General features: G+C 61.2%; 49 protein-coding genes, 1 tRNA gene and 1 pseudogene (1 of these 51 running past the window's edge). 40 read left to right on the top strand and 11 right to left on the bottom strand.

Going from position 1 to position 57,671, the window contains the following annotated elements; translation table 11 throughout:
- Positions 1-306 carry the 5' portion of an IclR family transcriptional regulator gene (locus PWJ82_RS02650; RefSeq protein ID WP_051107003.1) on the bottom strand. 456 nt of this gene lie to the left of the window's left edge, so only the first 306 of its 762 coding nucleotides appear in the window; the start codon lies at positions 304-306; its stop codon lies off the left edge, out of view.
- 299 nt (positions 307-605) lie between these two features.
- Between PWJ82_RS02650 and leuC the strand changes: the two genes are divergently transcribed.
- The 3 genes from leuC (at position 606) to murA (ending at position 4,167) form a co-directional block, all read left to right on the top strand.
- A complete protein-coding gene (gene leuC, locus PWJ82_RS02645; protein ID WP_274735187.1) occupies positions 606-2,081 on the top strand; it encodes a 3-isopropylmalate dehydratase large subunit in 1,476 nt (491 codons plus the stop codon).
- Between the two features lie 20 nt (positions 2,082-2,101).
- Positions 2,102-2,752, top strand: a complete 651-nt coding sequence (gene leuD / locus PWJ82_RS02640; RefSeq protein ID WP_274735186.1) for a 3-isopropylmalate dehydratase small subunit — start codon at positions 2,102-2,104, stop codon at positions 2,750-2,752.
- An 89-nt stretch (positions 2,753-2,841) separates the two neighbouring features.
- Positions 2,842-4,167 (top strand): UDP-N-acetylglucosamine 1-carboxyvinyltransferase, encoded by a 1,326-nt coding sequence (gene murA, locus PWJ82_RS02635; RefSeq protein ID WP_274735184.1) that lies wholly within the window; start codon positions 2,842-2,844, stop codon positions 4,165-4,167.
- An 85-nt stretch (positions 4,168-4,252) separates the two neighbouring features.
- Here the strand turns inward: murA and PWJ82_RS02630 are convergent, their stop codons facing one another.
- A complete protein-coding gene (locus PWJ82_RS02630; protein ID WP_274735182.1) occupies positions 4,253-4,894 on the bottom strand; it encodes an AMIN-like domain-containing (lipo)protein in 642 nt (213 codons plus the stop codon).
- 96 nt (positions 4,895-4,990) lie between these two features.
- On the opposite strand from PWJ82_RS02630, the gene PWJ82_RS02625 reads away from it, so the two are divergent.
- From PWJ82_RS02625 to adhP, 3 genes are all read left to right on the top strand, one after another.
- Positions 4,991-6,073: a D-alanine--D-alanine ligase family protein gene (locus PWJ82_RS02625; RefSeq protein ID WP_274735180.1), complete on the top strand. Its 1,083-nt coding sequence runs from the start codon at positions 4,991-4,993 to the stop codon at positions 6,071-6,073.
- On the top strand, positions 6,074-7,168 hold the full coding sequence (gene thiL / locus PWJ82_RS02620; protein WP_274735178.1) for a thiamine-phosphate kinase: 1,095 nt from the start codon (positions 6,074-6,076) through the stop codon (positions 7,166-7,168).
- 165 nt (positions 7,169-7,333) lie between these two features.
- Positions 7,334-8,350, top strand: coding sequence for an alcohol dehydrogenase AdhP (gene adhP / locus PWJ82_RS02615; protein WP_016442920.1), 1,017 nt, complete (start codon positions 7,334-7,336; stop codon positions 8,348-8,350).
- A gap of 127 nt (positions 8,351-8,477) precedes the next feature.
- Here adhP and rpmB read toward each other — a convergent pair whose 3' ends face one another.
- Positions 8,478-8,669 carry a 50S ribosomal protein L28 gene (gene rpmB / locus PWJ82_RS02610; protein WP_016442917.1) on the bottom strand — a complete coding sequence of 64 codons (192 nt, stop codon included), beginning with the start codon at positions 8,667-8,669 and terminating at the stop codon, positions 8,478-8,480.
- Between the two features lie 211 nt (positions 8,670-8,880).
- Here rpmB and PWJ82_RS02605 point away from each other — a divergent pair, with 211 nt between their 5' ends.
- The 8 genes from PWJ82_RS02605 (at position 8,881) to PWJ82_RS02570 (ending at position 15,772) form a co-directional block, all read left to right on the top strand.
- Positions 8,881-11,094, top strand: a complete 2,214-nt coding sequence (locus PWJ82_RS02605; RefSeq protein ID WP_274735175.1) for an ATP-dependent DNA helicase RecG — start codon at positions 8,881-8,883, stop codon at positions 11,092-11,094.
- 3 nt (positions 11,095-11,097) lie between these two features.
- On the top strand, positions 11,098-11,706 hold the full coding sequence (rsmD, locus tag PWJ82_RS02600; protein ID WP_016442915.1) for a 16S rRNA (guanine(966)-N(2))-methyltransferase RsmD: 609 nt from the start codon (positions 11,098-11,100) through the stop codon (positions 11,704-11,706).
- Between the two features lie 33 nt (positions 11,707-11,739).
- Positions 11,740-12,213, top strand: a complete 474-nt coding sequence (gene coaD, locus PWJ82_RS02595) for a pantetheine-phosphate adenylyltransferase (protein WP_016442914.1) — start codon at positions 11,740-11,742, stop codon at positions 12,211-12,213.
- Complete coding sequence (locus PWJ82_RS02590) at positions 12,210-12,803, top strand: hypothetical protein (RefSeq protein ID WP_274735173.1); 594 nt, start codon at positions 12,210-12,212, stop codon at positions 12,801-12,803. The genes coaD and PWJ82_RS02590 overlap by 4 nt, the downstream gene beginning before the upstream one ends.
- Complete coding sequence (locus tag PWJ82_RS02585; protein ID WP_274735171.1) at positions 12,803-13,363, top strand: YceD family protein; 561 nt, start codon at positions 12,803-12,805, stop codon at positions 13,361-13,363. Before PWJ82_RS02590 ends, PWJ82_RS02585 begins: the two co-directional genes overlap by 1 nt.
- Before the next feature lie 2 nt (positions 13,364-13,365).
- Complete coding sequence (gene rnc / locus PWJ82_RS02580) at positions 13,366-14,145, top strand: ribonuclease III (RefSeq protein ID WP_274735170.1); 780 nt, start codon at positions 13,366-13,368, stop codon at positions 14,143-14,145.
- A 9-nt stretch (positions 14,146-14,154) separates the two neighbouring features.
- Positions 14,155-15,078, top strand: a complete 924-nt coding sequence (mutM, locus tag PWJ82_RS02575; protein WP_274735168.1) for a bifunctional DNA-formamidopyrimidine glycosylase/DNA-(apurinic or apyrimidinic site) lyase — start codon at positions 14,155-14,157, stop codon at positions 15,076-15,078.
- 76 nt (positions 15,079-15,154) lie between these two features.
- A complete protein-coding gene (locus tag PWJ82_RS02570) occupies positions 15,155-15,772 on the top strand; it encodes a response regulator (RefSeq protein ID WP_039899046.1) in 618 nt (205 codons plus the stop codon).
- Positions 15,773-15,868: 96 nt separating this feature from the next.
- Here PWJ82_RS02570 and PWJ82_RS02565 read toward each other — a convergent pair whose 3' ends face one another.
- The 5 genes from PWJ82_RS02565 to PWJ82_RS02545 all read right to left on the bottom strand — a co-directional run bounded on the left by PWJ82_RS02565 (position 15,869) and on the right by PWJ82_RS02545 (position 23,937).
- Positions 15,869-17,557: a GAF domain-containing sensor histidine kinase gene (locus PWJ82_RS02565; RefSeq protein ID WP_274735166.1), complete on the bottom strand. Its 1,689-nt coding sequence runs from the start codon at positions 17,555-17,557 to the stop codon at positions 15,869-15,871.
- A gap of 2 nt (positions 17,558-17,559) precedes the next feature.
- The gene (cydC, locus tag PWJ82_RS02560; protein WP_274735164.1) at positions 17,560-19,320 is read right to left on the bottom strand and encodes a thiol reductant ABC exporter subunit CydC; all 1,761 of its coding nucleotides are present in this window, start codon (positions 19,318-19,320) and stop codon (positions 17,560-17,562) included.
- Positions 19,317-21,083 (bottom strand): thiol reductant ABC exporter subunit CydD, encoded by a 1,767-nt coding sequence (gene cydD / locus PWJ82_RS02555; RefSeq protein ID WP_274735163.1) that lies wholly within the window; start codon positions 21,081-21,083, stop codon positions 19,317-19,319. The genes cydC and cydD overlap by 4 nt, the downstream gene beginning before the upstream one ends.
- A gap of 211 nt (positions 21,084-21,294) precedes the next feature.
- Complete coding sequence (cydB, locus tag PWJ82_RS02550; protein WP_016442905.1) at positions 21,295-22,422, bottom strand: cytochrome d ubiquinol oxidase subunit II; 1,128 nt, start codon at positions 22,420-22,422, stop codon at positions 21,295-21,297.
- A gap of 9 nt (positions 22,423-22,431) precedes the next feature.
- Positions 22,432-23,937 carry a cytochrome ubiquinol oxidase subunit I gene (locus tag PWJ82_RS02545; RefSeq protein WP_039899041.1) on the bottom strand — a complete coding sequence of 502 codons (1,506 nt, stop codon included), beginning with the start codon at positions 23,935-23,937 and terminating at the stop codon, positions 22,432-22,434.
- A gap of 497 nt (positions 23,938-24,434) precedes the next feature.
- On the opposite strand from PWJ82_RS02545, the gene PWJ82_RS02540 reads away from it, so the two are divergent.
- The 6 genes from PWJ82_RS02540 to PWJ82_RS02515 all read left to right on the top strand — a co-directional run bounded on the left by PWJ82_RS02540 (position 24,435) and on the right by PWJ82_RS02515 (position 32,045).
- Positions 24,435-26,900: an Rne/Rng family ribonuclease gene (locus tag PWJ82_RS02540; protein ID WP_274735162.1), complete on the top strand. Its 2,466-nt coding sequence runs from the start codon at positions 24,435-24,437 to the stop codon at positions 26,898-26,900.
- A gap of 190 nt (positions 26,901-27,090) precedes the next feature.
- Positions 27,091-27,396 (top strand): 50S ribosomal protein L21, encoded by a 306-nt coding sequence (rplU, locus tag PWJ82_RS02535; RefSeq protein WP_016442902.1) that lies wholly within the window; start codon positions 27,091-27,093, stop codon positions 27,394-27,396.
- Positions 27,397-27,444: 48 nt separating this feature from the next.
- Positions 27,445-27,699: a 50S ribosomal protein L27 gene (gene rpmA / locus PWJ82_RS02530; RefSeq protein ID WP_016442901.1), complete on the top strand. Its 255-nt coding sequence runs from the start codon at positions 27,445-27,447 to the stop codon at positions 27,697-27,699.
- 180 nt (positions 27,700-27,879) lie between these two features.
- On the top strand, positions 27,880-29,415 hold the full coding sequence (gene obgE, locus PWJ82_RS02525) for a GTPase ObgE (protein WP_274735160.1): 1,536 nt from the start codon (positions 27,880-27,882) through the stop codon (positions 29,413-29,415).
- Between the two features lie 45 nt (positions 29,416-29,460).
- Positions 29,461-30,576, top strand: coding sequence for a glutamate 5-kinase (gene proB, locus PWJ82_RS02520; RefSeq protein WP_274735158.1), 1,116 nt, complete (start codon positions 29,461-29,463; stop codon positions 30,574-30,576).
- Positions 30,577-31,151: 575 nt separating this feature from the next.
- The gene (locus tag PWJ82_RS02515; RefSeq protein WP_274735157.1) at positions 31,152-32,045 is read left to right on the top strand and encodes a hypothetical protein; all 894 of its coding nucleotides are present in this window, start codon (positions 31,152-31,154) and stop codon (positions 32,043-32,045) included.
- Positions 32,046-32,120: 75 nt separating this feature from the next.
- Here the strand turns inward: PWJ82_RS02515 and trxA are convergent, their stop codons facing one another.
- Positions 32,121-32,504: a thioredoxin gene (trxA, locus tag PWJ82_RS02510; RefSeq protein ID WP_016442896.1), complete on the bottom strand. Its 384-nt coding sequence runs from the start codon at positions 32,502-32,504 to the stop codon at positions 32,121-32,123.
- Positions 32,505-32,672: 168 nt separating this feature from the next.
- On the opposite strand from trxA, the gene PWJ82_RS02505 reads away from it, so the two are divergent.
- From PWJ82_RS02505 to PWJ82_RS02445, 13 genes are all read left to right on the top strand, one after another.
- Positions 32,673-33,935 (top strand): glutamate-5-semialdehyde dehydrogenase, encoded by a 1,263-nt coding sequence (locus PWJ82_RS02505; protein ID WP_274735155.1) that lies wholly within the window; start codon positions 32,673-32,675, stop codon positions 33,933-33,935.
- Entirely contained in the window at positions 33,925-34,614 is a 690-nt protein-coding gene (gene nadD / locus PWJ82_RS02500; RefSeq protein ID WP_274735153.1) for a nicotinate-nucleotide adenylyltransferase, read from the top strand. Before PWJ82_RS02505 ends, nadD begins: the two co-directional genes overlap by 11 nt.
- Positions 34,611-35,465, top strand: a complete 855-nt coding sequence (locus PWJ82_RS02495) for a hypothetical protein (protein WP_274735151.1) — start codon at positions 34,611-34,613, stop codon at positions 35,463-35,465. The genes nadD and PWJ82_RS02495 overlap by 4 nt, the downstream gene beginning before the upstream one ends.
- On the top strand, positions 35,462-35,932 hold the full coding sequence (gene rsfS, locus PWJ82_RS02490; protein ID WP_274735149.1) for a ribosome silencing factor: 471 nt from the start codon (positions 35,462-35,464) through the stop codon (positions 35,930-35,932). The genes PWJ82_RS02495 and rsfS overlap by 4 nt, the downstream gene beginning before the upstream one ends.
- Positions 35,929-36,588, top strand: coding sequence for a histidine phosphatase family protein (locus tag PWJ82_RS02485; RefSeq protein ID WP_274735146.1), 660 nt, complete (start codon positions 35,929-35,931; stop codon positions 36,586-36,588). Before rsfS ends, PWJ82_RS02485 begins: the two co-directional genes overlap by 4 nt.
- A gap of 91 nt (positions 36,589-36,679) precedes the next feature.
- Positions 36,680-36,755 (top strand) — tRNA-Ala (locus PWJ82_RS02480).
- Between the two features lie 255 nt (positions 36,756-37,010).
- Positions 37,011-37,739, top strand: a complete 729-nt coding sequence (locus tag PWJ82_RS02475) for an ABC transporter ATP-binding protein (protein ID WP_274735144.1) — start codon at positions 37,011-37,013, stop codon at positions 37,737-37,739.
- Complete coding sequence (locus tag PWJ82_RS02470; protein ID WP_274735142.1) at positions 37,736-38,509, top strand: ABC transporter permease; 774 nt, start codon at positions 37,736-37,738, stop codon at positions 38,507-38,509. Before PWJ82_RS02475 ends, PWJ82_RS02470 begins: the two co-directional genes overlap by 4 nt.
- Entirely contained in the window at positions 38,506-39,072 is a 567-nt protein-coding gene (locus PWJ82_RS02465; RefSeq protein WP_274735141.1) for a TetR/AcrR family transcriptional regulator, read from the top strand. The genes PWJ82_RS02470 and PWJ82_RS02465 overlap by 4 nt, the downstream gene beginning before the upstream one ends.
- A 95-nt stretch (positions 39,073-39,167) precedes the next feature.
- Positions 39,168-40,016, top strand: coding sequence for an HAD family hydrolase (locus tag PWJ82_RS02460; protein ID WP_274735140.1), 849 nt, complete (start codon positions 39,168-39,170; stop codon positions 40,014-40,016).
- Between the two features lie 76 nt (positions 40,017-40,092).
- On the top strand, positions 40,093-41,442 hold the full coding sequence (locus tag PWJ82_RS02455; RefSeq protein WP_274735139.1) for an NAD(P)/FAD-dependent oxidoreductase: 1,350 nt from the start codon (positions 40,093-40,095) through the stop codon (positions 41,440-41,442).
- Positions 41,443-41,793: 351 nt separating this feature from the next.
- A complete protein-coding gene (locus tag PWJ82_RS02450) occupies positions 41,794-42,297 on the top strand; it encodes a hypothetical protein (RefSeq protein WP_274735137.1) in 504 nt (167 codons plus the stop codon).
- Between the two features lie 223 nt (positions 42,298-42,520).
- The gene (locus PWJ82_RS02445) at positions 42,521-43,273 is read left to right on the top strand and encodes an HAD-IIB family hydrolase (protein ID WP_274735135.1); all 753 of its coding nucleotides are present in this window, start codon (positions 42,521-42,523) and stop codon (positions 43,271-43,273) included.
- Here PWJ82_RS02445 and PWJ82_RS02440 read toward each other — a convergent pair.
- Positions 43,270-43,710, bottom strand: a complete 441-nt coding sequence (locus PWJ82_RS02440) for an HIT family protein (RefSeq protein ID WP_274735134.1) — start codon at positions 43,708-43,710, stop codon at positions 43,270-43,272. The genes PWJ82_RS02445 and PWJ82_RS02440 overlap by 4 nt on opposite strands.
- 164 nt (positions 43,711-43,874) lie before the next feature.
- Here PWJ82_RS02440 and PWJ82_RS02435 point away from each other — a divergent pair, with 164 nt between their 5' ends.
- Complete coding sequence (locus PWJ82_RS02435) at positions 43,875-46,775, top strand: leucine--tRNA ligase (protein WP_274735196.1); 2,901 nt, start codon at positions 43,875-43,877, stop codon at positions 46,773-46,775.
- 126 nt (positions 46,776-46,901) lie between these two features.
- A complete protein-coding gene (locus PWJ82_RS02430; protein ID WP_274735194.1) occupies positions 46,902-47,873 on the top strand; it encodes an aldose 1-epimerase in 972 nt (323 codons plus the stop codon).
- Positions 47,874-47,885: 12 nt separating this feature from the next.
- On the opposite strand, the gene PWJ82_RS02425 is transcribed toward PWJ82_RS02430, so the two are convergent.
- On the bottom strand, positions 47,886-49,754 hold the full coding sequence (locus tag PWJ82_RS02425) for a helicase HerA-like domain-containing protein (protein ID WP_274735133.1): 1,869 nt from the start codon (positions 49,752-49,754) through the stop codon (positions 47,886-47,888).
- Between the two features lie 116 nt (positions 49,755-49,870).
- On the opposite strand from PWJ82_RS02425, the gene PWJ82_RS02420 reads away from it, so the two are divergent.
- From PWJ82_RS02420 to pntB, 5 genes and pseudogenes are all read left to right on the top strand, one after another.
- Complete coding sequence (locus PWJ82_RS02420) at positions 49,871-50,866, top strand: ComEA family DNA-binding protein (protein WP_274735131.1); 996 nt, start codon at positions 49,871-49,873, stop codon at positions 50,864-50,866.
- Positions 50,863-52,695, top strand: a pseudogene (locus PWJ82_RS02415) (ComEC/Rec2 family competence protein); the annotation flags it as partial. The gene PWJ82_RS02420 and the pseudogene PWJ82_RS02415, both read left to right, overlap by 4 nt.
- Positions 52,696-53,335: 640 nt before the next feature.
- Entirely contained in the window at positions 53,336-54,313 is a 978-nt protein-coding gene (gene holA, locus PWJ82_RS02410; RefSeq protein ID WP_274735129.1) for a DNA polymerase III subunit delta, read from the top strand.
- Between the two features lie 240 nt (positions 54,314-54,553).
- Positions 54,554-56,080 carry a Re/Si-specific NAD(P)(+) transhydrogenase subunit alpha gene (locus PWJ82_RS02405; protein ID WP_274735127.1) on the top strand — a complete coding sequence of 509 codons (1,527 nt, stop codon included), beginning with the start codon at positions 54,554-54,556 and terminating at the stop codon, positions 56,078-56,080.
- A 48-nt stretch (positions 56,081-56,128) separates the two neighbouring features.
- Positions 56,129-57,562 (top strand): Re/Si-specific NAD(P)(+) transhydrogenase subunit beta, encoded by a 1,434-nt coding sequence (gene pntB, locus PWJ82_RS02400; protein WP_342455160.1) that lies wholly within the window; start codon positions 56,129-56,131, stop codon positions 57,560-57,562.
- The last annotated feature ends 109 nt before the right edge of the window (positions 57,563-57,671 follow it).

Below are 57,671 nucleotides of genomic sequence, written 5' to 3'. Positions count from 1 at the left end.
CAGCGCGATAAGCACGGGATTCGCCGCGGCGATGAGTCTGTCTTCACCGGTGGCGGAGGAGAGTTCACCCAGGCGCGGCCCCAAAGAAAAACGCCCTTCGTTATCGCGGGAAACGAAACGGTGGTATTCCAGTGCGACGGCCAGTCGATGCGCCGTCGGCCGTGCTAAATGGGTAGCGGTCACCAGTTGCGCTAATGTTTGCGGGCCCGCCTCGAGAGCATCGAGCACGGCGGCAGCCTTATCGAGAACGCCCACACCACTTCCCTCCGGGGCGGGCGCAGGCTGAGCGTGAGGAGAATCAACCATACCGAAATTTTCTCATCTCAATAAGTGAGATGCAAATGTCCACACTGTGGTGCCGCGCGCAGTGCCGTGGCTTCTGCGTGCATTGCTAAAACTTCCCCGGACCACTTCGAGACTCCGGAGCCGCCGCGTTACAGCAGCGTAATGTCCATATTATGAGACTTTTATCTTGCCATGTGGACTAGGTTCGGTACAGTGGTCCGCGGACCACCACAACCGATCACCGTTGGAAAAGTAGAAAAGCAGAAAAGTAACAGCAAGAAGAACCCGGGAAGATACCCGAGGAGGAGGGGAGGGCCGGGATGGGGCGCACACTCGCGGATAAGATCTGGGATGCCCATCTGGTGCGGCGTGGCGAGGAAGGAACGCCCGACCTTCTCTACATTGATCTGCATCTCATCCACGAAGTAACCAGCCCGCAGGCCTTTGACGGATTGCGCCTGGAAGGGCGGCCAGTGCGCTGCCCGGACCGCACCGTTGCCACGGAGGACCACAACGTTCCCACCATTGACATTGATCGTCCCATCGCGAATACCACTTCGCGCAAACAGGTGGAAGCGCTGCGTGCTAACGTCGCGGAGTTCGGCATCCCCATTTATTCGCTAGGACACGCGGATCAGGGAATTGTCCACGCGGTTGGCCCGCAGCTGGGCCTGACCCAACCGGGTATGACGATTGTGTGCGGGGACTCTCATACCTCGACCCACGGTGCTTTCGGCTCCATCGGGATTGGTATTGGCACCTCGGAAGTTGAGCACGTCCTCGCCACCCAAACCCTGCCCCTCCAGCGTTTCAAAAATATGGCCATTACCGTCAACGGCACCCTGCGGGAAGGAACAACGGCGAAGGACATCATCCTCGCTGTTATCGCCAAGATCGGAACTAACGGAGCGTCCGGGCACATTATCGAATACCGCGGGGAGGCAATCCGGGCACTGTCCATGGAAGCACGTATGACGATCTGCAATATGTCCATTGAGGCTGGGGCGCGCGCCGGGCTGGTAGCCCCGGACGCCACCACGGTGGATTATGTGCGCGGGCGCCCGCACGCCCCGCGGGAGGATGCCTGGGATGCCGCGGTAGCATACTGGTCCACTCTCTACACCGATCCGGACGCGCTTTTCGATACCGAAGTTGTTCTTGAAGCCTCTGAAATTGAGCCCATTGTCACCTGGGGCACGAATCCTGGACAAGGGGTGCCGCTGTCCGGCGTCGTTCCTTATCCGGAAACACTTCCGGAAGAAAAAGAGCGCCAAGCCGCGCGTGAAGCCCTCGCATATATGGATCTGCGGCCGGGCACGCCCATGCGTGATATTCACGTGGATACCGTCTTTATCGGTTCGTGCACGAACGGACGTATTGAAGATCTGCGCTCGGTGGCCGCGGTGTGGCGCGGGCGCCACAAAGCCAAAGACCTGCGCGTCATGATCGTGCCGGCTTCGGCGCGGGTGCGCCTCCAAGCAGAAGCCGAAGGACTGGATGAAGTTTTCCGGGCTTTCGGTGCCGAGTGGCGCAATGCGGGCTGTTCCATGTGTCTGGGGATGAATCCTGACCAGCTCACATTTGGCGAGCGCTGCGCCTCGACGTCAAATCGTAATTTTCGCGGCCGGCAGGGCCCGGGCGGGCGCACCCACCTCGTTTCCCCGCTGGTGGCCGCCGCCACCGCGGTCACCGGCCATATTTCCCATCCTGCGGATCTCGCCCCGGTCGCGGGTGCGGGTACCCTACCGGCCGCAGTCCGCGCTGTACCGGCCGTGGGCCGCGCCGCCCGCTCGTAGAATGTAGAAAGAACAGACCCGTGGAAATTTTCACCCAGCACACCGGTATCGGAGTTCCCTTGCGCGAAACCGAGGTGGATACCGATCAGATCCTGCCCGCTCGCTACCTCAAACGCATCACCAAAAGCGGTTACGAGGACGCACTCTTCCACGAACGGCGCAAAGACCCCGGTTTTATTCTCAACCAAGTCCCGTACGCGGCCGGTTCAATTCTGGTTGCCGGGCGGGATTTCGGTACCGGTTCTTCACGTGAACATGCCGTGTGGGCGCTGCGCGATTACGGTTTCCGCGCTGTTCTCAGCCCGAGGTTCGGTGATATTTTCCGCGGCAATATGGGGAAACAGGGCCTGGTTGCGGGGAAAATTAGCGACGACGCCGCCACGAGGCTGTGGGAACTTTTGGAAGAAAAGCCGGGCCGGGAGCTGACCGTTGACCTGGAGGCCGGTGAGGTGCGCTGCGCGGATGCCACCTTCCCCTTTGAGATCGATTCGTATACCCGCTGGCGTCTCATGGAAGGCCTGGATGATATTGCCCTGACTTTGCGTGATATCTCCCTCATCGAGGAATACGAAGCCCATCAGCCGGGTTTTACTCCGCGTACCCTGCCGCAGCGGCACCTTCCCGAGGTGCCAGTACGTTCGGCGCGCCTGGCCCCCGATTCGCAGGCATAGCGCCACCCGGATATCCTCATAACTCCGGAAATCGGCCGCGGGCCGGTATGCTGGCTGGGTACCTGTGACACGCGAGAAAGGCGGAGAGTATGGTGTCCCAACTTGTGGTTCGCGGAGGAGTCCCCCTGAGCGGTGAGATTACTGTGCGCGGCGCAAAGAATTTTGTGTCGAAATCCATGGTTGCTTCCCTGCTCACCAAAGAAACATCCGTGCTGCGCAATGTGCCGCAAATCCGTGACGTTACCGTGGTCTCGGAGCTGCTCGGCCTGCACGGCGTGGCGGTCAATTACCAGCCGGAAGCCGGTACCGTGGAAATCACCCCCGGTGATATTCACCTGCCCCACGATCCGCACGAAGTGAATGCCCTGGCCGGTTCCTCACGTATCCCCATTCTTTTTGCGGGCCCGCTGCTGCACCGCCTGGGCGAGGCGTATATTCCGGACCTGGGCGGGTGTCATATCGGCTCGCGCCCTGTGGACTTCCATCTGCGTGTCCTGGAAGAATTCGGTGCCAAGCGCGTCCAAGAAGAAGCAGGAATGCACTTGGTGGCACCCAAGGGCTTGCGGGCCAAGCCGGTGCGCCTGCCCTATCCCTCGGTAGGGGCCACCGAACAAACCCTTCTTACCGCGGTGATGGCGGAGGGCGTGACGGAGCTGTCCAATGCCGCGGTGGAACCCGAGATCATGGATCTCATAGCGGTACTCCAGAAAATGGGTGCGATTATTTCGGTGGATACTGATCGCGTTATCCGCGTGGAAGGCGTGGATGAACTGGTCGGTTACTCCCATACTTCCCTACCTGACCGCATCGAAGCAGGCTCCTGGGCTGCGGCTGCCCTAGCCACCGGCGGGGATATTTTCGTACGTGGGGCCGAACAGCAGTCGATGACTTCCTTCCTCAATCTTTTCCGGAAAGTCGGCGGCAAATTCGATGTGCGCGACCACGGCATCCGCTTCTGGCACCCGGGCGGCGCGCTACAATCCGTATCTTTTGAAACGGATGTGCACCCCGGTTTTATGACCGACTGGCAGCAGCCGCTCGTCGTCGCGCTTACCCAGGCTGAAGGTATGTCCATCGTCCACGAAACCGTCTACGAAAACCGTTTCGGCTTCACCGAAGCGCTGCGGGATATGGGTGCCAATATCCAGACCTACCGCGAATGCTTGGGCGGGCACGAATGCCGTTTCGGGCAGCGTAACTTCTACCACTCGGCTGTCATCCAAGGGCCTACCCCGCTGCGGGCCACCGATATTGTGGTTCCTGATCTGCGTGGGGGATTCTCCCACCTCATTGCCGCGCTGGCAGCCGAAGGGGAATCCCGGGTATCCGGGGTGGATATTATCGATCGCGGATACGAAAAGTTCCTGGATAAACTCCAGGCCCTGGGTGCGGATGTTACGCCCCTGGATAACTAAGGGAGCCGCGGCGCATCGTTAAATAAGCACGGCCTGGTAGTACATAACTACCAGGCCGTTCCTTAGTTTTACCTATTCAAAGGTATTAGTTATTGGCAACGTCAATAACGACCCGTTTGGGGCTCTCCAGTACCTGAACCCGGTAGGGACGGTCCTTATCCAGCCCGATATGGATCTGGTGCATGCCTTCAAAAGCATGTTCCACATGAACACCCTGGATCACTTTCGCACCCCCGAGGTTTGGAACGGAGAGATCTGCGGCTTGAGCAGGATCTTCTGGGTAGGTCACCCCGGAAATGCTCAGGGTAAGGAAACGCTTGCCCGGAATATCTAAGGGGCGCCCGGAACCGTCCTGAATGGCTTCATCACCGAAGAAACTGAACCATTCCAGATCGGCGTCGCTGTCATATTCCACGACCACGCGATCCCAACCTTCGTGGCCGGCCACCCGAACCGCGGTAGGAACCGCGGAGTTTTCAGTGAGCTTGGGATAGTTCGGGGACTGTGAGTCACCTTCAATAAAACCTTTGAGGGAGGCTTGCGCATCCTTGGGCGTGAGGCTGGGCGACTGGCTCACCGCCGGAGCCGAAGCTGAGGCAGTCGGGGTGGCGGGGGCGGTGGAAGCATCGCTAGCTGCGGCACCTTTTCCGGGTGCGGAACAACCGGCCAGCGCGAGGGCGGCACTGCCCGCTAGCAGGACAAATAACTTCGCTGTGTTCTGTGTCATATGTTTACTGTAGTAGGCCGCGCCCGGGTTTGTCACCTTGCCGCGCGGCCTGGCGTACTACCCTGGGTACAGCACTGAGTAGAAAGGTGTCCATTCGTGGCCACACATCACGTCGCCCTCATCTACGGGGGTGTGTCCGGAGAACACTCCGTCTCTTGCCTGACCGCAGCTTCCGTTCTGGGAGCCATTGACCCGGAGCGCTACACCGTTATCCCTATCGGAATTACCTCCGAAGGAATCTGGGTTCCCATGAGCACGGAGGAGGTGGCAGCCGGCGCGGAGGTGCGGTATCGCGGGAAGCGCGTGCTAGCGGATTTCGGCCCCGGAGGCGGTTTTGTGGTGCGCGGGGAGGACGGTAGCTCACGCAGTCTCGGTGCTATCGACGTCGCCTTCCCGCTGCTCCACGGCCCCTTTGGTGAGGATGGCACCATCCAGGGAACTTTCGAAATGATGGGTATTCCCTACGTGGGCTGCGGAGTTTTCGCCTCCGCTGCGGCTATGGATAAGCACTATATGAAACTGGTGCTGGAATCAGCCGGGCTTCCGGTTGCTCCCTACGTGCTCGTGGAACCGCAGCGCTGGAAGGCCGATCCCGATGGGGTGCGCGCGGACGTTGCTGAACGTTTACAACTTCCCGTTTACGTCAAACCAGCTCGTGCCGGATCTTCGCTGGGGATAACGCGGGTGGCTGAGCTTTCACAGCTCGATGCCGCCATTGCCACAGCGCGCGCCGTCGATCCTAAAGTTATTGTGGAAACCGGGATCCCGGGCCGTGAAATTGAGTGTGCCGTGCTCGGCGGGCGCGACGGGGCCGCGCCACGGGCCTCCGTGCTCGGGGAGATCGTTCTGGACGTGCAATGGTATGACTACGCTACGAAATACGTGGCAACCGAGGGGTTCCATATGGATATTCCCGCGGCGCTCCCGGATGCGGACGCGGAGAAAATGCGGAGCCTGGCGCGGCGCGTTTTCGAAGTCTTCGAATGCGAAGGCATGACGCGCGTGGACTTCTTCTACACCGCCACCGGGGACATGTACGTCAATGAGCACAATACGATTCCAGGGTTTACTGCCGTGTCCATGTACCCCATCCTGTGGGAGAAAACGGGGCTGAGCTATCGTGATCTCATTTCCGAACTTATTGACCTCGCCCTCGCCCGCGGGGTTGGGCTGCGTTAAATGGTGGGCAGTTCCGAACCTCAGCAGCCGAATGCCGGTTCCGGAGGCGGCGCGGCACAGGGTCCCGGGCCACTGGTACGGGATCTGAGCGAAGCTGAGCTCCTCGCGCAGATCGTACCGCTACTCCCGCGCGGAGAAACAACAATCGTTCCCAGCGGGGATGATAGCGCGGTGCTGAGCTTGAGCGACGGCCGGGTCACGGTCTCCACCGATATGCTCGTCGAAGGCGTGCATTTTCGGCGCGACTGGTCCAGCGGGCGCGATGTCGGATGGCGGGTCGCCGCCCAAAATATCGCCGATGCCGTGGCGATGGGGGCGCGGCCACGTTCTCTTGTTGTTGCCATGGAGCTGCCGGGGGATGTTCCGGTGGCCTGGGTAACGGATCTCGCGCGCGGCCTTGCCGAATGTTGCGGCCCGCTCGGGTGTGGGGTCGACGGCGGAGACCTCGTGAGCGGGAGCCATATGGCGATTAGCGCGACCATTCTGGGTGATCTAGAAGGGCGCATCCCGCTGCAACGTTCGGCGGCAGCGCCGGGCCAACCGCTGCTCCACTGCGGAAATCTTGGGCGGGCAGCGGCCGGCTTAGAACTACTCAACCGGGGTTTCGCCCCGGAACGAAGCGCTTTCCCGGATGCCGCCACCCTTCTCATACAGGATTTTCTGCGCCCGCGCCCGCCCGTCACCGAGGTGCTCAGCGCCGTGCGCGCCGGAATGCGCGGGGCACTGATGGATGTTTCTGACGGTCTCATCCGTGACGCCCAACGTATAGCCGCTGCCTCCGGGGTGCACATTGATATTCACTCTGAAACGCTCAGCCGCCACGCCCATGATCTTCTTGATGTGGCGCGGCACCTCGGGCGTTCAGATCCGCTTGAATGGGCCTATGGCTGCGTGCTCACCGGCGGGGAAGACCACGGTTTTCTCGCCACCATGGACGTGAGCCCGGAACGGGCCTGGGGTGCCCGCATTCCGCATCTACCCGAGGGCTTTAGTCTTATCGGGGCAGTGGAAGCCGCGCATCCCGGTGGGTTAGTGACCGTGGACGGGCGTACTTGGACGCAGGGGAGCGGCTGGGATCATTTTCGACACACCTAAATAATTGAACGTGTATATATAAACGGCTAAACTTATTTTTTGCGCGAAATAAGGACGTTCTCCCCTGGAAAATTATGCTGCTGCTCGCAAAAATAGGAAGTGGTGCGAGGACCCGCACCGCTTTAACTGGGAGTAAAGATGCTCCCGCTGAAATAGGAGGAGAAAATGCGAGCAGCGACAGTTCGAGAACCCTCGGACGGCTACGTTGACATTAAGGATGTCGAACTGCGTCCTATCAAAGCCAACGAAGCACTCGTCGATATCGAATACTGCGGCCTGTGCCATACGGATATCCACGTGGCCCTCGGCGATTTCGGCGACGTGCCCGGCCGCATTATCGGCCACGAGGGTGTGGGCGTTGTGGAACAAATTGGTGAAGATGTCACCTCGCTCAAGGTGGGAGATCGCGTCTCGGTTGCCTGGTTCTTCCGCGGCTGTGGTCATTGCGAATACTGCGTAACCGGTGATGAAACCCTGTGTCGGAACGTGGAAAACGCCGGCTACAGCGTTGATGGCGGCATGGCTGAGAAGTGCATCGTCGTGGCAGATTACGCAGTCAAGGTTCCCGAAGGGCTGGATCCGGCCGAAGCTTCGTCCATTACTTGCGCGGGCGTGACCACCTACAAGGCTCTCAAGAATGGCAATATTCGCCCGGGCCAGTGGGTGGCGATTTACGGCGCGGGTGGGCTGGGTAACCTGGCTATCCAGTACGCCAAGAATGTGTTCCGCGCGCGCGTGGTTGCAGTTGATATCAACGATGAGAAGCTGGAATCGGCAAAGAAGGTCGGGGCTGACCTTGTTGTGAATTCCTCGGATATTAACTCCGGGGAATGGATCCAGAAGGAAGTGGGTGGCGTGGATATCGCGGTAGTGACCGCGGTATCGCAGGTTGCTTTCGGCCAGGCGGTGGACGCCATGAAGGCCGCCGGGACCGTGGTGTGCGTGGGACTTCCCAAGGGCACCATTGACCTGAATATTCACCGCACCGTTCTGGATGGCATCAAGGTGGTGGGCTCCCTTGTGGGTACCCGCCAGGATCTGGCCGAAGCCTTTGACTTCGGAGCCCAGGGCCTCGTCAAGCCGATTGTGGCGACCCGTCCGCTCGATGACATCAACGATATGATCGACGAAATGCTGGCTGGCAAGATCGAAGGCCGCATGGTTGTTGATTTCTCCAAGTAGTATCCGTCAAAGTCACCTGACTAGTTAAACGGGAAGGCCGCACATCGCTAAATGAGATGTGCGGCCTTCCTATGCTGGCACCGGCTTACTCACGGGAGCGAGCCAGAACGCAGCGAAGCCACAGTACTTAGGCGGCGCGCTGCACCTTGCCGGCCTTGAGGCACGAGGTGCACACGTTGAGGCGCTTGGGGGCGCCCTTCACAAGCGCGCGAACACGCTGAATATTCGGGTTCCAGCGGCGGCTTGTACGCACGTGCGAGTGCGAGACGCTCTTCCCGAAGCCCGGGTGCTTGCCGCAGACGTCACAAACAGAAGCCACGGTGTTCTCCTTCGGTTGATCATGGATCCGCTCGCGCACCTGCCGCTGTTCGGTAGATACACCTGAGCGCATAGGAAAATTACAACTCCACTAGTATAGCGGTAAGCCGCTTGCTTGCCAAAGGTTCCCTCCGTGGCGTAGGGCACGTGTGGCGGGGGTGGCGGCGTCGTCGTGACAAATATTGCAGAGCGGTAACGGTAATGTGAACGGTATGGACAGTGCGCAGGCGGCGGCACGTACGCGAGGCGGTACCCCGGCCGTGGTATCAGACGGATGGACCGCGCTGAGTGTGCCACTTGAACGCGCTCTCGGCAAACGCAGCGCCACCTCTCTCGCGCGGCTCGGCCTGCATACGGTGGGCGAGCTGCTCTACCACCTCCCCTTCCGTTACGCCCGGCGCGGTGAACTCCTGCCCATTGAACAGGTGCGCGAAGGTGAGGACGTCACCGTGATCGGCCGGGTGGTAGGGGCGGAACTACGGCCTATGCGCGCGCGGCACGGCTTTATTCTTTCCGTTCTTATGACCGACGGCGCCCGCGAACTCAACCTCACCTTTTTCGCGAAGTCACAGCGGGTGCTGGCCTACCACGAACGGCGCCTGCAACCCGGCACGGTCGCGGCATTCTCCGGAACGGTGAGTTCTTATCGCGGCACGCTGCAACTCACGCATCCCGATTACGACCTGGTAGAAGACGAGGGGAGTGTTGACGTGGAACGTTTACGCCGCCCTATCCCCATCTATCATGCCAGCGCTGCGCTGCCCTCCTGGAAAATCGAGCGGGCGGTCAGCACTGTTCTTACCGGGCTGACCAGTGTGGATGTTCCCGATCTGCTCCCCGACGGCTACCGGCACGCCCACGGTCTGCCCACCCGGCTTGAAGCTCTGCGCCGTGCCCACCGCCCGGAGGAGCCCATCAGTGCAGCGCTCGCCCAACTGCCCTTCCGTCACGAAGAAGCCCTCGTGCTCCACACCGTCCTCGCCCGGCGCCGCGCCGCTCGCGCCGCGCATCCCACCAGCGCTTACCCGCCGCGGAGCGGAGGGCTTCTGGATGCTTTCGATGCCCGCCTGCCCTTTGAACTCACCGCCGGGCAGCGCGAGGTTGGCGCAGAAATTGCCGCCGATTTGGCGGGCACCACCCCGATGCAACGTCTCCTCCAAGGAGACGTGGGAAGCGGGAAAACCGTGGTGGCCCTGCGTGCCATGCTCCAGGTGGTCGACGGGGGCGGCCAGGCGGCGCTCCTGGCACCTACCGAAGTTCTGGCTGCCCAGCACGCCCGCAGCGTGCGCGACCTGCTCGGAGATTTGGGCGCGGGCGGGATGCTGGGGGCGGCCGAGCAATCCACCCGAGTGGAACTCCTCACCGGTTCGCTCACCGCCAGTGAGCGTCGCGCCACGCTTGCCCGGATTGCTTCGGGAGAAGCCGGCATTATTATCGGTACCCACGCGCTGCTCTCGGATACCGTCCAGATTCCTTTCCTCGGTCTGGCCGTGGTGGATGAACAGCACCGCTTCGGGGTGGATCAGCGCGATAGCCTCGCGCGCGGCGTCCACACCCTCGTCATGACCGCCACTCCCATCCCGCGCACCGTTGCCATGACGGTTTTCGGAGATATGGCGGTATCTACCCTGCGTGATCTGCCCGGCGGGCGCTCCGGGGTGAGCACCGTCGTCGTTCCAGAAAACCGTGCGAACTGGATCGCGCGTATGTGGTGGCGGGCCCGGGAAGAAATAGCGGGAGGCGGGCGCGTATACGTGCTCGCTCCCCGTATTAGTGAGAACGACGACGCAGCCGCGCCCGCGGAGGACCCGGGCAGTGAAGGCACGTTGGCCACCGTAACTGAACTGGCCGAACGTCTGCGCGCGCTTCCCCAATTCGCGGGAATCCCGGTGGGGGAGATGCACGGGCGGTTGAGCGCGGCTGACAAAGACGCCGCCATGGCAGATTTCGCGGCCGGGCGGGTCCCCGTGCTCGTCTCCACCACCGTCATCGAGGTGGGGGTGGATGTTCCTCAGGCCACCATGATGATTATTATGAATGCTGAACGTTTCGGGCTTTCCCAGCTGCACCAGCTGCGCGGGCGCATCGGGCGCGGGAGCAAAGCCGGTCTGTGCCTGGCGGTGAGCGGCGCCCCGGAAGAGAGCCTGGCCGCTGAGCGTCTCGCGGCTTTCGCCGCCACCACGGACGGCTTCGCGCTGGCTGAGAAGGATGTGGAGCTGCGCTCCGAAGGCGATGTGCTCGGAACTCGGCAGGCGGGAACCACCTCCCACCTGCGTTTCCTCTCTGCGGTGCGCGACGCTGATATTATCGCTACCGCGCGCGCCGCCGCCACTGACCTCGTAGAGCGCGGTGCCGTGGGCGCGGAATTGGAGCGAGCGGCGGACGCATTGGATACCGAGCGAGCCACCTACCTGGAAAGGGGATAAGCAATGACACGTATTGTTGCCGGAACCGCCAAGGGGCATATTCTGCGGGTGCCGAGCTCGGGAACACGCCCCACCTCGGAAAAAGCGCGTGAAGCAGTATTTTCCCGGCTGGATCACCGCGGCTTTATCGCCGATGGGGAAGTGCTCGATCTTTTTGCCGGTTCCGGTGCCCTGGGCCTGGAAGCGAAAAGCCGCGGGGCACGCGCCGTTGTTCTGGTGGAATCGGAAGGGCCGGCGGTCAGTATTATTCGTGACAACGCCGCCCGCGCCCACCTGGATGTGACCGTGGTCCGGATGAAAGCGGAAAAGTACCTCTCCCAGGAACCGAATTATCGTTTTGACGTCGTCTTCGTGGACCCGCCCTATCGTTACACCGAAGCGCAGATTACGAAAGTGCTCGACGGCCTGGCCCCGCACGTAGCCGCGGACGCCGTCGTCGTTGTGGAACGCGATAGTTCCTCACCGGAACCTAGCTGGCCGGAAGGATGGGAACTGGATGATTCGCGCCGTTACGGCACCGCGACGTTGTGGACAGCGCAGCGCAGCGAGAGTGCACAGGGCGCTGAAGCGGCGGTGGACGGCGAGAGCGCGCTGCAGTCGCGCGTCGACTAGGCTGAGCGCCTCAGGAAAGATTAGGCTATAACTATGACGCTTGCAGTCTGCCCCGGGTCTTTCGATCCCGTCACTTTTGGACATCTCGACGTTTTTGCCCGCGCCGCTTCCCTCTTTGACGAGGTTGTTATTCTGGTCGCGCATAACTCTTCGAAAAATCCGCTTTTTTCGCCGCGGCAACGCGTGGAGTTCATTCGCGAAGAAGTGCGCCATATGGCCAATGTGCGGGTGGAGGATTTCGGCGGGCTGCTGGTGGATTTTTGCCGAGATATCAGGGCGGATGCCATCGTCAAGGGACTGCGCTCCGCGGTGGATCTGGATGCGGAATACCCCATGGCGCTCATGAACCGGGAAATATCGGGGATCGAAACGGTGTTCCTGGTGGGGGATCCGGCGAAAGGCCATATTGCCTCCTCGCTGGTGAAAGATGTGGCACGGCACAAAGGTGACGTGCGGAGTTTCGTTCCCGCGCGGGTGGCGCGGGCTTTGGAAGAGGAGATGCAATGACTCACGATACACGCGGGGAATCGGTGGTGGAGATCCTCGATGAGCTCCTCGCCCTGGTGGATAACGCACGTTCCATCCCCATGTCCGCCTCGGTGATGATCAACCAATCCGAGGTGCGTGACCTGCTCCAGCTAGCCCGCGATGCGGTACCCGATCAGGTGCTCCGCGCCGATGACGTGCTGGCTGATATCGATTCGGTGCGCGCCTCCGGGCGCCAGGAAGCAGCGAGTATTATTGCCTCGGCCCGCCAGGATGCAGAAAATATTGTGGCGGAAGCACGCGCCCAGGCCAGCCGGCTCGTCTCCAATGACGCCATCACCATTGCGGCGCGCTCCACCGCCGCGCGAATTGAGGACGAAGCCAAGCAGAAGGCCGAACGGCTACGCGAAGGCGCCAACCACTACTCTGATTCGACCCTCGCTAATCTGGAAGACCAGGTGAACGGGGTCGCGGCCGCGCTGGAAGAGGCCGTGCGGGCCGCGCACGAAAAAATGGATGCGGCCCTCGCCCAGATTTACGCGGGCCGGGAAGTTCTTGCCAGCCGCCAAGAAACCACCGACGCTGTTTTTGATCATTCCGAGGAGGAATAGTGGACCTTCGCAGTCCTTTTGTTGTCTCGCTGCACGATTTACCGCGTAGCGACGGGTCCTTTATGCCGGTGCGGGAAACCTTCGCGGCGCCCCCGGATCTGGGTATCGAGCTCATGGCCGTCCCTACCGGATCCGAACTTGATGTGGATCTCAACCTCACCTCGGTGTCCGAAGGTGTTTATATTGGCGGGCAAGTGCATTTCACCGTGGAGGGCCAGTGCTCACGCTGCCTGCGCGATATCCACGAAGAACGCACCCAGGAAGTATCCGATCTGGCCTACTACCCGCAGCGGCGTGCCGAACTCATTGCTGAAGGGGATGAGGACGCCGAAGAACACCCGGTCATTGAGGATCACCACGTGGATCTGGAACCGGTGCTCCGCGATGCCATTGTGCTCAATCTGCCCTTCCAACCCCTGTGTTCCCCCACGTGCCAGGGCCTGTGCGCCGGCTGTGGGGAACGCCTGGAAGACCTGCCCGAAGGGCACCACCACGAGGCACCCACCCTGCACTCGGATGCGCTGGACGCACTGGAAGCCCAGCTGCGGGCACAGGAGTAAGCATGGCCTATCGTGAATTAGTGGAACAGTGGGGAATTGACCTGCCTCGGCCCTTGCTGCGCCGCGCCCTTACCCATCGCAGCTTCGCTTTCGAGCACGACGAACCCCATAACGAACGCCTGGAATTCCTGGGTGATTCCATTCTGGGCCTCATCATCGCGGAGAAAGTATTTCGGGAATACCCCGATGCCTCCGAAGGCGATATGTCCCAAATGAAAACCTACGCGGTGTCTGAGAAGGCCTTGGCCGATGTGGCGCGGCGGATCAATCTGGGTGACTCCCTGCGCCTGGGCCGCGGGGAGGATCGCTCCGGCGGGCGTAACAAGGATTCCATCCTCTCCGATACGGTGGAAGCCCTAATTGCCGCGACTTATCTGGAACACGGAATGGAACCAACCCGTGAGATCGTGGACCGGCTCCTCGATTCCAAGATCAAGGATGCCTCGGTGCTGGGCCCCAACCTCGACTGGCAAACGAGTTTCGAAGAGCTTGCGCATGGCCTGGGCTGGGAAGGCACCATGGAATTCGAGTTGAGCTCCACCGGTCCCGACCACGCGCGGGTTTTCACCGCGGTGGCCTCCATGGCCGGGCGCGAATGGGGGAGCGGCGAAGGAAGCTCACAGAAGAATGCGCGCCACGCCGCCGCCGAAGCCTCCTACCGGATTCTCGCCGATCTGATCGAGAAGGGTGAGGTACAGCCGGCAGCTGAGGATAGGAACGACGACGCAGCTCCCGGCACGGGTGCCTCCGCCACCGACGGCACTGCCGGCGCGGAATCCTAGTAGGTAGGCGTGCCCGAACTTCCCGAAGTTGAATCAATCCGACGCGGACTCGCTGAACACCTGACGGGCCGGCGCATCCTTACCGCGCAGGCTTTCGGCACCCGCGTGATCCGCCGTGCCCCGCAGGGCCTGGCCCCGGTGGTGGGCCGTACCGTGCGAGCGGTGGTACGGCGCGGAAAATTCCTGTGGTGCGATATGGGGGAGGATCTGGCCCTCCTCGCTCACCTGGGTATGTCCGGGCAATTCAGGGTGGATGAGCCGGGTGCCGGCGGTGAAGGAAGCCCCGCCTGTGCAGAAACTCCCGCCGATGCAGAAGGTTCGGCCGGGCAGCGCCGCCACCTGCGGGCCCGCTTCGCGCTCGATAACGGCCGTGTCCTCGACTTCGTGGATCAGCGCACCTTCGGCTACCTGGCGCCGGTCGCTTTCCAGGCCACCGCTGATGGCCAGCCGGGCGGGGCGGGGTCCGAGCGCGCCGTCGTACCCGCGCCCGTGGCGCATATTGCCCGAGACCTGCTCGATCCTCATCTGGACGAAACCGCACTACTCGAAATTCTCGGCACCACCCGGCGCGCGATCAAACGCGTGCTTCTCGACCAGAACATCATTTCCGGAATCGGAAATATTTATGCCGATGAAATGCTCTATCGAGCTCGTATTCACCCCGAAACCACGGCGCTCGCGAACCACGCGGCGCGGGAACTGCTGCACGCCGGGCGGGAGGTACTCCAAGCTGCGCTGGCCGCCGGCGGCACATCTTTTGATCGCCTGTACGTGCATGTCAACGGCGAGAGCGGCTATTTTGAGAGGTCTTTGCGGGCCTACGGGCGGGCCGGGCAACCCTGCGAGCGCTGCGGAACCCCCTTGCGGAAAATTACCCTCGGCGGGCGTTCCACCACGCTGTGCCCGGTATGTCAAGTCGCTCCGATTGGGTAGAATAAGGGCGGATTATTGACCGATGATGGCGATGCAAACAAAGGAGGGCCGGCGCGTGGCACAAAATATTCGCGTCATGATTATTGATGATCATGAAGTGGTACGGCGGGGAATCATTGAGGTGGTTGACCGTTCGGAGGGCCTCGAGGTGGTTGCCGAAGCCGGATGCGTAGAAGAAGCGGTACGGCGCGGCGGCCTGGTGCTCCCCGATGTTGCGCTGGTAGATTTGCGGCTCCCGGACGGCACCGGAATCGATATTATTAATCAGTTCCAGGAGGTCAGCCCGGATACTAAGTGCATCGTCCTCACCTCTTTTGATGACGACGACGCCCTCTCCGAATCCCTCAACGCCGGCGCGAAAGCGTACCTCTTGAAGTCGGTGCGCGGGGCGGAAATTTCGGACAATATCAAGGCCGTGGCCGAAGGGCGCGTTCTTCTCGACGAGCGCACGGTCTCACGGCGGCGCGCCGATCATGATGATCCCACCGCGGATCTCACCCCCTCGGAACGCAATGTTCTTGAGCTGATCGGGGATGGGCTATCCAACCGGGAAATCGGCGAGCAGCTCGGGGTGGCGGAAAAGACGGTGAAGAACCACATTACCTCGCTGCTCTCCAAGATGGGCTTGCAGCGGCGCACCCAGGTTGCCGCATGGGTTGCCGGCCAGCGTGCCACCGGGTGGCGCAACCAGTAGCCGGGCCCAGTGCCGGGCGATTAGCTGTTTACCGACTGAGCTACCGGTATGTTGATAGAGCTATTGAGCCGTTGACCTGGTTACTCGGGTAGTCGGTTAACCGTCGATGAGGGCCCGCCAGCGCACTACCGTACCGCTCTCGCTGCCCGGAGCAATGGAGAAGGTACCGTGGTGGCGCCGGGCCCGGGCGGCCAGATTAGATAGCCCTGAACGTCGGCTCAATTCGCCAATACCTACGCCGTCATCGGCAACTTCCACGCTAATATCGCGGTCGGTAACGGTAACCGTGACTGTGATGGTATGGGCGTGAGCGTGGCGCACCGCATTGGAAAGGCATTCGCGCACCACGGCGATAACGTCGTCGCTAATATCCGAACCGATGGCATCATCAATCTCGGTGTGGGTGCCGCTATCAATATCTTCGCCGCGCACGCTAATACGCAGGCTCGGGGTGAAACCGAGCTGTGCCGTCACGGAGCTCACCTCGCGGCGCAGGCGTGAGACCACCGGAACCGAGGTATCCGGGCCGCGCAGCGAGTAAATAATCTGGCGGATCTGCGCCACGGATTCATCAATCGATTCGATGGCGTTATCGAGGGTATCGAGCACATTATCGGCCACCGCGTCCTCGGTGGCGAGATCATCACGCAACGCAGACAGGCGCATCCCGGAAGCGAAGAGCTGCTGGATCGCGAAATCGTGCAGATCGCGCGAAATGCGGGAGCGTTCTTCCAACTGTGCCGATTGGGCTTGCACGTAGCGCGCATCAGCCAGCTCCAAGGCGAGGGCTGCCTGATTCGCCACGCTTTCCGCCATCGTTAAATCAACCATGTCGAATTCCGCGCGCCCGCGCAGCCGGGCCAGAATAATAACACCGCGCGCGGTATCCCCTCCGGCCATCGGCGCGTAAAGAAGTGGGCCGAAACGGTTGAGCGGATTATCGGGGGAAGGTGGCGCGGTGCTTGTATCAATAATGCGCCCGAGCCCGCTTTGGGCCACCGCCCGCGCTCGGGAATCCCGCCCGAAAGTGGTGCCCACCAGGTCCTGCCCGACCTCGCCCGCCACAAATTCGCAAGCCCAGGTATCAGCCACCGAGGGAAGGATAATAAGAGCCAGATCGGCATCCGCTACCCGCCGCATTTCGGTGGCGATCAGCTGGAGGGCTTCCTCTTCATCGCTTCCTTGCAGCAGCGCGATAGTGATACGCCGCGAGGCGGAAAGCCATTGCGCACGGGAATTCGATTCCTCGTACAGGCGTGCATTTTCGACGGCAATAGTAGCGGCGCGCGCCAACAGTGCAATGAGGTTAATATCTGCTTCGCTAAAAGAACCGGGTTTATTGAAGAAGATGACTCGGGCGAGCACCCGATTCCCGGTCATGAGACGCGAGGTGAGGAAGTTCGTGATACCCGGGCCGTAGAGTCCATCCCTGTAGCTGGCAGCGGTAAGTGGGGTGTTTCCCGCGGCAGGTTCCGGGGTGATGCCGCTCGCATCATGCACGGCACTAACTGCCTCGGCACGATCCCACATGATGGTATCTTCATTGCCGAGAGATTCGAGGTCGCGATCCAGGCTGGTGGGTGTGAGGCTGGCAGCTGCGGGTAGCGCCTGGCCCAGGGTAACAATGCTTGTCACCTTTTCCGCCGAATTGAACATGAGAACGGCGGCACTGGACGCTCCGGTTAATTTCAATCCGGCGCCGGCCAAATTCTCGAGCACCTGGGTGCGATCCAGGCGCGCGGTCAACGCGAGCGCATTGAAAATAACCGTTGTGGTATCCAGCATCCTTATTCCTGTTTCGCCGCCCATGCGTACGAGGCGAGCCTTTCGGTGAGCTCCTCGTGGGTGCCGCGCGCGCTCACGTGGGCGATACCACCTTCGTCACGGGTCATAACAATAACCTCGTCGGCGGCATCAAGGGGCGTGAGCCGGTGCGTCACCAAGATAATAGTACGCGGATCGGTGCTATTCTTACCGGCCCGAAGCAAATCGCGGATAAGCTCATCGGCGGTTTCCGGGTCGAGGTGCTCACCGGGTTCATCCAGGAGCAGGAATTCCGCATCGGAGGCTAGCGCCCGGGCAAGCAGCAGGCGCCGTCGTTCTCCACCCGAGATCGTGGCGGCATCCTCTCCCAGCAGAGTATGAACCCCGCGCGGGAGCTGGGTGAGCCAGGTACCCAGGCCTGCGCGCACCAGCAGCTCCACGGCTTCTCTTTCGGTGACCGAGGGGCGCGCCACCCGGAGGTTCTCCAGCACGGTGGTTTCAAAAACGTGAGCGTCCTCCGCGGTGAGGGTGAGGGTGTGGGAGACCGTGCGCCGATCCAGGGTGGAGACTTCGTGCCCGTCCAGGCGGACCGAGCCGGCATGCGGGCGCAGCATTCCCGCCAAAGTATAGAGCAGGGTAGATTTCCCGATTCCCGAATGTCCCACGATGGCGATGGAGGAGCCACGTTCTACGTGGAGCTCGAAAGGTCCGGCCACGTCCGGCCCGCCCGGCCACCCAATAATGAGGTCCGTAGCATGCAGGCCGTGTTCGTGCGTGGGTGCCGGGGCTTCCGGTTCTTCGCTGCGCTGGGCCCGGTCGAGGAGCTCGAGGATACGCTGGGCAGCCTTGGCGGAACGTACCAGTTGGATCGCTGCCTCTCCTAGGCCCTGGGTGGCTTCGAAAGCGGCGAGCGGGGTGAGGACGCAGACCGCCAACGCGGTGGCGGAAAGCGTGCCGGCGTCCAGAGCCCGGCTTCCGATAAGAATCGCACCCACCACGGCAATACCCATGGCGAGGGTATCCAGGGCGATAGCGAGAGCCTGGGGGCGGGCCGCGGCGTCGCGGTGCCGGAAGATCCGCTGTTCGGTGGCTTCCTGAACCTCCTCCATGGCGTTCACCCGCCCGGCTACCCGCAGCTCAGCGGCCGAATCGAGCATGGTCAGCGCGGTTGCGGAAATCTCTGTTTCGTCACGCACCTGCGCTTCTTCTGCGATGCGACCCCCTCGCATGGCCAGGTAGGGAGCGAGGATTCCGGAAATAAGGAGGCAGCCGGCCAGCAGCAGGCCGATGGGTGGGCACAGAATCCCCACGATGAGGCAGGAGACGAGGCAGACAATACCGGCAACCGCTCCGGGTTGGACCGCTTTGACGACGACGTCACCGACCGAATCAACATCCCGGCCGGTGCGGGCAAGCAGGTCACCGCGACGCACCGAGGTGACCACGTCGGTAGGGGAATCGGCCAGCGTCGCGTAGACAGCGGTACGCAGATTGGACATTCCGTAGAGAGTAACCCGGTGCGAGAAAATTCGGTTGACGTAGCGCAGCAGAGCTTTAGATACCCCAAAGAAACGCACCGAGGTGGTAGCCACGCCGAGGGCGAGGACCGGGGGCATTTGGGAAGCTCGGGTAATGAGCCAGGCGGAAACGGCCGCCAGGGCCACCGAGCTGCTGAGTCCGGCGGCACCCGCCGCAACGGAACCCCAGAATCCGCCCTTGTCCACGCGTAGGAGCCGCAAGGCACGGAGGAGAGCACGGCGTTCATCTTGAGGGAAAGTACTCACTTGGTCACCTCGGTTGTCTGGGAGTTAGCGGGCGCGGTGGGGGACGGTGGTGCAGTGGCTTGCATTTGCGCGGCGGCCGGCTCTGGGACCGGCCGTGCGGTGCCGGGAGATGTGGCAGCCGGTTGCGCCGTCGTTGACACTACATCAATAACCGCATCGGCAAGGTCGAGAAGCGCGGTGCGGTGAGCGATAACGATAACGGTGCGTCCCTGCGCTCGTAGATGCGCAACTGATTCGACGACGCGCCGTTCGCTGCGAGCATCCAGGTGGGCGGAAGGCTCGTCGAGAAGCACGAGGGGGCGCTCAGACACCAGGGCACGAGTGAGGGCAAGGCGCTGGCGCTGGCCCACGGAAAGACCGACGCCGCCCTGCCCGATAAAGGTATTCCACCCTTCCGGAAGTTCGGCGATGACCTCGTCAAAACCGGCGAGGGCCGCGGCGCGTTCCAGGGCTGGGCCCGGAGTCACCCCAATATTTTCCGCTACGGTTCCCGGCACGATTACCGGGCGCTGGGAAACCCAGGACACCTGCTGCCACAAGCTTTCTTGGCGGATATTTTCGAGCGGGGTGGTGCCAATATGCACGGTTCCGCTATCGGGGGCAATGAAGCGGAGGAGCACATTTGCCGTTGTTGTTTTTCCGGAACCGGAGGCTCCCCGTAAAGCAGTTACCTGCCCTGGGAGGATGTCCGCGTTCAGCTGCGCGGGCGCGATGGTATCACGGCCGGGCGCAAGAACCGAGAGATCACGGATCGTGATAGGGGAATTGGCCAGATCAGGGCACTCAACCGCGCCATCTTCCACCGGGAGGGGCTGCTCAAGCAGGTCAAAGACCTGAGCAGAAGCCGCTACTCCGTTGGAGGAAGCATGGAATTGGGTGCCAACTTCCCGCAGCGGTTTGAAGACTTCCGGGGTGAGCATGATAATCGTCAGCCCGGTGAAAAGGGAGACATTTCCGGCCACCATGCGCAGGCCTACCTCCACCGCAACGAGAGCGGTAGATAGCGTGGCAAGGAATTCCAGCACCGCGCCGGAGAGGAAAGCGATGTAAAGAGTTTGGAGTGTTTTCTTGGCGTAGTCATCCCCGAGATGCTTGACGCGCCGGGCCGGGTCTTCTTCGCGCCCGAGTGCTTTGAGAGTGCTCAGACCACCCAAAAGGTCAAGGAGCTGCTGGCCCAGGCGCTGCATGGAGGCGAGGCGTTCATTGGAAAATGCCTGGGTCATGCGCCCGATAAGGATCATGAAAATGGGGATGAGTGGAATACAGGCCACGATGGCAATGGCGCTCACCCAATCGAGGAAAAGGATAACAACGAGTGCGAAAGGCGTAACCGTGCAGGTGAGGATGAGCTGGGGGAGGAATTTGACGAAATAGGGTTCCAAATCATCCAGTCCGGAGGTCACCAGGGTAACCGTGGTGGAGGTGTTACCGGAGGCGAGCCAGCGGTCGCCCAGGTCACCAGCCCGGCGTAGTACCCGGGCGCGCAGATTAGCGATGGTGCGCAGCGCGGCGCGATGGCCGTAGGACTCGCGGATATAGATAAGAACACTGCGAGCGGTGAAGGCAGCCGCGACCCCGAATACCGGCCAGCCGATGTCACGGAAGGTGAGATCGCCGTCTGCCACCGGCGCAACGGAGGCGGCAATAAAGAAGCATTGCGCAAGCACGAGGGCTGTTTCCAGAAAACCAACTCCGCCGAGCAAGGCAACGTAACGACGCGCCGTGGGCGCGAATTTCATAAGTCGAGAATCAACGGGCTTCATTCTTCTCCTTGGACACTGCTGTCATGGTAGCCCGGCCCTGAGTATGACGCTGGATCACCCCGTTTTACTGCGGACTACGCTCCACAGCGGAGTTATGGCATTTCAGGGCCCAAGGATCCGAGAGTGCGGATGAGAGGCTGCCTTATGAGGGGAGGGGGGGGGGGCGCGGGCGGGGGGGGGGCGGCCCCCGCCTCCCGATCTCACGTGCTACTTAACGAATCTCGAACTCGCGGATCTTCTTCGGTTCCAATCCCACGGGTTCCTCGGGAATTTGCCCGGCGTCAATGCGCTTGCGGAACACGGAGTATGCCCACACCGTGTAACCGAGGACGATCGGAACGAAAATAAGTGCCGCGATGGTCATGATGGTTTGCGTTGGCGCGGTGGCCGAGGCTTGCGCGATCGTGAGGGAGTAAGCCTCGTTGATCGACGACTTCATGACATAGGGAACCATCATCGCAAAGATGGTGGACACCGCCGCGGCAATAGCCGCGAAGTGCAGCCCGAAGGCGAGAATCTCCCGGTTAGCCCACGTGGCTGCCACGGTGGCGATAAGGAGCACCGCGCAGATAGCCAGCGGGATAATCGCCAGGACTTGCGAGCTGTACACGAAGTAGGCCCACAGAGCCCAAACCGCGGTAATCGCGGTGGAGATCACGGTGGTGCGCTTCGCCAAGTTAATGGAACGCAGCTGGAGTTCACCGGCCGTCTTAATCGAGAGCCACAGCGCGCCGTGGCTGAAGAAGAGCGAGAGGGTGACCAACCCGCCCAGGACGGTGAAAGGCGTGAGCAGCGAGAAGAACCCGCCGGTCAGGTAGTGGTGGTTATCCGCGAGGGCTTCCCACGTCACCGCATCGGGTGCCACGGCCACGAACTCACCGGAGGAGTAGTTGCCCACCTCGATTTTCATCCCGGCCACGAGGTTGGCGAAAGCCACCCCGAAGAGGATCGATACGATCCACGACACGATGCAGTGCAGGGTGTCCCAGGTATTACGCCAGCGCTCGGTGCGGATCATCTTGCGCCATTCGAGGGCGCAGATGCGGATAATAAGGCAGACGAGCACGAGGACGAGGGCGATGTACATGCCCGAGAACATGGTGGCGTACCATTCCGGGAACGCCGCGAAAGTAGCACCACCTGCGGTGAGCAGCCACACTTCGTTGCCGTCCCAGTGGGGGCCGATCGAATTGATCATGGCGCGACGTTCGCGTTCGTTACGCGCAAAGGTCTTGAGGAACATCCCAACGCCGTAGCCGAAGCCCTCCAGGGCCAGGAAACCAATCCACAGGACCGCTACGAGGATGAACCACAGAGTCATCAAAAATGTTTGTTCCATGAGGTCCTCCTAGTAAACGAAATTCGGGGTAGATTTCGCATCGTATTCGACGACCTTCTTGTGGGTATTGATACCCTCGCGCAGGTAGCGGCCCAGAAGCCAGATCCACACCACGCCGAGTGCCGAGTAGAGCACCGTGAAGATGGTCAGGGAGAAGGCGACGCTGCCACCGTTGACGGAATGGGAAACACCCAGGTCCGTCATGAGCAGGACGCCATCAATTTGAGTCGGGTAAACGATCCACGGCTGGCGCCCGATTTCGGTGAGGATCCAGCCCGCGGAATTCGCCACGAATTGCAGCGGGATCATCCACAGCCAGAACTTGCCCCAGCGTTCCGAGCGCATAATGCGATCCCCGCGCAGCACCCACAGTCCGAGGACCGCGATGAGGAGATCCAGCATCCCCACTCCCACCATGACGCGGAAGGAGTAGTAGGAGGCCAGAACGTTCGGAGTGACCTGCTGGTTTTCGAAAGCGGTATCGAACTTCTCCACGAGCTCCGCGTTGACGTTCTCCATCTGGTGGATGCGGTCACGCACGCGCTCATTGGCTTCGCTAATGGATTCCAGGCGCGAATCAGGACCGGACCAGTGGTTGGTCATCATGAAGGATTCCAGGCCGGGAATCGGAACGTAGATCGAGGTAGCATCCTCGCAGCTATTACCCCACATAACAAGGGAAAGCTTGGCGTTTTCTTCGCCCTGGCACACGCCCATCATGGCCGCGGCCTTGGGGGGCTGGATGACGCCGAGGTGCTGACCCATGTAGTGACCGGACAGGGCGGCAATAATCGCGGCGACCAGGGTGACCTTGAGGCCGAGCTTAGCGGTGGGTTTCCAGTATTCGCGCGCTTCGACTTCGTTGCCGGAGAGGCGAATAGAGCGTGCCATCCACCAGAAAGCGAAGCCGGCCACCAGTACGCCGGCCAGCGTAAACGCAGCGCCTAAGGTGTGGAGGAAGGTGAGTACCCAGGTGGTATTGGCGAAGAGGCCAAGGAAGCCTGCCATGCCGTCCAGCTCCGCGCGCCCGGTTTCCGGGTTGAAGACCGCGCCGTGCGGATCCTGCATGAAGGAGTTGGCCGCCAAAATCCACGCCGCGGAAATCACGGTACCCATGGAGAAGAGCCAGATGGTCAGGTTGTGCATCTTGGGGGAGAGGCGGCCCTTGCCGAAGATCCACAATCCGAGGAACGTGGACTCCAGGAAGAACGCCAGGAGGGCCTCGAAAGCGAGCGGGGCACCGAAGATGTCACCGACGAAACGCGAGTACTCCGACCAGTTCAAGCCGAACTGGAATTCCTGCACGATACCGGTGGCAACGCCGAGCGCGAAGTTGATGAGCAGGATCTTGCCGAAGAAATCGGTGATCCGCTGCCACTTCGGATCGCCCGTTTTGCGGGCCTTAGTTTGCATATACGCCACGATGACAGACAGACCAATGGTCAGGGGCACCTGAAGCCAGTGGTAGACGGTTGTAATACCGAACTGCCATCGCGCAAGGGTGATCGGATCCACCTTTTCACCTTTCCGATGTGTAACACGTGTGATCGCGCGTGGATCGCCGCGGTGGTCCCGTAGCAGCGCGATCAAATTTTTCACCCTCGATCCTACTCACCCGCGCGGCAATAAGAGGTATCGAACACGAGGGACTTTTGTCCGGCCCGGCGCTCATGTGCCATCTGGCACACAGGTTAGCGACACCTCTCAAAAAATAGGGACGAAAGTCCCGGGCAGGTCTGTGTGGTGGTGATTGCAGGCCCCGGCAGGTGCCCGGCGTTGCGGAGATTTCGGGAACCTCCCAGCGCCAGTCCAGTACTCCTCATGTAGAATCGGCATCAGTGTACCGGGCGCTACCGTATCGCCCCGGTGGTTCGAGGCTGTGAAGAACCTGGCCGGCAGATGATGAGCGCCGGATATGCCCTCGAACGTGAATATGCTTGCGCGGCGTCGGCCGCAATGGTGATAGGTCCGCACGGGATACGGGGTGCGCGCCTGTCGGGAAGTGTAGACGAATGGCGAAAGAAGCCACCGCGTCGGAGCACGGCACCGTGAGTGCGGCTGCGGCGAGTCCGTTTTTCATTCCGGTACCTGAAGAAGAGGCGGTGGAAATTCCACGCTTCCGTATTAATACGGATATTCCGCTCTTCCAGGAACCCGACGCTGCCAATGCTATCCGGGTCACCTACCTCGTTGATGACGATTCCTCCAGCGGCGCAGATTCCGATTCTGGCGATAGTTCCTCCCGGCGCACCCGGCGGCGCGAACGCGGCGAGCATGATTCTTCCGCTCGCGCGCCGCGAGGTTCTCAGAACGACGACGCCGCCTCTGAAGAAAGCGACCACGCGGAAACGGATGAAACTTCGGTAGCGCCCACCCGGAGGCGCCGTCGTAGCCTTTCGTCCGACGATGAAGTGGCAGCGCCCAAGGGCTCCACTCGCTTGGCTGCCAAGCGTGCTCGGCGCCGCGAGAATCGCGAGGGATCGGCCCGTCGGCGCGGATCCATCACCGAAGTGGAATACCTGGCGCGGCGTGAATCCGTTAAACGCGACATGATTGTGCGGGAACGCGACGGTCTCAACCAGATCGCGGTGCTCGAAGATGATGTGCTCGTAGAGCACTACGTGGCGCGGCACACCCAGATTTCCATGGTCGGCAATGTGTACCTGGGGCGGGTGCAAAATGTGCTGCCCTCGATGGAAGCCGCTTTTGTTGATATCGGTAAGGGACGCAACGCGGTTCTTTATGCTGGCGAAGTGGATTGGAAGGCCGCCGGGGTTACCGGCAAGAACCGCCGGATTGAGCAGGCGCTCAAGTCCGGAGATACCGTGCTCGTGCAGGTCACCAAGGATCCTATCGGCCATAAGGGTGCGCGGCTGACCAGCCAGGTCACCCTCGCCGGGCGCCATCTGGTACTTGTTCCCGGTGGGGATATGACCGGTATTTCGCGTAAGCTTCCCGATTCGGAACGTTCGCGTCTCAAGAAGCTTCTCAAAGAAATTGTGCCGGAAGATCACGGCGTCATTGTGCGCACCGCCGCCGAAGGTGCTACCGCGGAGCAGCTCAAGAATGACGTGGAACGCCTGACGAAGAGCTGGAAAGAAATTCAGCGTAAGGCCAAGGCGGCGAAAACCGCACCGCAGGTTCTCAAGAGTGAACCGGAACTGGCTGTGCGAGTTGTACGCGATATCTTTAACGAAGATTTCGATTCCCTGCGCGTGCAGGGTGAGGATGCCTGGGAGACGATCTCCACGTACGTGGAAGAACTATCTCCCGAACTCATGGACCGGGTGAGCCGATGGGATGATTCCCGCGATATTTTCGAGGCCTACCGGGTGGAAGAACAGCTCGCCAAGGCTTTCGACCGCAAGGTGTGGCTGCCCTCGGGGGGCACTCTTGTTATTGACCGCACCGAAGCCATGACGGTAGTGGATGTTAATACCGGGAAGTTCACCGGATCGGGCGGTTCGCTAGAAGAAACGGTAACCCGTAATAATTTGGAAGCGGCCGAAGAAATCGTGCGGCAATTGCGGCTGCGCGATATTGGCGGCATCGTGGTTATTGACTTTATCGATATGGTTCTGGAGTCCAACCGCGACCTTGTGTTGCGTCGGCTTATCGAGTGCCTCGGGCGGGATCGTACCCGTCACCAGGTGGCGGAAGTGACCTCCCTGGGCTTGGTGCAGATGACCCGTAAGCGCGTGGGGCAGGGGCTCGTGGAGGCCTTCTCGACCGTCTGTGAAGCCTGCGAAGGGCGCGGCTACATCATTCACGACCACCCAGTAGAGGAAAACGAAGAATCCCACGCGCCCCGCAAGCGTAAGAATCGGCGGGAGGCTTCGGCCCCGCAGCGCGAGGCGGCTGTTCAAATGATGAATTCCATCGCCGCTGCGGGCCATGCCGACTCCCAGCAGAAGGATGGCCAGGATAAAGATAAGCCCCAGGATTCAGAGGCCCCGAAGCTGGAAACGGTTGAGAAGCCCGCGGAAACCGCGAAACCGGAGAAATCTGAAAAACTGGACAAGCCCGCGAAATCCGCGAAAGCCGCGAAGGGTGATAAGCAGGAGAAGTCGGAAAAGCCGGCTACCCGGCGTCGTCGTAGCTCGCGAACCGCACCGGCGGCCGCGGATACTTCGGGCACCGGAACGAAGGATACGAAGGGTACTACCGCGGGGCAGGAACGCGCCGCGGCCGTAGCCACGGGCACCGTACGTGCCGGAAGTAGCACCGCGGGCACAGGCACCGCGCGGAAGACTGGCATGGTGGTTTCCTCCGGCGTGGTGAGCCCGACGCACACGGCCGTTTCTGCTAGCTCCCACGCAAAGACGGTGTCGCCGTCGTCCGCTATCCATACCGGATCGCGTGAGGCAGCTAACGGAACCCGCGGGGGCACCAAGCGGCGCGCCGTGGTCTCGTCGGGTCCCATTTCCACCGGAAACGGGGCGGGGGTTCTGAGTTTTCCGGCCAATTCCCAAGGGTAGTTCGGAGCGGGCACGGCGCTACAACCGGGAGGTACGTGGCGCATCCCATAGCGACACGGCCGGTCTCATGCGCTGTCTCACTTGTAAGAAAGCGGGTCGACGCAGTAAAGTAGATGGTCGGTGCTTAGGCACTCAGTCGTTTAAGTGCGCTGTCCAGCGCGAAAAGTAGCCGTAATCAACAGGAGCAAACGTGGTGTACGCGATCGTCAAGGCCGGGGGCCGTCAGGAAAAGGTTTCTGTCGGAACCGTCGTGGTTGTTGACAGGATGGAAGGTGAAGTCGGCGATACCGTCGAACTCGAACCCATCATGCTCGTTGACGGGGATAAGATCACCACGGCTGCCGATGGCATTTCGGCGAAGGTTACCGCGGAAATTGTGCGCGATGAAAAGGGACCGAAGATCTCCATCATCAAGTTCAAGAACAAGACGGGTTACCGGAAGCGCCAGGGGCATCGTCAGCCCCTGACCCGCCTCAAGGTCACCGGCATCCAATAGGATCTGCCGCGTCAGCAGCTAGTTTTGAGATAGTAAGAAGGTAGACAGATGGCACATAAGAAGGGCGCCTCTTCCTCGCGCAACGGGCGCGACTCCAATGCCCAGCGCCTCGGGGTGAAGCGGTACGGCGGTCAGGTAGTATCCGCCGGTGAAATTCTCGTTCGCCAGCGTGGCACGAAGTTCCATCCGGGTAATAACGTCGGGCGCGGCAAGGATGATACCCTGTTCGCTACCGCAGCCGGAACGGTCCAGTTCGGTACCCGTCGCGACCGCAAGGTTGTCGACGTCGTGACCCAGGCTTAAGGCGGAGCGGCCCGAGCGCCGCACGCACCTATGATGAGGGGTGGGGGATTGAACCTCCACCCCGTCATTCGTTAACGCGGGCTCGGTGCGCGAGTACCGGCTACGCAGACGTCCATCTACTCGCGGCGGTTAAGCCGCCGCGGTGACGCGTCAGCACTACAGAAAAAGGGGAGGGCATACGTGGCCTCGTTCGTCGATAAGGTGACCTTGCACCTGCGCGCCGGCAACGGTGGAAATGGATGCGTTTCGGTGCGCCGGGAGAAGTACAAGCCTCTCGGGGGACCCGACGGCGCCAGTGGCGGCCATGGGGGCTCCATCATTTTTGAAGTGAATTCCCAAGAATCCACTCTCATGGACTACCACCACACCCCGCATCGAAGCGCGGAAAACGGCCAACCCGGCGCCGGTGATAACCAGCGCGGCAAGAACGGTGCGGATCTGGTGCTCAAGGTGCCGGCTGGAACGGTCGTGAAGAACAGCGAAGGTGATGTGCTCGCGGATCTTGTGAGCCCCGGGGATTCTTTCGAGGTAGCACGCGGTGGCGTGGGTGGGCTCGGAAATGCCGCCCTGGCTTCCCCGCGCCGCAAGGCACCCGGCTTCGCCCTACTCGGGGAAGCTGGCGAGGAACTCGATGTTGTTCTCGAATTGAAATCGGTGGCTGATGTGGCACTGGTGGGATTCCCCTCCGCAGGGAAATCCTCCCTTATCGCGGCTATGTCTGCCGCCCGCCCGAAAATCGCCGATTATCCATTCACCACTCTCGTTCCGAACCTCGGCGTGGTGACCGCCGGCGAGGAGCGCTACACCATTGCCGACGTTCCCGGTCTCATCCCCGGGGCCTCGGAAGGGCGCGGGCTCGGTCTGGAATTTTTACGCCATATTGAGCGCTGCGCGGTGATCGCCCACGTCATCGATTGCGCCACACTGGAACCGGGGCGGGACCCGCTCACGGACCTGGATACCCTGGAACACGAACTGGCTCGGTACGCGGCGAATATCCCGCCCACCGAGGGTCAACTTCCTCTCACCGAACGCCCGCGGGTGGTGATTCTCAATAAAATCGATGTCCCGGATGCGCGGGAACTCGCGGAATTTGTGACCCCGGAACTGCGTGAACGCGGCTTGGAAGTTTTCGCTGTCTCCACCGCCAGCCACGAAGGTCTGCGTGAGCTCTCCTTCTACTTGGCGCGGGTGGTGCGCGAAGAAAAAGCGAATCGCGAGGTTGCCGAACCGGTGCGCCCGGTGCTGCACCTGGCGCGGGAACGCGATGATCGTTTCACCATCGTCAAGCGGCGTGACGGTATGCAGGAGTTCTGGAATGTGCGTGGACGCCAGCCCGAACGCTGGGTGGGGCAAACCGACTTCGCCAATGATGAGGCGGTTGGATACCTCGGTGAGCGCCTCCATCGTCTGGGTATCGAAGATGAACTGGCCCGTCTGGGTGCGGTGCCGGGCGATATGGTGGTTATCGGCCCGCCGCAGACCGGTTTCGTTTTCGATTGGGAACCGACCGTTGCCGCCGTCGCCGAAATTTACGGTCCGCGCGGGCGTGATATCCGGGTGGAAGCCGAACGTTCCCGCCCCACCAGGCGTGAAAAGCGCGCCGATTTTTACGAGCGTATGGATGCCAAAGAAGAAGCCCGGCAGGAATTGCGTTCCGAACGGGAGGCCGGCATATGGACGGACCCGCAGGCAGAGACTCCGGAAGGGGACTAAACTAGCCTGCGGTGTCCCGAACCATCAGATAAGAAAGAGTGACTCGTGTCCGGTACCTCATCCACCTCGCTGACCCGGCGTGACTGCCTTGAGAACTCCCGTCGAATAGTCATTAAAGTGGGATCCTCCTCCTTGACGGGGCCGGACGGTGCCCTGCACCAGGAAACCCTCGATCTTCTTGTCAACACCATTGCGGACGTGCACGCCCGCGGGGTCGATGTGGTGCTGGTATCCTCCGGCGCGGTGGCGGCCGGTATCGGGCCGCTCAAGCTGGGCCGTCCGCGTTCCCTGCGGGAAAAGCAGGCCGCGGCCATGGTGGGCCAGTCCCGCCTCATGGCTGCGTACGAGGAACGCTTTGAAGCGCATGGCATTAGCGTGGGCCAGGTGCTCCTCACCGCCTCTGATGTCACGAACCGGCGCCACTACGCCAATGCGCTTACGGCGATGCGTACGCTTTTGCGTTTGCGGGTGGTTCCGATTGTTAATGAGAACGACGCCGTTGCCACTGACGAATTGCGCTTCGGTGATAATGACCGGCTGGCCGCGCTGACCGCCCACCTTGTAGGTGCCGGCACTCTTATTTTGCTCACGGACGTGGACGGCCTGTATACCAAGCCCCCCAGCGAGGCGGGCGCCACCCGCATTGCGGAGGTGACCAGCGAGGAAGACCTCGCCGGACTGCGGATTACCGGGCGGGGTTCGGCGGTCGGAACCGGGGGAATGCGCACCAAAGTGGCGGCGGCCGAATTGGCAACCTCGGGTGGCGTCGGCGTGATTCTCACCCACGTTGATAATGTGCAGCGGGCCGTGGCTGGGGAGAATGTGGGAACCTGGTTCGTGCCGAGCAAACGGCATGTGTCCGCGCGGGGGCGCTGGATGGAATTCGCGGCGCGGGCCCGGGGGCGGGTTACATTGGACGACGGCGCCGTTGCGGCGGTCACGAGCAATCACGCATCTTTGCTCCCGGTGGGAGTCATCGGGGTCTCGGGCCGTTTTGCGGCCGGGGATATCGTGGAACTTTGTGATGGGCACGGAGAAATTATTGCCCGGGGTCTGAGTGCCTATAGCGTGGAAGAACTGATCGAGCTGGTGGGAAGCACCGGGGCGCGCGGCAAGAAGCCGGTGGTGCACGCCAATGACATCGTGCTCTTGGGCTCCTAACTGGTCACGCCGTTAGCATCACCTGTTCCAGGTGCTGGTGCGCCGCCTTTGGCGTGTGCCGGTCGAGCGTGCTTCAATGGCATCCGCACAGGAACGCTGCGGCGTGCACAAATCTGTGTTACGTCTTACTTTACGGACCTGTAACTACGGGAAACGTGCATAATTTTGCACTAGCTGTGCAGGGTGGTATTTTTATTCGCCCAGGTTGTAGCGCTGACACCCGAGAGTTTAGCGAAGTATTGCATCACCTTGATCGAATAGTAATCACGATAAATGAATAGTGATATGCGCAAAAAACCCTCGTGTTTGTCTTGCCTATTGGACAATAAAGATCTAGCGTTATCGCAAGTGCTTATATAGCACGCTCGCAATCGCTCGGAATACCCGAGCCGACGAAGAACGGAGAATTCGATGTCGCAGTTTGTCACGCTCCAGGGCCTCACCTCCAGCATGTGCGCGGACTATCGAATTACCATGGCGCATTGGCGCCGCTGGCATCACCACTTTATGAGCGCGCGCCTTCTTGCGCCTGCCAGTGCCCCCTCTGCCCGTCTTCGTCCTGATAGTGAGTACTAATGACCATCCAATTGACCACCCTGTGCACCACCACGAATGAGGAAGTTTTAAGAGAAACATTTTTAGGAGTCGATCTCTCGGCGCTCGGCGGCGGAGAGAATCTTTGCGGCGACGGCGCAGCTGCGCGCCCAGCACACGGGGCTTCCATCGCGCACCTGGCCTCCTGCGCGGATGCGGCCTGGAAAGGCGGACTTGATTTCGTCCAGTTTTCCGGGGAATTCGTACTTCCCGGTGCCCGCGTCGCCTCCGCGATGGAAACGGCAAGCCGCCTGGGTCCACGTGCCCGCGGTGATATCGCGGTAGAAGTACCCGCCACGGCCCAGGCTTTACGGGAAGCGGTGGCCAGAACCCAGCAGAACTCCAGCGATACCCCGGCTCTGGTAAGTCTTCCGATCACCCCGGCTACCGACCTCGCGGCCCTGCGCAGCGACGTGGAAAATGCTATTGCGGCCGGGGTACGCCTCATGCCGCACGTGCGCGCTGAAGATGTCCCGAATCTGAATCTTCGGGCAATCTGCGGTATTTCCCCGATGATGCGCCTCTCCGCGCCCGATGCGCACCGCGCCCGCGAAGCCCGTTTCGCTTTGCGTACGGCGGCAGAAGAATACGATACCGACCTGCAGGTCCTCCTCGACATGACCGTCATTATTTCGGCTACCCGCACCGCTGCTCGCGAACGCCTCTTCCTGGTGCAGGCCCTGGGCGGTCCGGATTTCACCCGCAGCGCCCACGTGGTGGGAACGGTCTACGATGTTGCGGATACCACCGAGTCCTGGCTGGGGATGGGTGCGGCAGATGGCATCATCTACCGGCCTACCTCCATCCGCACCGATTTAGCTTCGCTGGTGCGCGGAGTACTTCCGGTGCTTTTCGGACGCGCTGAAATTTCCTAATTTTTCTTGGGATTAATGAGGGGCGAACTGGTTGATTCCAGTTCGCCCCTCGGTGCTTGGCGGAAAGTCGGTAGCTTATTCAGCCTGTTGTGCGGATTCCTCAGCTTCGTGAGCGGCGAGACGGGCGCGAATCTCGTCCATATCCAGCTCCTTGACCTGGCCGATCAGATCCTCGAGCGGACCGGCCGGCAGCGCCCCGGCCTGCTCAAAGACGCGGATACCATCGCGGAAAGCCATAATGGTCGGAATCGCCTGAATCTGGAAATGCGCCGCGAGCTCCGGGCTATCCTCGGTGCTTACCTTCCCGAAGGTGATATCGGGGTGCTTTTCGGAAGCCTTTTCGTAAATCGGGCTGAATGCACGGCAGGGTCCGCACCAGCTCGCCCAGAAGTCCAGCAGCACGATGCCTTCGTGTACGGTCTCGTTGAAGTTCTCAGTGGTGACAGTAACGGTTGCCATGGTTCTCCTCAAATTTGTTGGAAATCTCGCTACCTGCAACGCGGGGGCGGGCGGCGCTATTCCCATGAGATTGCCCGAATATATATGAGTGCTCCTCATTCCCGCTCGCTGTTCCTCTTCGGTGTTCCTATTCGGTAACGGGGGCCTTTCTGGCCTAAAGTAGAGACTATGACCGCAACGTTAACCGAGGGCGTGGCCGAGGTAGCCCGCCGCGCGCGCCAGGCTGCGCGTTCTTTGCGCGGGGCGCAGACCACGTCGAAAAATGATGCTCTTTGCCGTATCGCCGCAATTTTGCGTAGGGAAACCGCTCGTATCGTGGCGGCAAATGCGCAGGATGTGGCCCGGGAACAGGGTCGGCTTTCCCCGGGAATGATTGATCGCCTCCTCCTCACCGAAGAACGCATCGAGGGCATTGCCCAGGCGGTAGAACACGTGGTGGGCTTGGCTGACCCGGTTGGCGAAGTGATCCGCGGTTCGCGCTCGGCTCACGGTATGCGTTTGCGCCAGGTGCGGGTTCCCATGGGCGTGATTGGCATGATTTATGAGGCCCGCCCCAATGTAACGGTCGATGCGGCCACCCTGGCCCTCAAAGCGGGTTCCGCGGTAATACTGCGCGGGGGGAGTGCTGCTATACGCACCAACGAGGTGCTGGTCGAACTCATGCGTCAAGCGGTAACGGAGGCCGGTTTCCCACCCGATTGCGTGCAGACCATTGATGCTTTCGGGCGTGCAGGCGCCGTCGAACTGATGAAATTGCGCGGCCTGGTGGACCTTGTTATTCCGCGCGGGGGCGCCGGTCTTATCCAAACGGTCGTGCGCGAATCCCTGGTCCCCGTGATCGAAACCGGGGTGGGCAATAATCACGTGTACGTAGATGCCAGCGCGGATGTGGAGCGGGCTAGCGCCGTCGTCGTTAATTCCAAAACGCATCGGCCGAGCGTGTGTAATGCGGCCGAAACGCTTCTTGTCCACGCGGATATCGCACCGCAATTTGTGCCGCGGATTTTGCGTGAGCTTCACGAACGGGGTGTGACCTTGCATTGCGATGCGACCGCGCAGAATTTTGCGGGGGATATTCCCACGCAGGCCGCAACGGAAGAAGATTGGGAAAAGGAATATTTGGCTCTGGAGATGGCCGTGGCGGTGGTGCCTGATATTGAGGCGGCGCTCGCGCATATTGCCCGCTATTCGAGCGGTCATACCGAAGCTATTGTCGCCGAGGATCAGCGTGCCATTAATCGGTTCACCTCCGAAGTTGATTGCGCCGCGGTGATGGTGAATGCCTCGACGCGGTTCACGGACGGCGGCGAATTTGGGCTGGGCGCGGAAATTGGTATTTCTACCCAAAAATTGCATGCGCGTGGACCCATGGGGCTGGAAGAAATGACCACGACCACGTGGATTGCAGAGGGCGAGGGGCATGTCCGATAAAGACGAACCGGTGCAAATTCCTTTCGACGAACGCAAGCACCGGCGTCGGCGGATCGGGGTCATGGGCGGAACTTTCGACCCGATTCACCACGGTCACCTGGTGGCAGCCTCGGAAGTGCAGCATCGTTTCGGGCTGGACGAGGTAGTTTTTGTGCCCACCGGCCGCCCCGCTTTCAAGCAGGGGCAGCACGTGAGCCCGGCCGAACACCGCTATCTCATGGCGGTTATTGCCACCGCATCGAATACCCGCTTCACGGTATCGCGGGTGGATATTGAGCGGCGCGGCCTGACCTACACCGTGGATACCCTGCGGGATTTACGTGAGGTCTACCCGGATGCGGATCTGTACTTCATTACCGGAGCGGATGTTATTCCGGAGATTTTGCGCTGGAAGAACGCCGAGGAACTGTGGGGGATGGCGCGTTTTATCGGCGTCACGCGCCCCGGGCATACGATTGATGTATCCGCGTTGCCCAAACATGCCGTGGAAATTGTGGAGGTTCCCGCTATGGCGATTTCTTCCACGGATGTGCGCGACCGGGTGAAAGCCCACGAGCCCATCTGGTATTTGGTGCCCGAAGGCGTGGTGCAGCACATTAGAAAATACAAACTTTATGCCCAGCGTGAGGCACCGGGTAAGCTTAATAAAGGACAGTCGTACCGAGAGGAGAAGAAATGAGCGAGGGCGGGCGGCGCCTCACACGCAGCGAGATGCGCGAGCGCGGACTCTTGAAACCTCTCGAAGAAGGCGAGGCTTCGCCGGTAGAAGAATTGCGGCGCACCCGGGATATTCCGGTAGTGCGGGCAACGCGGCGGCGGGCTATTCTTGCCGAGCGTGCCGAAGCTGCTGAGATAGCTGGGGGAGCGGAGGCCGCGGAGCCGCCCACCGAAGAGGAGGGTGCTCCCACTCAGGCAGGCGAGGCTTTGACCGCACCGGAGCCGCGCGCGAGCGGTGAAGAACAAACACCGGCTGCAACGCTCACAACTCCATCTCCGGCACCCGCACCCGCGGGGGAGCGCATCTCCGTTTTCGACCGTTTCGAAGCGGATACCGAGGCACGTATCGGTGAGGAAGAGCATTCGCTCGTGGCACCGCTAACGGCCTCCGCATCAGCTGTGGCGCCAGCCCCCGCTCTGGAGGAGACCGCGCCGGAGTTTTCCGAAGGTGGCAGCTTGCGCGAGCGCTTGCTCGCCCGCACCCAACATGATGCCTTGGGAGCTTCCGGCACCCAGATGGATGCGGCGCCGGAAGGAGAAGGAGTTACGGGGAACGACGCCGCAGCGGCGTTCCCGCCCGCTTCCGTTCCCGCGGCGCAGCCGGATCCGCTCGCGCACGAATATGTGGACGAGGATGAACTAGACGAGGAATCCTCGCCGCGGCGCTGGACGGTGACCATGCTTCTGCTCATTGTTATTAGCGTGGTGCTCGGTCTCGTTATCGGGTTCTTCTTCCTACGGCACGGTGCGCAGGCTGCACCTTTCGATTTTGTAATATCCAGCACTACCCCTGATATCAAGGAGATCTTGTGACAGCTTCGGACCGCGCGATAGAGCTCGCCCGTATTGGAGCCGCGGCTGCGGCAGAAGTAAAAGCAACATCGATTGAAGCCCTTGATGTTGGTGAGCGTTTCGCCATTTCCGATGTATTTCTTATTATTTCCGGTGATTCGGAACCGAAAGTACGTGCCATTGTGGATCGGGTGGAAGAGAAGCTCGATGAGGCAGGCGGGCAGCGTTTGCGCCGCGAGGGATTGACCTTTGATCCGCGCTGGGTGCTCCTGGACTACGGGGAGCTCATCGTACATATCCAGCGCGATGAGGATCGTGATGATTACGCTCTCGCGCGCTTGTGGGCTGATTGCCCGCACGTCGATCTTCAGCTGGATGATGAGGCGGTTATTACCGGGGCACAGGCACCCGCGGTGCCCGAGCCCGCCCCGGAATCTGAGAAATCCGGGGACTCTGAGGCGGCCGATGCCGCTGAGGTAGATGCATGACGGCAGATCGCATCCTGCTCTGGCGCCACGGCCAAACTGATTACAACCTGGCCTGGCGAATTCAGGGCTCCACGGATATCCCTCTCAATGCGGTAGGCCTGGGCCAGGCGCGTTATGTGGCTCCCTATATCGCCGCGGCAGGCCCGGCGCGTTTTGTGGCATCCCCGCTGCAGCGCGCCTATGCCACTGCTCTCGAGGCCGCCACGCTGGTAGGTCTCGAGGTGGCAACCGATGCGCGTTTAGAAGAACGCTGTTTTGGGCGGTTCGAAGGCTTGACCCGCACCGAGATTGCCGAGCGTTACCCGCGTGAATTCGCGCAGTGGCGGGCCGGGGAGGAACCCGTAGGCGTCGGCGTGGAAACAAAGGAACACGTAGGCGCGCGCGTGGCCGCGGCAATCACGGAAGCTAGCGAAGATATGGATGGGGGCCTGCTGGTTGTGACCGCGCACGGGGCGGCGATCACCTGCGGTCTCGGGGTACTCCTGGGCTGCGGGGCGCAATGGCAGGGCTTGGGCGGCCTGGATAACTGCCACTGGGCCATGCTGCAGCGGCGTAAGAATACGAAGCCGCAATGGCGACTCACCGGCTTTAACCGTTTCCTCGCCGACGAGCACGATCCCGTGAAGAACTTTGAGGTGGAAGGGCCGGAAGGCTAGGCACCCACCTGGAAGAATGCGATGCTTGACACAAAATCCGGTTCTGATTTGCCAAGCGTTTCTTCTCCGACTAAAGTTCTATAAGTCGCTTGGGGCTATGGCGCAGTTGGTAGCGCGCTTCCATGGCATGGAAGAGGTCAGGGGTTCGAATCCCCTTAGCTCCACCAGTAGGAATATGTTATTCCGATGCACAGTAATATGGCAGTTTCTATTATTTTCTTGTTCGTTCTCCGTCACATCTCCTCGCGTCGAATGAGCCGGCTATTTACCCTATCTATTTGCCGCTAACCAGGCGCAATGCTCGGAAGACCTTCTATCAAAAACCGCCGGATATAAACGCAAAAGCCGTCGCGCATGCCGGTGGTGACTAAGTACTCTCCCAACCGTTGCTTTCCCTATTTTGTGGGGGTAATGTCTTGCACATGAGAAATTCAACAGGTGTTGAATCCGTGGTGAGGGTGCGGAACCTGCATATTCGCCGCGGTACAACCTCAGTTTTACGAGGCCTGAATTGTAACTTGTCGCGCGGATCCATCACAGGCCTTTTAGGCCCCTCTGGGTGCGGCAAAACCACGCTGATGCGCGCAATCCTGGGCGTGCAACGCATCACCAGTGGCTCGATAGAAATTCTTGGGCTTCCTGCGGGAGCGAAGGCCCTGCGGCACAAAGTTGCATACACGAGTCAAGCACTTTCGATATATCCAGACATTAGCGTTCACGATAACGTCACCTACTTCGCCCGATTGGTTGGGGCGGATAGCGCCGATGTTGAGCAGGCCATCAGACGGGTGCAGTTGACCGACTATGCGGCACGGCCAATCACAAAATTGTCCGGAGGCCAGGCAAACCGTGCCTCGCTCGCCTGCGCCCTGGTCGGCCACCCGGAGGTACTGGTGCTTGACGAACCCACCGTGGGCCTTGACCCGATTACCCGCCAGGAGCTGTGGCAAGTATTCCGAGGTTTCGCCGCCGAAGGAGTTACCTTGCTTATATCCAGTCACGTCATGGACGAGGCCTCACATTGTGATGAAGTGCTGTTCATGCGCGAAGGCGAGTTCTTGGCACAAGAATCTATTGAGTCAGTCCAAGATCGCACCGGCACAGATAATCCGGAGGAAGCATTTCTCGCTCTTATTAAGGAGTCCGTATGAGTGTCACCCCAGCCGTTCGCCGCACTTCGCCGTTCGCAACCGTTGCTCGTATCATTTCCCAGTTGAAGGCCGATCCCCGCACCGTCGGTCTGATCCTGGTGGTGCCGGTGTTGCTGCTGACGCTGCTCTATTTCGTATTCGTCGATGTTCCCGTCGCCGCCGGCCACACGCCTCTCTTCAATACGATTGGCCCCATCATGCTTGCGGTATTGCCGATGCTGCTGATGTTCATCGTTACTTCGGTGGTCATGCTGCGTGAGCGGACATCGGGCACGCTCGAGCGCGTCCTCACCACCCCGCTGAGCCGATGGAACCTGATTGCATCGTACGGGGCAGTTTTTGGATTCTTATCTGTTGCCCAGTCGTTGATCCTCGCGGTTCTAGTTTTGGGGCCGATGGGTGTGGAGCTCGCGGGGCCGTGGTGGGGACTCATAATAGTGGCGCTACTTGACGGTCTGTTCGGTGTTGCCTCTGGCTTGTTGGCGAGTGCCTTTGCTCGCACGGAGTTTCAAGCCGTGCAGTTCATGCCTGTTTTCGTCGCTCCGCAGATCTTTCTTTGCGGTCTCTTCGTGCAAAATGAACACATGCCCGCACTTCTAGCTAAGGTAGCCGATGTGCTCCCGATGACGTGGGCTGTCGATGTGGTTCGGCAGACCCTAGAATCCAGCTCGCTATCCTCAGATTCGTGGCTTCGTATCGGACTTTTAGCTGGGGTCATTATTCTTGCTTTATTGCTCGCCTCGGCAACCATGCGAAGGAGTACGAAGTGACCGAAACTTCCAAGGGTGCCCAAACGCGCAAACGCCTACTGGATGTAGCGGAGGAACTTTTCTCGCAGTTTTCATTCGATTCTGTTTCGGTACGGAAAATAGCTGGCAAAGCTGGTGTAGACGCATCGTTGATTAATCACTACTTTGGCTCGAAGGAAGGACTCTTCAACAAGGTTCTGGATCGGATAGTCCAGCCGCGAGAAGCCGTCACGCAAATCAGCAGCCTGCCCAAGGAGCAATGGGGACCCGAAATCGTGCGTTACGCAGATACAATGTGGTGCTCTCCATCAGGAAAAGCCCTTCTTGCGTTGTTTCGACGGGCAATGGCAAGCAGCCCAAACGTGCTACACAAGGCGGCGGAGACGTTATTAATAGACCGCATCCTCACGCACCTCGATAGCCCCGACCGTGAGCTACGCATCTCGCTGGTGCTCAGTCAGATGACGGGAATCATAGTCGCGCGGTACATCGTCACAATCGAACCCCTTGCCACTTTGACTACTGCCGAACTCGTATCTCTCGTCGGCCCTACGATTCAGCGCTACCTCACTGGTGAACTGTAGAAGATGGAATTTCGTATTTTCACCCGCTTCATACACTCGGTTACTATCGTTGCTATGAGCACAGCGAAATCCACCATCCCCAGGAATGAGCGATAATGCCACGCTACTATCTCGGTGTTCGGGACTCTAGCGGGCACATCAGTTACCACGAACGCAAATTCGCCCGCCCCACGAATGTACTTTTCGATGTGGATGGCACCCTTACGGACGCCAGCTCGCGAGTGCTCCCGGAAAATATCGGCGCACTCCAGCAGCTTCACGCTGCCGGCATCCCGATTACCTTAGCAACCGGGCGAATCATTGCCGGGGCTGCCGATATCCTCACGGCGGCGGGCGTTCCCGGATGGGTGGTGGCTGAAGGTGGCTCCATCGTCTGGGACGGGCACGCGGTAGTGCGCCGCCACCCGCTCGGCGCCACCGCCTACGCCCGGGCTATCCGCTTCGCGGAGGAACACGGTCTTGGGATAGTCGTCAATGGAGAAGATGGCGTCGTCGTACGAAGCTTCGGGGCGCCTTTGTTTGAGGACGTTATTCGCAACGCCTCCGCGGGGCGCGAACCGCTCCGCGGCGACGTCGCCGGCCTTGCGGCCGATACCATCACGAAACTCTCCTTCTCCGGAACCGAAACTCAACTTGACCGGCTCCGCGAACTCTGGCAGGAAGCGTTTCCCGGGGCGGTGCGCGGGCACGCTCATTTCGTTGATGTGGTGGCTCCCGGGGTGACCAAATGGGAAGGAATTGAACTGGCCTTGCGGGCGCGCGGGCTAAAACCGGGGCACACCCTAGGGGTGGGGGACTCCGCCAATGATATTCCCTGGATGCGCGAAATAGCGCAGAGCTTCGCAATGCCGCAGGCCAGTACTGAAACCAAGGCAGCCGCCCGGTGGATCCTCCCGGTGGGACCTGCTCCGGTTGCTGATCTGGTTGCTGCTATGCTGCGGTGATATTTGCTGAGGGTCACTATTATGCACTCGCGCAAAGTATTGGAAAGTAGCTCATACATCCACTATGTTATGGGTTATGAGTCACAGTATTAAAGGAAGTGCGTTACCGCATGTGGTCATCGTCGGAGGTGGCTTTGCTGGTATCCAAGCGGCACGTGGCCTCCGCCAGGCTCCCGTGCGGGTAACGCTCATTGATAAGAATCCGTACACTACGTTCAAGCCGCTGCTTTTCCAAGTGGCTTCGGGCACGCTCAACGCGGGGGATATTACCTACAACCTGCGTGCACTACGCAGCAAGCAAAAGAATCTGCGTTTCGTACTCGGGGAACTCCAGCACGTGGATACGGATAACAAGATCATCGAGCTCGATGACGAGCGCACGATGGCTTATGACTACCTCGTCCTCGCCACCGGCGTGAGCGCTGCTTACTTTGGTATTCAGGGCGCCGCGGAACACACCTTGCCGATGTACACGCGCGATGAAGCGCTTGAGGTCCGCGACCGGCTCTACGGACTGCTGGACGGCATGGATGCCGTTGAGAATCCGGGGCCCTTCCGGGTGGTTGTGTGCGGGGCGGGTCCCACCGGAGTGGAAACCGCCGGCGCCATTGCCGAACTGCGTAATTTCGATTTTGAGACGCTTTACCCCAGTATTGATACCGAGCAATTTGAGATCATCCTCGTGGATATGGCACCCACGGTTCTCGGACCTTTCGATGAGAAGAGCCGTAACGCCGCCCACCGCGCCCTTGAAGATCGCGGCGTGAAGGTGCTTCTCAACCAGGCTGTTTCCGCGGTGGAGGAGAACCGCATCCTGGTAAAGAACACCAAGACGGAAGAAGAAGAGTGGATTGACGCCTCGCTGATCGTCTGGTCTTCCGGTGTAGGTGTTCCGCCCGAGGTCAAGGAATGGAGCGTGCCGCAGGGCGCGCGCGGGCGTATTCAGGTGAATGAGCACTTCCAGGTGGAAGGGGTCGACGGCGTTTTCGCTGCCGGTGACGTAGCCGTGAGCGGCGAACGCGGGCTCCCGCAGCTGGCCCAGCCGGCTATTCAGGGCGGACGGCATATCGCCAAGGTCATTGCCAATAATCTGGCGGGTAGGGAAACTGAACCTTTCGACTACTTCGACAAGGGCACGATGGCCACCGTGGGCGTTGGTTTCGCGGTCACCGAAATTCCGCACTTGCCGGCCATTACCGGTAAGTTCTCCTGGCTCATGTGGAATGCCCTGCATATCCAGCAGCTCCAATCCGGGCGGGAAATGTTCGCGGCTTTCGCCAACCTCGCCTCGAAGTACTTCCTCTTCCCGAAGCGCCATGATGTTATCGTGGGCGATATCCATCGCTTCTCGCGGCGGGCGCGCCAAGGGACCGTGAGTGCCTCCCCGAAGCTGGATGCTGAAGAGCTCGAGAAAGCTGAAGTGTAACGTGCCGGTGGCACTGCCAGTGGTGGTGCCATCCTGAACCGGAACACAGCGGGCCGAGAGATAGCTACCTCAAGATTTTTCTGTCGTAACCTCATGCCATCATTCAGGTATGAATGAGATACTGCCAGAAGATGTCCGGGTAACCCTATCCCTCGGCCCGCCGCCAGGTCCCGTGCTGGATCTGTCGTATTCGCGGTGGCCGCTTCGGATAGCTACCCTTAGTTGGTACCTACCCGCTTCCGGCGGGTGGTGAAATGAGTACGCGCGTTTCCACTTTCTTGCTATTTTAAGTGTGAAGTGCCTCGGGTCATGATCCCGTCGTGGCCGTCGCTCGTTACGGAAGGAATACTCATGAGCGAACAGAATAACCAGTTCCCTGATAATAACCCCGGTTATGGTCAGCAGAGCGCCCAGCCGGAACAGCAGTCCTACCAGCAGGGTTTTGATCAGCAGAATCAGCAAACCCAGCAGAGTCAGGCGCAGGGCCAGGGCTATATCCCCGCCCCGCAGCAGGGCCAGTGGGCTCCTTCGGCGTACTCAGCTCCGGGATACGGCTACCCGCCCCAGCCCCAGCAGCCGCACAACCCTTCCGGCTTTGCGGCGCTGTTCTCCACCAGCTTCTCCACCCGCGTAGCGCGTTCCATCGCGCCAATCATCATGATTCTCGCCTTTATCGTGGCCGGCTGCCACGTGCTTGTCTCGCTTTTTGCCATGATTAGCGTTTTCGGTGAATATACGCCCGCCACGGTCGCGCTTGCCGGAGTCCTCAGCTTCCTCCTCAGCCTCGTGGTTGCTCTCCTTATTATTGGCGGTGCCCGGTTACTCTGCGAGGCAGCCATTAAAGACGAACAGTAGGCAGGGCTAGCGCTCCGGGGCCGGGGTATGGGCTCCTCACCAGCCAGATACCCTGCCGTTCCCAACCCACCAGCGGGCTGATACATCGCAATGTATCAGCCCGCTGCGTCGTCGTAAGAACGCGTGGTTACCCTGTTACAAGGGCTGGGTCACCTGCCCTGCGGGTAGGTTAGTGCTGCCCAGTTATTTCGCATTTGCGCGGTCGGTGCACCATACTGTGGCTATGACGTCTTATCGCCTTATTGCTTTTGACCTGGACGATACCCTGGCACCTTCTAAATCAGCGCTGCCGGAACGCATGGCGCGAGCCCTGCGGGCACTGCTCGATACGTATGAAGTGTGCGTGATTTCCGGTGGCCAATTCGGACAGTTCGAAAGCCAGCTCCTGGAAGGACTGGATGGCACCCCCGCGGAACTTGCGCGTCTCCACCTCATGCCTACCTGCGGAACCCGCTACCTCGTTCACGATGAGGGACAGTGGCGCGATGTGTACGTCCGCAATCTCACCGCGGAAGAACGCCGGGATGCTGCCCTGGCCTTGGAAGAAGAAGCACGGCGGCTCGGGCTGTGGGAAAGCAGCACCTGGGGAGAGATCCTGGAAGACCGCGGATCCCAGGTGACCTTCTCCGCACTCGGGCAAAGCGCCCCGCTGGAAGCGAAACGCGCCTGGGATCCGAGCGGGGAAAAGAAAAACGCGCTGCGAGAAGCTGTCGCAGCGCGTCTGCCGTACCTGGAAGTGCGCTCAGGTGGTTCAACGTCCGTGGATATTACCCGTAAGGGCGTGGACAAAGCATACGGAATTGCTGAATTATCCAAGCAAACTGGTATCCCCATCGCCCATATGCTCTTCGTGGGGGATCGGCTCGATCCGGCCGGAAACGACTACCCGGTTACCCGGCTCGGCATCGATACCCACGCGGTACGGGATTGGACCGACACCGCCGAATTTATTGAGAATCTGGTGGGGCTGGCCTAGGCAAGAGAACCGAGTTGTTCGGGAACGAAAGCCTCCCAGCCTTGTTCACGTAGGGCCGCACGCAATTCCTCCATGGCTGCGTCCAATTCGGCGCCGGGCACATCCTTGCGAGCCGAAGCGAAACTGGTGACGTTTTCCGAATCGGCGGGAATAACGTGCAGGTGGGTGTGGGGTACACCCAGACCGGCGATGACCAGCATCGCACGATCCACTCCGAAAGCTGTGATCTGGGCTTTGCCGATCCGCTTGGCAACGATGAAAAGATGCGCTGCCGTCTCATCATCAAGATCTGTGAAACGGTCAATTTCCGCGCGTGGCACAACCAGAACATGCCCGCGAGCGTGCGGCTCAAGCGTTGCGAAAGCAACGCACACGTCGTCGGCCCAAACAAAACGACCCGGAATCTCACCGGCAATGATTTTTGAAAAGACGCTCATGGTCCCAGTCTAGTCGCCGGCTTCGCCCTCTAGCTGTCATCTTTGCTGGCACGTGGCCGCCAGCGCAGCCTCGCGGCTGTGGACGACCTGAGATTTATCGGGGGAGAGAGCTACAATTGACCGAAGTCGACCGTCGAAAAGGAGTACCCTTGAACGCTGAGGATATGACCCAGTTCCGCTACACCGCGGACCTGGCTAATGAGATCGAAGCCCACTGGCAGGAACGCTGGGAAGAGGAAGGTGCCTTCTACGCCGCGAACCCGGTTGGGGATCTCGCGGGTGATACCTCGGCTCCGAAGTTCTTCATCCAGGACATGTTCCCCTATCCCTCCGGGCGCGGCCTGCACGTGGGCCATCCGCTCGGGTATATCGCCACGGATACCGTGGCCCGCTACCACCGCATGAAGGGTGAGAACGTCCTCTACACCATGGGCTATGACGCCTTCGGACTTCCCGCCGAACAGTTCGCGGTGCAAAACGGCAAGCACCCGGCCATTACCACCGCGGAAAATATTGCCAATATGGCCGCCCAGCTGCATCGCCTCGGGCTTTCTCACGATTCACGCCGGGCTTTCTCCACTACTGATATTGATTACGTGAAGTGGACCCAATGGATTTTCACGAAGGTGTTCAATTCGTGGTTTGACCCGGATTACCCGCGCCGGGACGGGCGCGGAAATGGTGCGGCCCGGCCTATTGAGGAACTCGAAGCGAAATTTGCTAACGGGGAAAAGGCCACTCCGGATGGCCGGCCCTGGGAGCAACTCTCCAAGAAAGAAAAGGCGGAGGTACTCAGCGAATACCGTCTGGTTTATATTAAGGAAGCACCCGTTAATTGGTGTCCGGGCTTGGGAACGGTGCTCGCCAATGAAGAAGTGACCGCGGAAGGGCGCTCCGAACGCGGTAATTTCCCAGTCTTCCGGCGCAATCTCGCCCAGTGGATGATGCGGATTACCGCCTACGCGGATCGCCTCGTTAGCGACCTGGACACTATCGACTGGCCGGATAAAGTGCGGGCCATGCAGCAGAACTGGATCGGGCGCTCCCACGGTGCCACGGTTCGTTTCGAGCTTTCTGACGGTTCCGGGCGGGTTCTCGATGTTTACACCACCCGGCCCGATACCCTCTTCGGGGCCAGCTTCATGGCCGTTGCCCCTGAGCACGCCGCACTGGGCGGGACCGAGCCCGGCACGGAAGCTGATGCTCAGGCTCTGCTGGTTCCCGATAGCTGGCCGGATGGCACCCGTGCAGAATGGACCGGCGGATACGCCACCCCGCGCGAAGCGGTAGCTGCCTACCGGGCTCGTGCCGCCGCGAAATCGGAAATGGAACGCACCTCGGATACCCACGAAAAGACCGGCGTTTTTTCCGGGCTCTTCGGAATCAACCCGGTCAATGGCGCCAAAGTTCCGGTATTCGTGGCGGATTATGTGCTGGTCGGTTACGGAACCGGTGCGATTATGGCAGTTCCTGCCCATGATGATCGTGACTGGGCTTTCGCGCGTGAATACAATCTGGACGTCATCCGCACCATTGGCCCGGCGGAGGACCCGTACGGCCCGAATTTGGAGGAAGGCGCCTACACCGGGGACGGCATCCTCGTTGATTCCGCCAATGAGGAGATCTCCCTCAACGGCATGAGCAAAACGGAATCCATGGCCGCGATCATCGCCTGGCTGGAAGAACGCGGGGCCGGAACCGCCACCGTCACCTACCGTCTGCACGACTGGCTTTTCTCCCGCCAGCGCTACTGGGGTGAACCCTTCCCGATCGTTTGGGACGAGGAGGGGATTGCGCACGCGCTACCCGAATCGATGCTTCCCTTGGAGCTGCCCGAAATGGAGGACTTCTCGCCGGCCTCTTATGATGCCGACGACGCAGATTCGCTGCCCCAACCTCCGCTGGAACGTAACCCGGAATGGGTGAATGTGGAGCTTGACCTGGGCGATGGCCTCAAGAAGTACCGCCGCGAAACCAATACCATGCCGCAGTGGGCAGGATCGTGCTGGTACGAATTGCGCTACGTGGATCCCACCAATTCGGATAGCTTCTGCGCCCCGGAAAACGAAGCCTACTGGATGGGCCCGCGTCCCGAGGCCGGTAACACTTCCGGCGGGGTGGATTTGTACGTGGGCGGTGTCGAACACGCGGTACTCCACCTGCTTTACGCGCGGTTCTGGCACAAGGTCCTCTTTGACCTGGGCTACGTTTCCTCCTCGGAGCCTTTCCACAAGCTCTTCAACCAGGGCTACGTGCAAGCCTACGCCTATACCGATGCCCGCGGAGCCTATGTACCGGCCGATGAGGTAGAAGAACGCGAAGAAAACGGTGAAACGGTTTTCTACTACCAGGGGGAGAAAGTCAACCGGGAATACGGGAAGATGGGCAAATCCCTCAAGAACATCATCACGCCCGATGATATGGCCGATCAGTACGGCGCGGATACCTTCCGCGTCTACGAAATGTCCATGGGCCCCCTCGATGTTTCCCGCCCCTGGGATACCCGTGCGGTGGTGGGTTCGCAGCGCTTCTTGCAGCGGCTGTGGCGCAATATTGTTGATGAACGCACCGGTGAGGTGACGGTCAGCGATGCCGCCCCCGATGCCGAAACCGCCAAGCTCCTGGCCCGCACTATCGCGGGAGTTGCGGATGATTACGACCATATGCGTATCAATACCGCGATCTCGAAGCTCATCGTGCTCAATAACCACCTCACCGGGCTGGAAGCGGTGCCGCGGGAAGCTGCCTGCGCTATCGTGGCCATGGTGGCCCCGGTCGCACCCCATATTGCCGAAGAACTCTGGGCACGTTTGGGGCAGCCCGGCCTGGTGGCGCGCGCTAGTTTCCCGCAGGTCAGTGACGCATCGCTTCTCGTGGATGACACCGTCACCTGCGTGGTGCAGGTTAAAGGTAAAGTCCGGGCCCGCCTGGAGGTACCCCAGGATATTTCCGATGCGGATCTAACTGCCCGAGCCCTGGCCGAAGAACGGGTGCAGGCCTTCCTGGACGGCGAACCGCGCAAAATTATTGTGCGCGCCCCCGGACTCATCAATATCGTTCCCTAAATCGGAACGCAGTCAAGTATCGGGCTCTGAGGTGGTCCGGGCGCGGCGCCAGGCTCAGCGCCCGGAACTCAGGCACTCATCCAAGGGGAGGAACCCGCGGGATTAAGGAGGAATATCGTGGCACGTATGCGAATCACGGCGCACGACTTTGACGGTAACCCGGCGTGGCTTCTCAGCGCACCTGGCGGAGCCAGCGCTCTCGTAGCTGCGCGCGGGGCTACTCTCCTCTCCTGGGATCCTGACGGTGAGGTGTTCTCCGGCTACCGCAGTGCCGCCGAATTAGAGGAGGCAGCCGGTGGACGTGGGCTCATCGAAGCTCCCTGGGTGGGGCACCTCGCCGGCGGGTGCTATACCTGGGACGGGCAGAGCTACCACCTGGAGGCTGATACCACCGGTCGGTGCCTGCGGGTTCACACTTGTGAATTCCGGCGGGAACGCTCCGCAGATGCGCTTATTTTGCGCGCGGAGCTTCCCGCGGTCGCGGGGTACCCCTGGCCCGTGGGAATTCAAGTGGTCTACGCGCTGGGCGATTCCAGCGCGGGAACCCATAATCTGTCCGTCAGCGTGGAAGTGACGAACCTGGGTGAGAGCTGCGCCCCGGTGGCGGTGGCGTGGAACGGCTACTTGCGCTTCCCGCAGCTCGCCTCCATTTCAAAAATGTCGGCAACGGTCAGCGCTCGCACCAAGATCGCGGCCGATGCCCACGGAATTCCAGCTCCCGGCGATGCCGCGCTCACCGGGGTAAGCACCCCCGTGGAGTGGCCGGTGCTCGGTGCTAGCCGTATCGACTCCACCTTCACCTCGCTGGTCCCCACCAGCGACGGCATCGTGGCAACCGTCCTCACCGATCCGGCCCGCGAACGCGATATTATCCTTGCCCAGGAACCGAGCGAAGCACCCTATGTGCGGCTATGGACCGGGGATACGCTGGAACGCGGGGCCCGGGAAGCACTCCTGGTGGCCCCGGCTTCCGCTCTCCCCAATGCTTTTAATCGGTCGGATCAAGTGGGGCGCGTGGCGTTGGCCCCGGGCCAGTCCCGCAGCCTCACCGTCACTATGAGCTATCCGGCTACGTCCACTTCGTACGCGCGCAAGTAGGAGGTGCCGGCGCTAGCGCCGTCGTCCGAAAATCGAATTAATAATCGAGCGGCCGAGCGACCTCCCGGCGCTGCGCACCACCGAATCGATGGCCGCATCGCGGCGCCGGGCCTGGCGCTCGGCAGCCTTTTCGGCATTCCGCTGAGCCTGCTGGGCGGCCCGCTCGGCTTCACGCTCGGCGGCCGCCAGCTTTTTCTCCGCCTCGCGGGCGGCTTTCTTCGCTGCGGCCTCCTCGGCCCGCCGCTGTTCTTCAGCTTCTTTAGCGGCCACCGCGGCAGCTTCCAGTTGCGCGCGCCGCTCGGCAACCCCACGCGCCGCGCCCTCGCTCGTGGCCTCCCCGGAAAGAGGAGCAGGCCGGGGTGTTGTGCCGAGGGCGGTGCTCAGCGCTGCCGGTGTGGCTGGGCCCATGACGGAGCGCGGCGCCCACAGCCGGGTAGGGGCCACTGCCGTAGGGGCGCCGTCGTCGCCCAAACCCGTGACCAGAGCTTCACCGGTCCCTAACGCGGGCAGTACGGCCGCAATATCGAGGGGCGAGAAGGGGAAAGTTTTTGCTGTTTCCTTGAGAACCTTGACGTCCTTGGGGGTGTGGGCGCGCAGGGCGTGGTGTATGCGGGTACCCAACTGTGCGAGTACCGATTCCGGAATATCCTGCGGGGTTTGAGTTACGAAGAAAACCCCCACGCCTTTCGAACGGATGAGGCGTACCACGCGGGTAACCTCGTCCACGAAATTCCGGGACGCACCCGAGAACAGTAGATGCGCTTCGTCGAAGAAGAACACCAGGCGGGGCAGGGGAGTATCTCCTACCTCGGGCAGGTCGGAAAAGAGCCGGCTGAGCACCCACATGGTGAAAGTGGAGAAAAGTTCGGGCATATCGCGCACGTCGGGAAGCTCCAGGGCGGAAATAACACCGCGCTCACCTTCGTGGGCAATGAGTTCGCTCGGACTAAAGGACGGACGCTGGAAAAACATATCCCCACCCTGTGCAGCCAGGGCAGATACTTCGCGCAAAATCACCCCGGCGGTCGCGGTAGATACTCCGCCAATACCGGAGAGCTCCGCCTTCCCATCCGTGGTCAAATAATGGAGTACCTCGCGCAGGTCCTCCAGGGTGTACAGTCGCAGATTTTCTTTCTCCGCCCACGCGAAAACCAAGGCCAGCGCCGATTCCTGGGTGTCGTTAAGTTTGAGGGCCCGGGCCAGGAGCAACGCACCGAAATCCTCCACCGTGGAGCGCAGCGGCACCCCGGTTGTTTCGGTGAGGGAATACAGATGCAGCGGGAACGAGGCCCCCGCCCACTCCTGCCCCAAAGCCCGGGTGCGCGCTGTGAGCTTATCGGAAGGCACGCCCGCTTCGCACAGGCCCGAAAGATCGCCCTTAATATCGGTAAGGAACACGGCCACGCCTGCCGCGCTTAGCTGTTCGGCCAGCAGCTGGAGGGTACGAGTTTTCCCGGTGCCGGTTGCCCCACATACCAGGCCGTGCCTGTTGAAACTCGCGAAAGGTAGCCGTACCAGAACATCGGGCCGCGGATTCCCGGTCGGGTCCAGGTAGGCGCCCAGGGTGAGAGCCGGTCCGGATATCTGGTAGCTGCGAGCCATCTCGCTCGCGTAATCGTCATTGTTGGGTTCCGGGGATTGTTCCGGAGAGTCTTCCGGCGACGCCGCCGCCGGCTGCACGGGTGGGCGCTTCTCTGCCGCGGTGGCGGGTGGAGTGTCAGTGGCGGTGTCGGTGGCAGTTGAGGCTTCTGAAGCGAGTGACGTTTGTGCGGCGAGGGCGGCATCGAGGCGAGCCTGGGCGAGTTCGGCTTCCGCGCGGGCAGCTTTGGCAGCGGCTTCGGCCGCTTCGGCGCGCAAGCGGGCAATATCGGTGTCGTTCATACCCATATTGTAGAGCGGCGGTGGCGGTACCTATCCACAGCTGGTCAAACGTCAGTGTTATCCCCAAGCGGGCGGCGGTGCCGGCGTGAGGGCACGAGGGTGAGCATGATGGGGCCATGACTACTTTATTACCTCTCCCCGCCCCGCGCCTCAGCCTGCCCCATCCTGATCCGGTACCGGAGGCAGGTCTGGAGCCGAGTGCGGGTGGGCCGCAGGGCCGCAGTGCGGTACGGGATTTCGCGAATCTTGCCCTTGGGGCTGGTACCGGTGAAGATATCGCCGTGCTCACCACCCCTGCGCAGGCATCGCGGTGGCGCTGGTCTCCTCGAGCACTGGGTGCCTTTGCTATTGCTCTGCTGGGCGGGCTCCTCATTCTTGGGGCGCTGGCCTGGCTCGGGCGTGGAGGTGGACCCACTTCCGCCAGCCCCGCAGCGGTGCCACCGGGGAACAGTGTGGCCAGTTCGGGTGCCAACATGGAAGATCCGGCTGCGGTTTCTACCGATCCGCAGGCTTCGCCGGGTCCTTCTCAGGGTGGGGTGGTGGGCAGCAAAACTGGGCCGGTTAGCCCTACCGCGGGAGAATCCGGTCCCGCAATCATCGTCGCCTATATTTCTGGTGAGGTGGTCACCCCGGGTGTATATAGCGCTCCCGGTGGAGCTCGGGTTAACGACCTGGTGGAATTAGCTGGCGGGCTCACCCCGAATGCTGACGGTGCCGTGGTCAATCTAGCCGAACCCGTGGCGGATGGCTCTCACATCCACATACCCGCACCCGGTGAAGCACCGCGAGCACTTTCCGGATCGGGTGGCAGCACAAGCCCGGGTGGGAGCGGTGGCAGTAGCGGTGGAAAGAATGGCGGCGCTGGAGGAGTGGGCGGTGGCGGCGGAGGGGGTGGGGGATCCGCGAAAAGCAATTCTGGTGCCCTCATTAACCTCAATACTGCCTCGGCCAGCGACTTAGAGACCCTGCCCGGGGTGGGCCCGGCCACCGCCCGGGATATCCTCAGCTGGAGGGAAAACAACGGTCCTTTTAGCTCCCCGGAGGATCTCCTCGAGGTTCCCGGTATTGGGCCAGCTAAATTTAATAAGCTATCTGCCTTGGTGACCGTATGACCGGTATCAGCACCCGCACCCCTACTCGTGCCCGTACTCGTAGCATTCAGCGCGGCTCGGCATCCGCGAACGCGGGCCACGGTCAAGATATGCGCCTCCTGCCGTCGGCCGGTGCCGCTCTGGGTGGGGCATGGGCGGCGCTGAATGGGTACGAGCCTCTCGCATTCCTCGGTGCTGCCCTGTGTCTCGCGACCGCTTGGGCGGTAGCCGGCCGCGCCCGGTCCCATCCACAACTACGCGGTAAGGCAAGCGGGGTGGTCTTGAGTATCCTCGCGGTGGCCTGCACGGGAAGCGCTGCTAGCATCGCCGGGCTGCTCGCCCTATCCGGGGCACATATCCCAGTGGTCAACACAAGCGTGGAATTGGAAGCCTCTATCGCGACCCGCCCGGAACCCTCCACCACACCGTGGGGAGAAGAAAAATGCACGGCGCTTCTGCGTCCTAATATGATCACCACCGCGGGTCCGAACGGGATGCGGCTCAAAGCCGGCCCGCGTGCGCGCATCCGCGCGGAGCTTCCCTGCACCGCACTGGCCGGCCAACACGTGATAGGCCGCGGCCGCCTCACCGCGGTGGAAGGGCGGCGCGAAAGTGCCCGCTGGTCCGGGCCCGCACTTCAGCTAAGTGGAAGTGGCGCACCCAGTGCGCGCGTCGTCCACCGTATCGATACCGCGCTCGCCACTCTGCTGTCGGCTCGCCCCGAACACGCCCGCGGCCTCATTCCCGGGGTAGCGTTAGGCGACGATACCCGGGTATCCCCAGAACTCGAAGAAGCCATGCGCACAACCGCCCTCACCCACCTCATTGCGGTATCCGGGGCTCATGTCTCCCTCGTCCTCGGCATCATTATCATGGCGGTCGGCCGGGCCCGGCCCCTACGCACCGCACTAGCCGGAGCTATTGGTTTAGGAGGACTGGTTATTCTGGTGGGACCCGCACCCTCGGTTATCCGCGCGGCACTCATGGGGCTGGTCGTTCTGGCGGGACTCGGAATGAACCGCCGGAGCCAAGCCATCAATGCATTGAGCTGCGCGAGCATCGCCGCTGCCCTCATGGATCCTTGGCTCGCAACCGGCTACGGGTTCCTGCTCTCCGCCAGCGCCACCCTCGGAATTATCTGCGGGGGATACCGGCTCACCGAATACCTCACCCGGTTCTTCCCGGCTACCCTCGCCCGGGTCATCGCCATTCCCCTGGTAGCTCAAATTTCCTGCCTACCCGTGCTTCTCCTCTTTACCGAAGCCGGGTCGCTATGGGCGGTCCCGGCCAATGCCCTCGTGGCACCCGTGGTCGCACCGCTCACCATTTTCGGACTTGTCGGTGCGCTCACCGCCCCGCTATTCCCGATTCTCGCTGGATTCGCCATCTCCTGTGCCGCTTTCTCCACGTGGTGGATTGACCAGGTAGCCCGCCTGCTTGCCTCTCTACCCGGATCAGGAATTCCCCTCCTCCTTGCCGGAATCGGTCACATATGTGCTGTTCTCGCGCTCCTGGTGGTGCCTCGCCTGAGCGCAGTTCTTATTCTTGTCGCCGCGCTCGCGGCCCTCGGGCTATCACGATGGCCCGGGAGCACCGCGATTCCTCCCAACTGGACGGCGGTGCAATGCGATGTGGGCCAGGGATCAGCTTTTCTCTACCGGGTGCGCGGATACACGATGATGATCGATGTTGGGCCTCGTACTCCGGCCGCTGCCCGCTGCTTGCGCGATGCTCAGGTGAGTCATCTTGATCTGCTCATCCTCTCCCATTTCCACTCCGACCACGTGGAAGGATTACGCGATGTTCTCAAATCCACCACAATCAGCGCGGTGTGGATATCACCAAATTCCGCCCCGAAGCCCCAGTCCCGTACCGCACTCGCGCTACTCGATTCGCACTCGATTCCGGTCAGCGTGGTAGCCGCGGGAACAACCCTACGGGTAGAGGATGTTCCCATCGCCCGGATTCTCAGCCCGCAGCCCGGGGCGCGTAGCATTCCCGAGGAAGCTAATGCTGATTCCCTCGTGGTCCTCCTCGATGCTGAAGGTGTCGACAGCCCGCGCCGATCCGGAGATAACAGCTCGGCCGGCGGCATTAGCATGGCCAGCGGCAGTAGCTTACCCGGCGGCACTACCCAGGCAGCCCAGCGCATTGTGGTGCTCGGGGATGCGACTGCCCCGGCCCAGGAACGCCTCGTTGGGGCGGTTGGGCCGGTTGATATTGCCGTCGTCGCCCATCACGGAAGCGCGGACCAATCCGAGCGCCTCGCACGCGAACTTGCCCCCGCAATTGCCCTCATATCCGTAGGGGAGAACAGTTACGGGCACCCCTCCGCGCGCGTCTACGAACTCTATGCCGGCGCGCGCATCTATCCGACCCTCACCTGCGGGGCAATAGCCTGGGCGGACGGTGAGCTGGTATCGAAGTGCGCGGAACCGGTTCGGCCACCTGCCGCACAACAGGTGAGTTATGACATGAGAGAATGGAGCCATGGCAGCCAAAGAACGCACGGTCGGGTACGACGCTCTCCGCTTAGAACCGGTCATTCTCATCATTGGTGCAGAGCCGGTGCTGGCCGAGCGTGCCTGGGCTCGGCTCGTGCGCCTCGCTCGCCAAACACACCCCGAGGTACAGGTTGTGCGTCTGGACGCCGCATCCTACGAGCGCGGTTCCCTCGCCCTCCACACCTCGCCCTCACTTTTCGGGGACCACCGCATCGTCGTCGTGACCGGCTCCGAGCATATGAATGACTCGTTCCTCGCGGAGATGCTCGCCTACCTCCAGCAACCCAACGCGGATATCCCCGTGATTATCCAACACGGGGGAGGCACGCGCGGCAAAAAACTTATCGACGCCATCGCTGCGGGGGGCTGGCAGGTAGCCCGCATCGAAAAAATCAAACGCGATGATGATAAAGCGCGTTTGGTGACGGCGGATGTGCGGGCCGCCGGGCGCAAAATCACGGACGGCGCGGTACGGGCCCTCGTTGACGCACTCGGGCAGGACCTGCGCGAACTGCTCAGCGCCACCGCCCAACTGCTCGCCGATGTGGAGGGGATGATCACCGAAGACCATATTCGGGATTTCTACGCCGGGCGTAATGAAGCAACCCCCTTTGAGATCGCGGACGCGGCCCTGGCCGGGCGCACCGGCCAAGCTTTAGCGCTGGCCCGCCACGCCTTCGCCACCCGGGTCAGCCCTGTTCCTATCGTGGCCGCGCTCGCGGCCAAACTGCGCCAGCTCGCCATTGTCCAGGCCCCGGGAATCAGCCAGCGGGAATTGAAAATGGCGCCCTGGCAAGCCCAGCGGGCCCGCCGGGAAGCGCGCGGGTGGAGCGATGCCGGGTTGGGGCAAGCTATCCGAGCGGTGGCGCTCGCCGATGAACAGGTCAAGGGTGCCTCTCGCGATCCGCAGTACGCCGTGGAACATGCGATTATTGCTATCGGGCGTGCCCGGCGCGGCAGGTAGTATCCGGCGCGGCCGGTAGACGGCCGTGCGTCCAGTAGCGCCCGGCGCACGGGCAGTAGCCCGCCTAGGCTTACGCTGGCACAGTTTTGCGCTCGAGCAGTCTCACGCTTTCCGGCGCGCTCAGGCCCTTTCGGGAAACGTGGAATAATAAGGGATGTCCCGCGGCGGCGCGACAATGGCGTATCTGGAGCGTCGCCTACGCAGAACGCAGCACGGCAGTGCTGTACTGAGGAGCACTTTATGCTTATTGGAATACCTAAAAGTACCCGCCCGGGTGACCCCCTGGTGGCGGGCACCCCCGATACCGTGGCCAAGCTCATCGCTTTGGGCTACGAGGTCGTGGTGGAAACAGGGGCGGGGGAGGCCTCGTCCTACCCCGATAGCCAGTACGAAAGCGCGGGCGCACGCCTCGTCTCCGCGCAAGAAGCCTGGGCCGCGGATATCGTTTTAGCCACCGACGCCCCGGATATCAGCTACCTTGACCGCATGAGCCGCGGTGCCACCCTCATTGCACGCATGAACCCGGCCGGCTCGCCCGAACTTATCGAGGAACTTTCCCGCCGTGAACTCACGGCCCTGGCGCTTGACGCAATTCCGCGTATTTCCCGCGCCCAGTCCATGGACGTACGTTCCTCCATGGCCAATATTTCCGGCTACCGGGCCGTGATCGAAGCCGCCTCCCACTTCGGGCGGCTTTTCACCGGCCAGGTCACCGCTGCCGGTAAAGTTCCCCCGGCCACTGTCTACGTTATCGGAGCGGGCGTCGCCGGGCTCGCCGCGGTCGGCACCGCCAATTCCATGGGCGCAATCGTCAAAGCAACGGATGTGCGTGCCGATGTGGCCGAACAGGTCCAGTCCATGGGCGCCGAATTCGTGGAGATCCCGGTGCGCCAGGAATCCGCGGACGGTTACGCCCGCGAAATGACTGCGGATCAGGCCAATGCCGCCGGGGTTGTCTACGCCCGGGAAGCCGCCGCCGCGGATATTGTTATTACGACGGCGCTCATCCCCGGCAAGCCGGCCCCGCTCCTTTTGGACTCTGAGGCAGTGGCCGCCATGAAACCCGGCAGCGTAATCGTTGATTTGGCGGCGGCCAACGGCGGAAACGTGGCCGGCACCCGCCCGGGAGAAATCCTCCACACCGCCAACGGCGTCACGATTATCGGCTACGAAGATCTCGCCTTGCGCCTGCCCGGCCAAGCCTCCCAGCTTTTCGGGCAGAACCTCGTTAATTTCCTCAAACTCACCACCCCGCAAAAGGATGGCCAGCTGGTGCTGGATACCGAGGATGATATTGTGCGCGGCATTCTGGTCACCCTCGGGGGAGCGGTGGCCTGGCCGCCTCCGCCCATCAAGGTCTCGGCCGCACCGGCCGCGCCTCCGGCACCTCCCGCACCTCCGGCTGCGCCTGAACCGGCCCGCCCCAGCCCACTGCGTTATCTGTGGGCCGGGTTGGCAGCGGCGGTAGCGCTGTGGATTCTCTTCACGGCACCGCCGGGCATGACCTCGCATTTAATCGTCTTCATGCTGGCCTGCGTGGTGGGCTTCTACGTCATCACCTCGGTGACGCACGCGCTGCACACCCCGCTCATGTCCGTGACGAACGCGATTTCTGGAATCATCGTGGTTGGGGCAATCCTCCAGCTCGGTTCGGGACATCTCGCCGTGACCATCCTTGCCGCCATCGCCTTCACCATCGCATCCATCAATATTTTCGGTGGATTCTTGGTGACTGCGCGCATGCTATCTATGTTCAAGAGGAGCTAAGCCGTGCTCACCACTATTAACGACATCGTTACCCTTGCCGCCCCGAGCTTGGGTGGTCTTAAGGTTGCTTTCAGCGTGCAAACCGTCGCCTACCTGGTGGCGGCCTTGCTCTTCATCCTTGCCCTGGCCGGGCTTTCCAAACAGGAAACCGCGGCGAAAGGTAATATTCTAGGCACCATCGGAATGGTGTTGGCTCTCGTTGCCACGATTATCGTGGTTCTCGCCTTCCCCACGGAAGCTTCTTCCACAGTTATTGTGCTGGTGCTCGTGCTCGCCCTCGTGGTGGGCGGCGGCATCGGGATTTGGCGGGCCCGCACCGTGGAAATGACGGGCATGCCCGAACTCATCGCCCTGCTGCATTCCTTCGTGGGCGCGGCAGCGGTGCTGGTGGGCTACAACTCCTTCCTCCAGCAACCCGGGGAAGATTTCTCCCCCACAAATGCCTTCCATATGGGCGAAGTGGGCTTGGCGGTGTTCATCGGCGCGATCACCTTCACCGGATCGGTATGCGCCTACCTGAAGCTCGCGGGGAAGATTCCCGGTAAGCCGCTGGTGCTCCCGGCCCGTAATCTTCTTAATCTGCTGGCGATCCTGGCCTGCCTGGGGCTAATTATTTGGTTCGCCTGGACCCGCGGGGTGGGGGCCGGCCTCATTCCCCTCATCCTCATCACGATTATTGCGCTGCTGCTCGGGGCACATATGGTGCTCGCGATCGGCGGTGGCGATATGCCCGTCGTCGTATCAATGCTCAATTCCTACTCGGGTTGGGCGGCAGCGATGGCCGGCTTCACCCTCGGCAATGACCTCCTTATCATTACCGGAGCGCTGGTGGGGTCCTCGGGCGCGTACCTCTCCTACATCATGTGCAAGGCCATGAACCGTTCTTTCATTTCTGTGATCCTCGGCGGTTTTGGGTCCGACGGCGCAGTTACCGGGGAGGCGCGTGACTATGGCAGCCACACGGAAACCACCGCGGCGGAGGTGGCCCAAGAACTCGCGGACGCCAGCTCGGTGATTATTGCCCCCGGCTACGGTATGGCCGTGGCCCAAGCCCAATATCCGGTGGCGGAGCTGACGAAGAAGCTGCGCGATAACGGAACTGAGGTACGTTTCGCTATCCATCCGGTGGCCGGGCGCCTGCCCGGGCATATGAACGTGCTGCTGGCCGAAGCGAAAGTCCCCTATGACATCGTGGAGGAAATGGACGATATCAACGATTCCTTCGCGGATACCGATGTCGTGCTGGTTATCGGGGCGAATGACACGGTCAATCCTTCGGCTTCCGAGCCCGGTTCGCCCATCGCGGGTATGCCGGTGCTGCATGTCTGGGATGCCAAGAAGGTGATTGTCTTCAAGCGATCCATGGGCAATGCCGGCTATGCCGGGGTGCAAAACCCGCTGTTCTTTAATGAGAATACCGATATGCTGCTCGGCGATGCCAAGGCATCCGTGGATGCCATCAATGCGGCTTTCCCCGGTTAAGATAGCCCCGCTCCCGCGCCGAAGCCCGGGCGCGGCCGGGGCAAGCTGAACAACTATAGCCACACGAGGAATCCCTCAGCTAGCGCAGGTGGCCGGAACACCTTTCAGG

It is taken from the genome of Actinotignum schaalii (genome assembly GCF_028864145.1).
Classification (GTDB): Bacteria; Actinomycetota; Actinomycetes; order Actinomycetales; family Actinomycetaceae; genus Actinotignum; species Actinotignum schaalii_B.
The sequence above is the reverse complement of the archived record's forward strand: the minus strand, read 5'-3'. Positions and strand labels throughout refer to the sequence as shown.

Bases quoted from the DNA above. Each gene is read 5' to 3' on its own strand.
- coaD (WP_016442914.1), top strand. From the start codon at position 11,740: ATGACGCTTGCAGTCTGCCCCGGGTCTTTCGATCCCGTCACTTTTGGA.
- cydB (WP_016442905.1), bottom strand. From the start codon at position 22,422: ATGGAACAAACATTTTTGATGACTCTGTGGTTCATCCTCGTAGCGGTC.
- PWJ82_RS02420 (WP_274735131.1), top strand. From the start codon at position 49,871: ATGACTACTTTATTACCTCTCCCCGCCCCGCGCCTCAGCCTGCCCCAT.
- PWJ82_RS02630 (WP_274735182.1), bottom strand. From the start codon at position 4,894: ATGACACAGAACACAGCGAAGTTATTTGTCCTGCTAGCGGGCAGTGCC.
- murA (WP_274735184.1), top strand. From the start codon at position 2,842: ATGGTGTCCCAACTTGTGGTTCGCGGAGGAGTCCCCCTGAGCGGTGAG.
- trxA (WP_016442896.1), bottom strand. From the start codon at position 32,504: ATGGCAACCGTTACTGTCACCACTGAGAACTTCAACGAGACCGTACAC.
- thiL (WP_274735178.1), top strand. From the start codon at position 6,074: ATGGTGGGCAGTTCCGAACCTCAGCAGCCGAATGCCGGTTCCGGAGGC.
- PWJ82_RS02475 (WP_274735144.1), top strand. From the start codon at position 37,011: ATGAGAAATTCAACAGGTGTTGAATCCGTGGTGAGGGTGCGGAACCTG.
- rnc (WP_274735170.1), top strand. From the start codon at position 13,366: ATGGCCTATCGTGAATTAGTGGAACAGTGGGGAATTGACCTGCCTCGG.
- PWJ82_RS02605 (WP_274735175.1), top strand. From the start codon at position 8,881: ATGGACAGTGCGCAGGCGGCGGCACGTACGCGAGGCGGTACCCCGGCC.
- PWJ82_RS02405 (WP_274735127.1), top strand. From the start codon at position 54,554: ATGCTTATTGGAATACCTAAAAGTACCCGCCCGGGTGACCCCCTGGTG.
- PWJ82_RS02425 (WP_274735133.1), bottom strand. From the start codon at position 49,754: ATGAACGACACCGATATTGCCCGCTTGCGCGCCGAAGCGGCCGAAGCC.
- holA (WP_274735129.1), top strand. From the start codon at position 53,336: ATGGCAGCCAAAGAACGCACGGTCGGGTACGACGCTCTCCGCTTAGAA.
- PWJ82_RS02590 (WP_274735173.1), top strand. From the start codon at position 12,210: ATGACTCACGATACACGCGGGGAATCGGTGGTGGAGATCCTCGATGAG.
- PWJ82_RS02450 (WP_274735137.1), top strand. From the start codon at position 41,794: ATGAGCGAACAGAATAACCAGTTCCCTGATAATAACCCCGGTTATGGT.
- rpmA (WP_016442901.1), top strand. From the start codon at position 27,445: ATGGCACATAAGAAGGGCGCCTCTTCCTCGCGCAACGGGCGCGACTCC.
- nadD (WP_274735153.1), top strand. From the start codon at position 33,925: ATGTCCGATAAAGACGAACCGGTGCAAATTCCTTTCGACGAACGCAAG.
- PWJ82_RS02455 (WP_274735139.1), top strand. From the start codon at position 40,093: ATGAGTCACAGTATTAAAGGAAGTGCGTTACCGCATGTGGTCATCGTC.
- adhP (WP_016442920.1), top strand. From the start codon at position 7,334: ATGCGAGCAGCGACAGTTCGAGAACCCTCGGACGGCTACGTTGACATT.
- PWJ82_RS02565 (WP_274735166.1), bottom strand. From the start codon at position 17,557: ATGCTGGATACCACAACGGTTATTTTCAATGCGCTCGCGTTGACCGCG.
- PWJ82_RS02505 (WP_274735155.1), top strand. From the start codon at position 32,673: ATGACCGCAACGTTAACCGAGGGCGTGGCCGAGGTAGCCCGCCGCGCG.
- cydD (WP_274735163.1), bottom strand. From the start codon at position 21,083: ATGAAGCCCGTTGATTCTCGACTTATGAAATTCGCGCCCACGGCGCGT.
- PWJ82_RS02430 (WP_274735194.1), top strand. From the start codon at position 46,902: ATGCGAATCACGGCGCACGACTTTGACGGTAACCCGGCGTGGCTTCTC.
- PWJ82_RS02570 (WP_039899046.1), top strand. From the start codon at position 15,155: ATGATTATTGATGATCATGAAGTGGTACGGCGGGGAATCATTGAGGTG.
- PWJ82_RS02470 (WP_274735142.1), top strand. From the start codon at position 37,736: ATGAGTGTCACCCCAGCCGTTCGCCGCACTTCGCCGTTCGCAACCGTT.
- rsmD (WP_016442915.1), top strand. From the start codon at position 11,098: ATGACACGTATTGTTGCCGGAACCGCCAAGGGGCATATTCTGCGGGTG.
- PWJ82_RS02460 (WP_274735140.1), top strand. From the start codon at position 39,168: ATGCCACGCTACTATCTCGGTGTTCGGGACTCTAGCGGGCACATCAGT.
- PWJ82_RS02445 (WP_274735135.1), top strand. From the start codon at position 42,521: ATGACGTCTTATCGCCTTATTGCTTTTGACCTGGACGATACCCTGGCA.
- leuC (WP_274735187.1), top strand. From the start codon at position 606: ATGGGGCGCACACTCGCGGATAAGATCTGGGATGCCCATCTGGTGCGG.
- PWJ82_RS02485 (WP_274735146.1), top strand. From the start codon at position 35,929: ATGACGGCAGATCGCATCCTGCTCTGGCGCCACGGCCAAACTGATTAC.
- PWJ82_RS02435 (WP_274735196.1), top strand. From the start codon at position 43,875: ATGACCCAGTTCCGCTACACCGCGGACCTGGCTAATGAGATCGAAGCC.
- PWJ82_RS02515 (WP_274735157.1), top strand. From the start codon at position 31,152: ATGACCATCCAATTGACCACCCTGTGCACCACCACGAATGAGGAAGTT.
- PWJ82_RS02540 (WP_274735162.1), top strand. From the start codon at position 24,435: ATGGCGAAAGAAGCCACCGCGTCGGAGCACGGCACCGTGAGTGCGGCT.
- PWJ82_RS02495 (WP_274735151.1), top strand. From the start codon at position 34,611: ATGAGCGAGGGCGGGCGGCGCCTCACACGCAGCGAGATGCGCGAGCGC.
- PWJ82_RS02440 (WP_274735134.1), bottom strand. From the start codon at position 43,710: ATGAGCGTCTTTTCAAAAATCATTGCCGGTGAGATTCCGGGTCGTTTT.